Raw genomic sequence first — 57,671 nt, 5'->3', positions numbered from 1 at the left:
CCATACACGCATAACTTGTCTTTGGCGGAAAACCAAAATTGAAGTGAAAATCCACATCGCCTGGCACTTCTACGACACCACCTTCTATAACCAATACATCGTCTCTTGCATCAGCAACTTCTTTAGACACATCTCTTGGCCTTGCCACATCGCAGACGACAGCACCGGGTTTTAGGTATTCAGGCTTTATAATGGTATCTACAGCACTTGTGACTGTCACAACTATGTCTGCGGTCTTCAAAGCGTCTTTTACGTCAGATGTGACTCTTGCAGCCATGCCTGTCTTCTCCAATAGGTATTTGCTGAAGTCCTCTAATTTTTGCTTGTTTCTTGCCACCAATGTCATGTACTTGGCTTCTCTGGAAAGTATCTCAGCGCACACTTTCCCTATGGAACCTGTAGCGCCTATTACTACAACCTCTGAATCCCTTATATCCTTTCCCATAAGCTCAGCAGCTTTTTTTGTGCCTTCTATGGCAGTAGCGATTGTATAGCTGTTGCCTGTAGTTACAGCAATATTGAGATTTTTTGCCACTGTAATCCCTGCATCTCCAACTACAGACGTCAAAGCACCTAATCCTACGATTTCAGCTCCCAAATTTTCTGCTATCTTGCCAGCTTTAATAATTTTTTTCATGACGTAATCTTCCGGAAGGCTCATCATCTGATTAGAGATAAGCGGCACTGCTACAAAATAGCCTTTCGTTTCAGCATACTTGCTTTTTACACCTGTTATCTCCGATACTTTAAGAGGCGGCAGCATTTTTGTAAATCCCTCTACAACGCTGCGGGGCAATTTATTCATAATCTTAAACTTTCTGCTGACATCTTCGTATTCAATTGGATGTATGATAAAAGCGAACTTGTGCATGTTAAATCATCCTTTCAACAAAATATTTACTTTTCTATTGAGGCTTTTTCACCGTTTAGATATTCTACCCTCGGCTCAAAGCCAATCTTATCGAGAAGCATATTGTAATCATCCGGTTTCATCTCAGATGGACTTTTGCCTGATAGCGATACGAGCACAGCTTCCATTACATTGGTGCCAAACGACCTTCCATTTAGATTTGGTGTCGTTGTGATAAGAAGCTTGACACCTCTATCTTTAAGCATCTTTACATCATCTTTTGTGACAGTATTTGTCACGATAATTTTGTCTTTCAGATCGTCAGGCATGTACTTTTTGACAAACAAATAATCGCCTGCTATTATGTCAGCTTCTTTATAGAATTTTTCGTACTTTCTGCCGTCTATTGAAAGCTGCTTATCTCCTGTAGGGTACAACATTTCAAATGGCATCTTCACTATTATAGGGGCTATAATGGCTGCCAATCCGTAAAGAAGTTTAAGTGAATGAAGTGGTATCGGCACACCTAAGGCAAATATCATATCGCCAAGCGTCAAATCAGCCCCATACTCATGAAATGTCTGAGTCATGCCGAACCGATCCATCGCACTCACTATGAGAACTTTCTTGCCTTTTATGTCCACTATGTTGTTGTCATGTATGTATTTTATTACCCTTCTTTCAAGCGTATTCTTAAGGCCAGAACCATCTACGATTGGCGATATCTTAGCAGCATTTTTAAGTGGAACCGCATCTTTTATGACATACCTTCTCTCTCCGGCATACAGGTACAAGTCTATGCCGCCCATGCCAAATGCATCGACTTTCCCGTCAAGCTCTTTTATAAGCTCTATGGCTTTTTTCATATCGCCATCTGTGCCGATTCTTTCGATTATAAACTTTTCTCCTAATATCTCCGTCTCTACTCTGTTATTCCTTGTTGATGAGCCTATGCTTACGCTCACTACTCTTTTCACAAGATCATCTCCTTAAAGTATCCAAAATCTCAATTATGAGTTCAGGCTTTACAAAGACATCCTCTGTTATTGGAGAATGCCCTATGTTGACGCAAATCACTTCTTTGTCAAATATGGCTTCCATCAAATTTGTCCTTTTGTCAGAGCCAAGAAATATAATCGTGTCGTAAGACTGTACCTTTGCGATTATGTCCATAACCATATTAAAAAGCTCTGCACCCGTCATATTATCTGCAATGCCAAGGCGCTCTTTTTCAGACAAAAGCAAGATAAAATCAATGCCATAATCTTTCAATAATTTTTCAATTTCTTCTTTATTTTTAATTGGAAATCCTATTACCGCAATGTTTCCTCCTTTTCTCACCTCGCCTATGTTTTCCAACCTTGATATAAAGCTTCTATCGACTTTAAACTTTGACGCCGTCTCTTGCTGTGAAAAACCATTAACTCTCATTTCGATCATTTTGTCTATGATGTTGTGAAGCTTTTTGGTGTTTATTATCTTCTCGCCTATTTTTACAAAATCCATATTAACCATCCTTTATGTGCACAAATTGTGCTCATGCTATTTATAATTCTACTACTTCCTGGCATATATTTCAAGATGGTTTTAAGGCAAATGAAAAATTACTTCATTTGCCCCATATTTTTTCTATAGGCTTCATAAGCATCTCAATGAGCTTATTTGTGGCGGTAATTTTTACATCGAAAGCAACTAACAAATTAAGAGTATATCCTATTGCAACAAGTATAAAAAACACTACCACTTCTTTTGTCTTTTTCTTCTTTATAAGCCCAGGCACTTCCATAAATATTACTATCAAAAATATTAACGTTATTCCCAATGCGTTTAACATACATAACCCTCTTTTACCTTGGTTCAATTGGCTTTGAAGTAAGTCCAGACCTCTTTAGTGTGGCCTTCACGCTTACATTCACTTTTACGTTTGGATAAATCTCATCCCATCTGCCCTTCAATTTTTCCCACACTTTAGGATATTTTTCTTGAAGCTTCTGTCCGAACCCTACAGAGTCAACCTTGTACTTCTTCTGGACTGCATTTAAAGCGTCCAAGACTTCGCCTTTTACCTTCTCTTGCTGCAGATCTTCAAGGCCTTTTATCATCTTAAGGTCTGTAAGATTGTACCTTGAATTCTGTTCTATCATGTTTGAGTCAAAATTGATCTTTACATCAAATGAGACATCTTCGCCATTTACTTTTGGAGTGATAGAAGAATTAGCTTTTATTATAGTAAATGAAATGTGAGTCTTATCTCCCTTTGGTCCTTTATCAACAACAAGGGATGTATTTTTAATCAAGTTGTCCATCCACATTATACCTTTTGTCTCTTGTTCCGACAAAAGCCCTACCATCTTATCGTACTTAAATGCTGCAGCACCTACAAACCTGGCGTGCTGCGGCTCACCATCCTTCTTTACAATCTCTAATCTGCCTACTATAGGCTGTACCTTTTCTGTCTCTAAAGTCTCTACAAAGTGGTTTATATCGCATACATAGGCTGAAGATGTGTTTTTTTGGTTTTGAATCATGCCCAGAATTTCTCGATACGGGTACTTTTCGACATTCTTTGACAATTTCATAAGGTCATCGAGAGTTCCTCCGGATACCACCACCAGATAAGATGTCCTTCTAAACTCGGGATTCCTGGTGACAAAGTCCAGCATGCTGTAAATACCCGATCTTGCCAAGTTTTCACCTATAAATATTATTTCATTGTGCTGGAGAAAAAGCGTCCTTGAAAGTTCTGTATTGAAATTCGAAAATGCCTTTGCAAAATCGACACCTCTTGAGCTGTACACCTCATACGGCTTTCCTGCCGCAGCACCACCTCCACCGCCGCCAGAACTTGTAGCTAAATTTGCCGGCTTCAAAACTTGTACAGTGATATTGCACATCTTGTCTTTGTCTATGTCCATTCCTATGCCTTGCACAAATGCCAGCTCATTTATCTCCCTTTTGTCCCAGCAGCCTGTAAGAAGCAATGATAGTATGACAAACAAAATCAAAACTCTTTTCATAAACAATGCCTCCCCAGATGTTGAAAAATTCAACCTCTTGTGTAATTCTGTCTCTTTACATTTCTTCCCGCTACCTTATGTGGCCTGAATATCTTTGCCCACCATGGTATCCTTATAAACACGTCATTTAATTCTCTGGTGTTGGAAGGTGCAATTGGCGACAAATACGGAACTCCGAATGATTCCAACGATGCTAAATGCGCCAGTATCATCATAAGTGCCATTATTATGCCAAAAAATCCCAATGTACCTCCGACAATAAGCATAGCAAACCTTAAAAGCCTAAATGTTATGGCTATATTAAATGCAGGTATTGAAAATGAGGCTATTCCTGTCAATGCAACGACGATTACCGTCGCAGCCGATACAAGACCTGCCTGCACTGCCGCTTGACCAATGACCAAAGCGCCGACGATGCTTACAGCTTGGCCAACCTGCATTGGAAGCCTTATTCCTGCCTCTCTCAATATCTCAAAGAAGAATTCCATCAAAAATGCCTCCATTAGAGTCGTAAATGGCACTCCTTCTCTTTGGGCTGCGATAGATATAGCCAAAGGTGACGGTATCATTTCCTGATGATACGTTACAGCCGCCACGTAGATAGATGGCAATGTAAGCGACATAAGCATTGCCGCAAGCCTCAACACTCTAAAAAGAGTCGATATATAGTACCTTTCGTAATAGTCCTCTGCTGACTGGAAAAATTGGACGAAAATCGTCGGCACCACCAGCACCTCTGGAGAACCATCTGAAATGATAGCAACTCTCCCTTCTAAAAGCTCTGCAGCAATCTTGTCTGGCCGCTCTGAATGCTCAATCTGAGGAAATGGTGAAAACGGATTGTCCTCTATCATTTCTTCCAGATATCCGCTGTCAATGATTCCGTCCATGTCGATTTTGCTAAGCCTTTTTTTTACTTCCTCAACGACTTCATCTTTCGCCACATCTTTAATGTAAGCTATCGCCACATCTGTCTTGGTGTACTTGCCGATTTTTAAAGATTCTATGACAAAATTAGGGTTTTTTATTCTCCTTCTAAGCATAGAAGTATTAACCCTAAGTGTCTCCACAAAAGCCTCTTTTGGTCCTCTTACGACAGCTTCAGTGGTAGACTCAGCTACACTTCTCTGCTCCCAACCTCTCGTACTTATCACAATGGATTTGTCTACGCCATCAACAAAAACAGGCGTATCGCCGCTTAAAATGCTTTCCACCACATCACCAAATTTTTCTACTTCCTTTATGTCTGCCGTTGTTATGAAGTAATTTAAAAGGGACTCGTAGACGTTTTTTTTGCTTAAATAATTGTTGTCTAACTTTCTGCTTTCCAGTGTGATAGGCTCCATTATATTGTTGTTTATAAGCGCCTTATCTACAAGTCCATCCACACAAACCAAAAAGCCTTTTACCTTTTTTTCTCCTATCCTGAACTCTCTGAAAATCACATCACTACTTTTGTCCAATAGCGTCTTTAGCACATCTATATTTTTATCGATATCATCGTACAACCCCATTTCTTTATAATTTTCCACCAAATAAGTTCTGTCCATAAAAACCATCTCCAAATTTATTATTCCAAAAACACATGTAGAATATAATTGGCACATAAATCAAATAATATTTCATGTATAAACATTTTAAGGAGAAGAACATGTTCAGGAATATATTGAGTTATGAAGCAACAACAGAAAAAAAGATCTCGCCAAAGCAATTCATATACTTGATAGTATCAGTTGTACTGTCTACAGCAACGATATTTTTGCCATCTATTGTTGCATCAAAAGCTGAACAAGATTCTTGGATGTCTGTAATAATGGCGACAACATTCAGCATCCCTGTATTCTGCTTATATTACGGCATATCCACCATATTTAAAGACAAAACCCTATTTTCTTTTTTGGAAGATATTTTTGGAAAAATCATAGGCAAAATAATCGCTTCTCTTTACCTTTTATTTTTCATCCACTTAGCTGTAATAATGCTTAGAGAGCTTTTTGAAATCATGAGAGGTGCTTTTATGCCTAAAACACCACCGATAGTCTTTTCACTTGCATTGATGATTGTGGCATCATACGCTGTCACAAAAGGGTTTGTAGCAATTGCCAGAATGAATGAAGTGGTATTTCCTTTTGGGATGGGACTTTTAGGATTCGTCATTTTTTTCTCAATGCCTTATGTGAAACTTGAAAATTTTCTTCCCATCTTGGCAAACGGACTATTGCCACCCATGAAAGGAGCTTTGCCACTTATATCGTGGATGCTGGAAAGCGTAATAATATTAGCTATATTTCCACACATATCCGACAGCAAAAAAGTCTTAAAAAGCGGCGTAATATCTCTTTTATTTATCTCTTTTGCGCTTATGCTGGGTGTACTTGCAATAGGAATATTCGGTTCTAAAACCACTGCAGACTTTAAATTCACTGCACTGGAAATGACCCGCACCATAAGGCTTAGCAACTACTTCGCAAGGCTTGACTCTATAATAATGGCTATCTGGGTAGAAGGCATTTTCATGAAAATAACGGTTTTTACTTACATAATCGTGAAGGGATTTTCAGATGTGTTAAACTTCGAAGATTACAGATTTGCTGTGCTTCCAATTGCAGCCATAATGATCCCAATGTCCGTATTCGTATCGTCAAATGTAGATGAATTGTACAATTTTTTGAAAGACAAATTTTTCTACGAAACAGTCATTTTTGAAGTCATATTGCCTCTGTTTATATTTTTTGTTGCAAAAATAAGAAAGCTGGACAAAAAAACAAATGTCCAGCAAAAAAAGTAATCACAATTTTTCTATGTTCCGCTCGTATATTATCCTAAGCCCTTCCAAAGTCAACATGTCATTTACCGTATTTATAACCTTTGATTCCTGTGCAATCAGCTTTGCAAGACCACCTGTCGCTACCACATAGGCGTTTTCCGCAAATTCCTTTTTCATCTTAGCGACGATGTAATCCACCATGCCTGCATGGCCATAAATCAATCCTGCCTGCATGCTTTCAACGGTATTTTTGCATATGACCTTCTCAGGCTTTACAAGCTCTATCTTAGGAAGCTTTGCAGTCCTCTGAAAAAGAGCATCGGCCGATATGATAAGTCCTGGTGCTATAGCGCCGCCTAAATACTCACAGTTTTTAGAAACGGCGCAAAAAGTAGTGGCTGTGCCAAAATCTATTATTATGACAGGTCCCCCGTACAGTTCATAAGCTGCCACAGCATTTACGATTCTATCTGCACCTACTTCTTTTGGATTGTCGTATTTTATATTTATACCTGTCTTTATCCCTGGACCTACCACCAATGGATACACATTGAAGTATTTTATAGTCATGGCTTCCAGCGTGTGCATTATAGGAGGCACAACAGAAGATATTATGACAGCATTTATGTCGCTTAAATGCATATTTCTGTACTCAATAAGTTGTTTTATCAATATTCCATATTCATCAGACGTCTTCGACTTATCTGTTGAGATTCTGAATGAATACAAAAGCTTTTTCCCATCGTATACACCTAAGACGATGTTTGTGTTTCCAACATCAAAGACCAACAGCATTTAGATACATTCCTTTCATGCTATATTATAAAGCAGGCATATAGCCTGCTTTATTGCTTAATATATCTTTTTACAGATCTTACAATGATTGTTGTTAGAATAACTGCGATGACAACTTCAAATATTGTATTTTTAAGCACCACCATAAGTGCGACTTGCACTGTCAAATACTTCTTTAAAACAGCTAATCCCAGCACTCCAACTGTATTTGTAAGAGTTCCTGCAACCGCTGCAATACCGGAACTTTTCGTTAACTTATACGTGTAATACGTTACAATTCCGATAAGCAGCCTCGGCAGTATCGCCACAAGAGGGTCTGCAAAAAGCGGGGTATTCTGCCTTATAAAACTGGATACGCCGAAGATAAGCCCTATAAAAGTGCCTACATAAGGCCCTTCTAATATAGAACCTATTATAGTTGGTATGTGCATCGTTGTGGCATTGGCAATGCCTAATGGTATATAACCTAAAGGGGTTGTAGCCATTACGATAGATATGGCTGATAACATACCAGCAATTGTAATCTGCCTCACACTAAGCTTTGAAGCCATATTTACACCTCCAATCCAGTTCCATTTTGGATACCGGTCGAACTATTGCAATATTTTAATATGTCCAGCTCGTAAGATGCCGGCAAGATAATTCTACCAAAAAAGCGGATGTATATCAAGCATTGCATCATTTCACGTACAAAAGCACATCGCCTGTGTTTACAGAAGCGCCCTTTGAAACATTTATGGATATTACTGTACCGTCGTAGGGTGATGTGATTTCATTTTCCATCTTCATGGCTTCCAGTATTAAAAGCACATCGCCTTTTTTGACTGCCTGTCCTTGGCTTACTTTGACATCCAGTATAGTACCAGGCATTGGTGCATTGATTGGGAAACCGTCTTTGACTTCATTTTTGACTTCCACCGGTGTACTTTTTGCATTTACCTTTACCTCACTTTTAGAGGCAGTTTCTTCTTGCGATTTTTTCTCGCTTGCAATATCTTTTACTTCTTCCACTTCCACATCGTATTTTTTCCCATTGACAGTCACTATAAATTTTCTCATTTTCATCCTCCTAATCTATCTCATCTGACTGTAAAGGCCAGCTTTTCTCCATTCCGGCATATTTGAATCGGCTCTCTTTATTGATTTTATGCGAAAATTCTTTGCATACTGACCAAACGCCGCATAAATCGCAGCTTCAATGACAGCGACTATTTCTTCATTTATCTCTTCCATTCTTCCACTTCCTTTAAATGCGATTTTATACAGGAAAATTGCCATGCTTTTTGCTTGGCCTTGATTCCCTTTTGCTCATAAGCATATCAAACGCTGAGATGAGACGTGGTCTCGTCTCTTGTGGCAGAACTACATCATCTACATATCCTCTCGCTGCAGCCCTGTATGGATTTGCAAAATTCTCTCTGTACTCATTTATCTTCTCATTTCTTGCAGCGATTGGATCATCAGATGATTTTATCTCATTCTTAAAAACAATATTTGCCGCTCCATCAGGTCCCATGACCGCTATCTCGGCAGTAGGCCATGCCAAAACAAAGTCAGCCCCTAAGTCTTTGCTGCACATCGCAAGGTAAGCACCGCCATAAGCTTTCCGCACAATAAGAGTCACTTTTGGCACTGTAGCCTCAGAGTAAGCGTACAACATCTTAGCGCCATGGCGTATTATTCCACCGTACTCTTGATTCGTGCCAGGCAAAAATCCAGGGACATCCACTATATTGAGAAGTGGGATGTTAAAAGCATCGCAAAACCTTATAAACCTTGATGCCTTGTCAGATGCATTGATGTCAAGACATCCAGCCAAAACTTTAGGCTGATTTGCTATTATCCCTACTGTCCTTCCATTAAGCCTTGCAAATGCTGTTATTATGTTCTGCGCATACATTTCCTGTGATTCAAAATACACGCCTTCATCCACTATTTCCGAAATGAGTTCCTTCATATCATAAGGCTTATTTGGACTATCTGGTATTATCTCCACAAGCTTATGGGATAATCTGTTTATATCATCATCTGTCGCCAACTGTGGCGGATCTTCCAAATTGTTTGATGGAAGATAACTTAATAGCTTTCTCACCATCTCCAAACACTCTTCGTCGTTTTCAGCTCTAAAATGCGCCACACCGCTTTTTGTGCTGTGAGTAATCGATCCCCCAAGCTCCTCTGCAGAGACGTCTTCCCCTGTCACAGCTTTTATTACCTGCGGCCCAGTTATAAACATCTGGCTTGTCTTGTCTACCATGAATATAAAGTCAGTAAGAGCAGGCGAATAAACTGCACCTCCAGCGCTGGGCCCCATTATCACTGATATTTGCGGTATTACGCCTGATGCCAGCGTGTTTCTGAAAAATATGTTGCCATATCCCGATAAAGCATCGACGCCTTCCTGTATTCTGGCGCCTCCAGAATCATTTAACCCGATGAGTGGCGCACCCATCTTTAAAGCCATATCCATTATCTTTGTGATTTTCTTTGCATGATACTCGCCTAATGATCCTCCTAAAACCGTAAAATCCTGTGCATACACGTAGACAAGCCTTCCATCTATCGTCCCATACCCTGTCACTACGCCTTCGCCAGGTATCCTTTGCTTTTCCATGCCAAAGTCAATACACCTGTGCTCAACATAGGCATCTATTTCTACAAAGCTATCCTCATCTAAAAGCTTGTATATCCTCTCTCTTGCAGTAAGCTTCCCCTTTTGGTGTTGTTTCTCTACTTTATCTAAACCACCGCCTTCTAAAACCATCTCTCTTCTTCTAAGAAGGTCTTCAATCTTATCATCTATTGACATCAATTTACCTCCTTTGTATGTTACTAACTTCTAATATATCATATTATGACCTAATAATAAATATCCTTTTAAGCTTTTACTCTTAAAAATATTTAAAAGCGGATGAAAGAAGTTTTTCTCAAATCCGCTTTTTAGATAATTCTATTTCATTAAATCTTTAATACTTTTAGACACTTCTTTTACAACATCATCAAGTCCAAAATATCCTTTTTGCATTTTAAGCTTTGACAAAAGCCTTAAATACTGTTTTAGAGTCCCCATAATGACCACCTGAGAGCTTTCGATGCTCATGTTTACGCAGCCTCTCTCCACTGCCGCTTCTCCGCCTAAAGCTAACATCTCCTGTTTTATGATGTTGGCAGCCGCTGGATGGACGTCATAAAGCTTTACGACGCAAAACACGGCTTTTGGAGCCATCATGGATACAGAAATGTCTTCAATGTGAAGCTTTTTCAATTCGTCTTTAGCCTGACTTAAATTTTGTATACTAAGCATCTCACTTTTCATATCAAAATAGACCTTTAATGTTGCCCTCCTCATCTATATCCATCTTTTCTGCCGCAGGCGACTTAGGAAGCCCTGGCATCGTCATAATATCGCCCGTCATTGCAACTATAAATCCAGCTCCAGCAGATATGTTTAATCTTTTTACAGTAATGTTAAATCCCTTAGGTCTTCCTAAAAGCTTCGGGTCATCTGACAGTGAATACTGAGTCTTGGCAACACATACAGGAAGATGGCTAAGTCCCAATTTTTCTATGTTTTTAAGGTCTTTTACAGCTTCTTTAGTGAACTCCACGTCATCCGCGCCGTAAATCTCCCTTGCTATGGTTCTAATCTTATCTTCAATAGATGTGTCCAGTTCATATATTGGCTTAAAATCAGACTCTTTTTCACATGCATCAATCACTTTTTCTGCCAACTCAATGCCACCTTCGCTACCTTTTTCCCAAACTTCTGCCAAAGCCACCTCTACGCCTAAATTGCTGCAATACCTTTTTACAAACTGGATTTCCCTATCCGTATCGTGCGTAAACTTGTTGATAGCGACGACTACTGGTATTCCATACTTTTGCACATTTTCTATCTGCTTCCCAAGGTTCTCTATGCCTTTTTCAAGTGCATCAATGTTTTCTTTTGATAACTCTTCCTTTTTAAGTCCACCGTGCATCTTAAGAGCCCTTATGGTCGCCACAACTACAGCAGCGCTTGGCTTTAATCCTCCATACCGGCACTTTATATCAAAAAACTTTTCTGCCCCTAAGTCAGCACCAAAACCAGCCTCCGTCACAAGGTAATCTGCCAGCTTTAATCCATATCGCGTCGCTATTATGCTGTTACATCCATGGGCGATATTTGCAAAGGGGCCTCCATGTATGAATGCAGGAACATTTTCCAAAGTCTGCACCAGATTAGGCTTAATAGCATCTTTAAGCAAAAGTGCCATTGCACCATCGGCTTTTAAATCTTTGGCTGTGACAGGATTGTCGTCCTTGTCGTAGCCTATTATGATCTTGCCCAATCTTTCTTTCAAATCTTTAAAATCTGTTGCAAGGCACAAGATGGCCATTATCTCTGATGCCACAGTTATTATGAAGCCATCCTGCCTCGGATATCCATTTGCTTTCCCTCCAAGCCCTACGACGATTTCTCTTAAGGCCCTGTCATTCATATCAATTGCCCGCTTCCACGTAATGCGCCTTACGTCGATATTTAGTTCATTTCCTTGATGTATGTGGTTGTCAATCATGGCAGATAACAGATTGTGGGCAGAACCTATTGCATGCATATCACCTGTAAAATGCAAATTTATATCTTCCATAGGTACCACCTGCGAATAGCCTCCACCAGCAGCACCGCCTTTTATTCCCATACAAGGGCCTAATGACGGCTCTCTTAAGGCTATTGCAACCTTCTTTTTAAGCTTATTTAAGGCTTGTCCTAAGCCTACTGTTACAGTAGATTTTCCCTCACCTGCAGGTGTAGGGTTGATAGACGTAACCAAAATGAGCTTCCCATCTTTTCTGTCTTTTATCTTCTCCCAAAGCTTTTGTGAGATTTTTGCCTTGTAATTTCCGTAAAGTTCTAGATAATCTTCATCTATTCCTATCTTCTCACCTATATCAGCTATATGCATCATTTTGGCTTCTTGCGCGATTTCAATGTCTGTTTTCAAATTAATCCCCCCAGTCATTATTTTTTAAGCTCCAAGTATATATTCACAATCGTCCCAGTGCCTTTTTTGCTGAATATCTTTAAGTCACCACCGTACTTATTGAGAATGTTTTTGCTAATAGATAGTCCCAAACCTGTACCGTCTTTTTTTGTAGTAAACAAAGGCACCATCACTTTTTTAAGTGTTTCTCTGTCGATTCCACCGCCGTTATCTGCTATCTTTATTATAACCTTATTTGTGTAAGAATTAAATCTAGTCGTTATCCATATCTTCCCTCCAGAGCCGATAGCCTGAAAAGAATTCTGAAAAACATTTAATAGCACTTGCTTTAGTTGGTTGTTTTCTATCTTCACCATCGGAACTTCTCTCAATTTTTTTATTATTTCGATTTGCCTATGTTTTGCTTCTGCTTCAATTAAGATCATGTACTTTTCAATAAGCTCGTTTAAGTCAATGCCTTCATCGGGGCTATTTCTAACTACGCCTAAATAACTCATCACCAAATCTATTATTCTATCTGATTCGCTTATGATGGTGTCAAAAAAAGAAGCATTCGCTTTGTCTTTAAGCTGCATAAGCTGCAAAAATCCTTTTATAGATGTGATGGAATTTTTTATCTCGTGAATCAGCGACACAGCCAAGCTTCCCATCAAGTTGAATTTTTCACTTCTTTCGATGATCTCTCCGAATTTCAGCTTATCTGTAACGTCTTTCACGATGATGCATAAAAAGTTATCGTCGTAAGTGTCTGCTACCTCCATAGACAAAAAACGCCCACTGTCTTTTATATTGTAAACGACGATCTTATTGCTTACTATTTCGTCAAAGTTTATCTTTTCATCTAATGATTTCAGCACTTTTTCTGCGTCTTTGCGATAGGCCTTTTTATAGTCTAAACACATAAGCTGGCAAGCAGCCTTGTTTATATACTCTATGCGCCTTCTCTTATCCATAAGCAAAATACCCGTATCCACCATGTCTACAAGCTTAAACCTATTGTACAGAAGATCCAAATACGCGTTTACGTCTCGCATAGTATCTAACTCACTTTTTACAAAATTAAGGGTGGAAATGATGCAAAGCTTTCTCCCATCATCGGAATTCAAAAAATTATCCACCATCTTAAATCTCAATGTAAAACCATATCTGGAATTCAAAGTAATATCATATATGTTTTCATCCACTTTCTTAGCTTCATTAAGAAAGAAGTTTTTAAAAAAGAAATCGTAATTTCCCCCTATATCATCGTGATTAAATCCCAATAATCTTAAGAGAACTTTGTTTATATATATCACTTCACCGTCAAAATTTTTTAAAATAGTAAATCCTTTTAGTCCATCGACTAAGTCAAATATCCAATTGTAGTTAGGCTCCTTCGATGACCTTATCATTTTGTCCATGATAATTCCTCTTTTCTTTAGTATAAGTTTTATGGCGACACTTATATATTTTGACATAATTGTCAAAAATCCTTCTTATTTTGACAAACTTTTTCGATATTTTATAAAAATTTTTATATATAAAAAAATAAGCCTTATGCCTTTATCACAGGACATAAGACCTCACTCAATATTACCAAACCTTTATGTAATTATCACCTTTTTTCAAAAGCACAATTGGACCTATTGGACCATCTCCCCGCTTTTTCGCATCTAAATAGTCAGTATCCAAAACCAGCTCTTTGCCATCTGGAGTTTCATACTCCGCATCAACAATCCGCACTCTTTCCAATGTCTTTGTCGAATGGATATCGCCTACAATATTTTCGAATTCATCTGGCAATTGCAGCGAAAGGTAGACTTCATCTCCTTCATCAATTATGGCAAGTTTCGGGTCGAAGTCCTTTTTAACAAGATTGTCTTTTTCTTTCTCAAATGGCTCTGCACCATTGAAGTATGCATTTTTATTGATGTATACCGGTTGTTCCACTCGCTCAAATCTTTCTAAATCGCCAGGTAATTCATTTACCTTTTCAATGTATTCTTCTAAAGACGTTGTATAGTTGTTGTAATGAGAAGTTCCCACATTTTCTAATCCATCTTTTCCTATGAAGATATTGTTGTAGAATCGATCATCTCCCCCGTATACAAATGCAAATCCCGCAATTTCAGTGCTGTGTGGAAGATGGTATTGAGTCGAGCGATTTAGCACTTTTCTCTGATTCATCTTGCCTGCGATTAGATTGTTTATATACGCTCCACCTTGTGACATGTTGTCTATAGCATACTCAGAAGCTAATATATTGTGATCAACAACATACGGTCCATGGCTTACTTCAACAAACATATCTCTGTTATTATTGTAAAACAAGTTTTTGCTGACTCTTGTGCCTTGTGCTTCCCAATCCAGCCATAACCCTAATGAGCAATCGTGAATACGGTTATGGTGAATCTGCACATCTATGGCCGCGTGTAGCTTTATCCCTGCTATCTCATGGCCGTAGAATTCCCTTTTCAATGCGATATTGTAAATATGGTTATTGTAAATTTCACTAAAGACTCCTCCTAAGTGCCCAACAATGGCATTTTGTCCACAATCGTAGATCGTATTGTTTCTAATGATATGTGAACCTATCTTTTCTTTCGACCAACCATTTCTTTTTGCATTAAATACTGCTTCCAATTGATACTGGTATCCAGGCTTGTCTTTCCGTATAGAGCGATAATTGTTGCCTGTTGTAGCCTCTTTGCCGATGCTTATTGCGCTGCATTTAGCATCATGTATGATATTGTCCTCTATTATCCACCCTTTGCTCCAGTTAGGACCTATAAGCCCAGGCTGATCTGCTGTCGGAGGCGCCCACGGTGTTGCAGCATGTGCCATCTCGAAGCCTTTAACTGTAATATAATCTATGCCTGTTTCGACAGGATAAAAGCACGATCTTCTGACGTTTATCTCCACAAATTCTTCGTTGGGATCAGCACCTTGAAAATTAGCGTAAATCGTAGTCTTTTCCGAGTCTACTTCAGCATACCAAACGTACTTCGTTTGTTCTACATTGTGAACAGGTACAATCTTTTGGGTCCAGTGATCAAGGACTTCTGTCCTAACTTGTGGATTAAAAAGATCTTCATATCTCGTGACTTCATAAAACGACATGCCATTTAAGTATACATCCCCTAAGTGTTTTTTCTCATCAACCGTAAGCAGCCAATCTCCAAAAATTTCTTCTTTGTATGGATTGAATTCCCCAAAGAAAGAATTGGGCAACTGGCATTTCCACACGTTTCCATCTACATGCTGCCAACTTTGAATCCTCTCTGAACCTTTTATTATTACTCTTTCACCTTCTGCCGCCTTGTAGGTAATCCTTCTTTTGTCGCTTAACCCTTTATACTTTGGTTTAACCCATTCCCGGTATACTCCTTCATGGACTATAATTGTGTCGCCAGCCATTGCGACAGACGCAGCCTTATTTATAGTCAAAAACGGATCTTTAAGCGTTCCTTTCCCTTTATCTGAGCCACTTTTCGCCACATGGTATTCCATTTCTAAAACCCCTCCTCTTTAAATGATTAATTCTATTTTAAGCAAATGCCTATTGATATATCTATGCAAAAAGTAGTATACTTTAAGACAATATTAGTGTTTTTTTAGGAGGGACTTTTATGGTCTTTTTTCAAAAGCATGGTGTAAATGAAAAAGATCTCTTCCGCTTTTTTTCACTTAAGAATTATCAATTTCCATATCATTTTCATAGAGCGTACGAACTTATATACTTAAATGACGGCCAATTATCTATCTCTATAGACAAAAAAGAATACATACTGAAGAAAAATGATTTAGCCTTTGTGTTTTCAAACCAGATGCATGAATTTAAGACAATCGATCGCTCTGATATAACAATCATCCTGTTTTCCCCAGAACTTATCGGAGATTTTTACATGAATTATAAAGGCATGATCCCTGAAGATAACATACTGCACTTGGATAACATCATAGATTTCAATAAGCTTGGTTCCATCTACGGTAAAAAAAGTTTTTTATATTCACTGTGCGATAAGTTAGTAAACCATACCTCATTCATTCCTTCAAGACAATCGACTAAGACAAAAGTTCTATACAAGATGCTGCTTTTTATTGAGCAGAACTATTCAAATGACTGTACATTAAAAAAGGCTGCAAAATACCTAAATTACGATTATCCATATTTATCAAAACTATTTATCCAGCAAATGGGCATGACTTTTACAGAGTATCTAAACAACTACCGCATTTCACAATCATGCTACATGTTAAAAAACAGCAACCTTTCTGTAAGTGAAATTGCATTTAATTGTGGGTACAACAATTTGAGGACATTTCACAGAAACTTCAGAAAGATGACAAATATGTCTCCGAAAGAATACAGAGAATTAGATTAATCGCAAAAGCAATATTAACTGATGTCTTAAAAAGTTTGAAAGCAATTCATGAAACTAAAAAAGACATACAAAGTAAATTGTATGTCTTTTAAGTTATGCTTCTTCGCTCTGATTCGTCTCATCTACATTTTCGCCATTAAAATACTTTTCAAATTCCTCTGCGTTAAGTTTCTCTTTCGTCATCAAAGCCTGTGCAATTCTATGAAGCTTATCTATATTCTCTTTCAACAGTGTCTCAGCCTTGTTGTAGCATTCATCGATGATCCTCTTCATCTCTTTGTCGATGTCGTACTGAACTTCTTCACTGTAATTGCGGGTCCTGCCCAAATCTCTGCCAATAAATATTTCATCATTGTCTGTGCCAAAAGTCATAGGACCTAATTTCTCGCTCATGCCGTACTCTGTAACCATCTTTCTCGCTATGTTTGTGGCTCTTTCTATGTCATTTTGTGCACCTGTAGATATATCATTCAAAACAAGACTTTCAGCTACACGTCCTCCCAAAAGGTGGACAATCTCATCCATCATCTCAGACTTGGACATGTAGTACTTGTCTTCTTCAGGAAGCAGCATTGTGTAGCCGCCTGCTCTTCCTCTTGGAATGATCGTTACTTCGTGTACAGGAGGTGTATTAGGAAGGAGTTTTGCAACAACAGCATGACCTGCTTCATGATACGATACAAGCTTTTTGTCTCTTTCTGATATTACCCTGCTTCTCTTTTCTGGTCCTGCTATTACTCTCGTAATAGCTTCTTCCAGCTCCACCATAGTTATCTGCTTCATGCCTTTTCTGGCAGTCAAAAGCGCAGCTTCATTCATGAGATTTTCAATATCGGCTCCTGTAAAGCCCGGCGTCCTTCTTGCCAAAACTTTAAGCGACACATCAGGTGCGAGAGGCTTGTTTCTGGAATGTACTTTTAAGATCTCCTCTCTTCCTTTGATGTCTGGAACACCTACAGTAACATGCCTGTCAAATCTGCCAGGCCTTAAAAGAGCAGGGTCAAGGATGTCTGGTCTATTCGTAGCAGCTATGACTATGATGCCTTCATTTACACTAAAGCCATCCATCTCAACCAGCAACTGGTTTAATGTTTGCTCTCTTTCGTCATGTCCACCGCCTAATCCTGCGCCTCTATGGCGACCAACAGCGTCAATTTCGTCTATGAAAATTATACAAGGAGAATTTTTCTTGGCTTGTTCAAAAAGATCCCTAACTCTCGATGCACCGACACCTACAAACATCTCCACAAAGTCAGAACCACTTATACTGAAAAACGGAACACCAGCTTCACCTGCTACAGCCTTCGCAAGCAAAGTTTTACCAGTTCCAGGAGGTCCTACTAAGAGAACGCCTTTAGGTATACGAGCGCCTAAATCTAAGAATTTCTTCGGAAATTTCAAAAACTCTACTATTTCCTGCAGCTCTTCCTTTTCCTCATCGGCACCAGCCACGTCATTAAAAGTGACTCTCCTCTTATCATCTGTTATCATCTTGGCACGGCTTTTGCCGAAAGACATGACTCTATTGCCACCACCGCCTTGTGCTTGTTGCATAAACACATACCACAAAACTACAAGTACAGCCACCATAAATAGCGTTGGCAAAAGAGAATACCACCAAGGAGCACCTTGAGGCGGTTCGCTCTTGACAACAAGTTTATTGTCCTTAATATATGGTGTCAAGAAATTCATAAACGACGTCACATCAGGCACGTTGCTGCTAAACTGTGTGCCGTCTTTCAAAGTACCTGTAATGCTTGTGCCAGAAATAGTCATCTCTGAAACATTGTTTTTGATAATCTGGCTGTACAGTTCAGTAACGTCAATAGCCGCAGGTTGTTTAATATTATCAGTATACAATTGTACCATTGCATATAATGCGATAATTATAAGTATCCATATAACGATACCTCTGATCGTTTTATTCAAATATGGCCCTCCCTTCAAAGCCGTATCACTTAATTTATAATAACATATACCATATAAAAAAACAAATTTTAGCTGTACATTTCAGGTTTCAAAACGCCTATAAAAGGAAGGTTCCTGTACTTTTCATCAAAGTCCAATCCATAACCTACTACAAACTTATCAGGTATCTTAAACCCCACATAATCGACTTTTACAGATGCTTCTCTTCTCTCCGGTTTGTCTAATATTGTGCATATTTTCAAGCTTTTTGGCTTTCTTCCAAGCAGAGTTTCTCTCAAGTAAGACAGAGTTAAACCGCTGTCAATTATGTCCTCCACAATCAGGACATCTTTGCCTTCTATGCTTATATCAAGGTCTTTAATTATCTTTACTATTCCCGATGAATGTGTTGAGCTTCCATAGCTGGAAACAGCCATAAAATCAAGTGATAAAGGTAAGTCAATACACCTTGATAAATCAGCCATAAACATTATAGCACCTTTTAAGACTCCTACCAGCATCAAATTTTTCCCTTCGTAGTCCTTCGTAATCTGTCTCCCAAGCTCTTTTATCTTTTCTTTAAGCTCTTCTTCTGTGATCAAAATTTCATCGATGTCCTTTGATAAATTTTCCATCAAATTTCCTCCTTAATCTTGTTTAATATACTCTATAGACAATATTTTTTTTGTGCCATCGCGTACTTTGTACTTTTCAGACATTCTATGTCCCACAATCCACAAAATAGTGCTGCCAATAGCTAATAATGGTATCTTATCTCTCTCCTCTCTTGGGATTTTCTCATCGATAAAATACTCTTTAAGTGTCTTTGTCCCTCTCATGTTTAGAGGCGAGATGAAATCTCCAATTCTCCTATGCCTTACGACCACATCGCCATCGATCAAATCAGCATCGAAAAGCTTACGGTATCTACCTAAATTAAGGCTTTCTATTGATTCTCTATCTATTATCTCCGCCTTATATACACCTAAACATCCACCATCTGTTATGCCGGGAATATTAAGCTTAACTTCGCTAAAATCTCGCTTTTCATAAAATGTTCTTTTTCTGAATATAAGATTATTATAACTTTTTATAACTTCAATTTCAAAGGGTAAATCAATTTTTGACGATGTCTGCTTGTCCATGATATCTAACACATCTTCCACGTGTTTAAATGTAAGTTGATTAAGATCTCCATTTAATTTCTTATAAGCCAATCTAATGATTCTTCTTCTTATGGAACTGTGCAATTTTTTTATCCCATCAATGTCAAGTTTAACATTTCCATTATCAAAGTCAGCAATCTCATTAAATATTTTTTCAGATTCTTGGCTTAAATAATCTTCATCATCAAGCACGATCTGTGATGTTCTGTACAAATTTTCAACTATGTCTACATCAAAATTTTCTTCAATAAATGGTATCAATTTTAGCCTTATTCGGTTTCTTCTATACACATCTTCTTTATTTGTAGCATCTATCACATATCTAAGATCTTTTGATGTTAAGTAGTCAAGTATTTCATCTCTTGTGGTCCTTATAAGTGGTCTTATGATGCATCCATTAACAGGCTTTATGCCTACAAGTCCAGTTGTGCCAGCACCTCTTAAGATGTTTAAGAGAACCGTTTCGGCTACGTCATTTTTGTTGTGGGCAATGGCGATTTTGTTTCCACCAACTTCTTTAAACACTTTATTAAAAGCACTGTACCTTATTTCCCTTCCGGCAGCCTCCTCAGACAATCCCTTTTCTTCAGCGTATCTTCTCACGTCTTCCTTAAATAAAAAAAATGGGATATTTATTCCCTTGCAGAGCTTCTCAACGAACAACGCATCACTATCTGCATCGGCTCCCCTCAGCATATGATTCACATGAACCACAAAAAGCTTAAGCTTATACTTTTCTTTTATCTCTAAAAGCAAGTTAAGAAGGCAAATTGAATCAGGGCCTCCAGATACTCCTATTACGATTTTATCGCCTTTTTCTATCATTCTGTATTCTTTTATCGTCTTTTCAAAGCTATCTATCATATATATCCCCTACACCGCCAAAATCAAAAGTACAACGAATATCATACCCACTATAAAAAGCATGTAATTTAAATACATTGACGCCTTTTCACTAAAGCAGCCATTTTTAAAATTGACATACAGTTTATTTATATCGTACGTACCATTAAGCGCCTTCATTATGGCAATATGAAACTTCCCAAGCTTGCTCTTTGATTGCTTTAGGACTTCTCCTATCGTGTGGTAATCGTGTCTAAACGTCTTGCCCATTACAAGGCATACAAAAAGCATCCCTGCTTCAAACGACAGATACCCGGAATCCGCTTTTCTTAATCCCACTTTCCAACTGGCTCTGTCAAACTCAGGAGTAAATTCTTTTACAGTATCATCTTTAGCAGATGTCGAACCGTAGTCAATAAGCACTATGCGCTTTTTTATCTCATCCATCATAACATTGGATGGTTTTAAATCTGTGTAAAAAATGCCTAATCGCTTTAATCTAATCAAAGCATCTAAAATCACAGTAAGTATGTATGAAGCATTCTCCAAATCAATTCCTGATTTAATCAATCTATCAAGGCTATACCCGTCTATGTATTCCAAAACGATATAGTGATACATTTTATTATACAATATTGCGTCATCTAAATCAAATACACGTGGAGCAAAATCGCAATTTTTCAATGATGTCAACACTTTGTACTCTCTCGTAATGCTTATTAAGTCTTCACTTATCTTAAGCGCATATTTTAAATTTTCATCGTCGTGAACAAGGTATACATCGGCCACACCGCCATGCCCAATTTTTTTATCGACTACGTATTTCCGTCCATTATGTATGCCTTTCAAAACATTCATTAACTGATACCTCTTATAGATTCGACTTCTGTATCAAAAAGCGATGTAGCCAGCTTTATCGCATGGTAAGTAGGGGTATTTCCACCTGCTTTTAAGTTCTTAAGATGAACTTCTATATCATTTATCTTCGATGTAAATGGGCATATAATCTTCGCATAAGCATCATTTCCATCTGGAAATCCTATTAGACAAAATTGGCTTTTGCCCTTTCTCACTTTCATAGTGCTTAGAAGATCGATTATTCCATTCACCGCTTTTTTTAATTTTCTTGCCATACTTCCACTTAAGTCCAGCAAAATTGCGCATCTTATATCTGAAATATCCAGAAGTCTATCGATGTATTCTACGATTTGAGATCGCAATACAGGATGGAGTCCTTCTATATTTTTCCCTATGAGTCTCATCAATTCGCTATCTAACGTATCGTACAAAGTTTTTTCGGCTGATTTTTGCGTCACCACCGATAAAGACCGTATAAAATCATCTGAATAAATTATGTCATACACGCCGCCACCAGAACTTGCAATATCTTTTATCTCTTTTATAGACAGATTTCCGTCGTCCACGATGCCTATAGAGCTTACTCGAATTCCCTTCCTAAACGCTAAAAAAGCTGCATCTGCTGGATTCCCACCAACATTTGATTTGCCATCTGTAACGACGATTATCTGATTTATCAAAATCTCCAAAATCAAATCCCTCCATAAGATTTTTTATTATTTTTGCCATCTTATGGAAGGATTATTCAGCTTACAATCGCTTTTTCCAAACTTTCACCACAAGCACTGTCATGTCGTCTTTAGGCTTGTTTTCACAAAGCTCAAGGCATTTCTTCATTATAGCTTCAGCCATATCCTGAGGATCTTTCATATCAAGGTTTCTTAAAAATCTTGCCATGCTTTCTTCTTTGTTACCATCAAAGCAATCTAATACTCCGTCCGTCGTCAAAATCACAAAATCGCCGTCTTTTAACTTCCTATCGTGGATGTCTGCATCGACGTCTTCCAAAATACCAATAGGCAGTGAACTGGATTCAATCACATCCACATCTTTTCCGCTTTTTATAAATGTGGCTGAGGCACCTATCTTTATAAACTCCGCATCTCCCGTAAACAAATCTATAAATGAAATATCGACCGTTGAGAACATCTCCTCTGCTGACCTTAATGCCAGAATAGAATTTATAGTTTGTACAACCAAGCCTTTGTCAAATCCCGCTTCAATGAATCTTTCCAGCAAAGATATTGTCGTGCTGCTTTCAGAAGCTGCTCTGTATCCAAAGCCCATGCCATCGCTTAATGCCGCCATGTACTTTCCGCCTTCCAGTTCCATGAAAGAATACGTATCACCAGATATTTTGTTGGCACTTTTACTGATTTTGCTAATGCCTGTGGATACTTGATAGCTTTCAGCTCTTGTAAGAGTCAAACTGCACCGCCCTTTATTATTTATAGAACACAAAGTATTTTTCCGCTCGTATTTCTCCCCCATAATCTCTGATACAGCCGGAATAATTTTTTTCTCGCATTCTTTAGCTGCATAACAGGCTTTCTTGTATATCTTTATCACCACATTTCCATCTCCCGCATCGTAAACTATGGCGTCGTCTACAGGTATGCCTCTTTTATCTAACTCTACAAGCAAATACTGTTCAAGATCGTCCTTGAAAGTGATGTCCATGCTTATATCGTCAGCCATGTTTGATATAACAGACGAAATGCCTTTTAACTGGTTTGAGACAATATTCTTGGCATCTTTAAGCCTTTCCCTCCACTGCATGTTTATCTTATATAGCATTAAGTTGTGCTTTGTACAATTAAGTAGCTCTGGGAATCTTATGCACTTTTTGTAAAGCTTATTGTTTTCTACATTACCTGTACTCTCAAGACTTTCTACCAAATCAAACATGCTTTTATACGTAAAATAAAAATCTTTATCCCAGCATATTTTGTACATAGCACAATCAGTGCAGGTCTTATTAGCTATTTCTTCGAAAAGATATGATATATCCTTGTGATCTAAGATCTTCTCATTGGCCTTTTTAAAGCTTTTCCCTAACTCATCAAAAACCTCAGCATATTCTTTTAATTTATCAGTCACAACTTCTTTAAGCTTTACGCTGTAGCTTCGCTGCAATGAACCTTTATCGCCTTTTACAATTGAAACAAGATGATCCAATCTTTTTTTAGGAACAGATAAAAATACTAAAGAAGCTAAAGCAAAATCGTAAGGACTGATGATCATATTTGCAAATGCATTGACATAAAATGTCATAATGGCAGCAGCTGCGAAAAACCCCAAGGCGATTCCCAACCTGCCAAGTTTTTTCATGCTTCCAGACAAAAGACCTGTAAATCCGTATAAGCCTACAGATGTAGGAGTATTTGTAAGAGCAAGGCTTCCAATAAGACCAATGGTAGTTCCTACGCTGGCACCCGTTCCAACACCACCTATGTACGAGCTCATCAGTATGGTAAGTATGCCAAATGAGCTATTTAAGTTAAATCTCCACACCTTTATATTATTAAGCCCCAATATAAAAATGCTTAGCAATATGCACAATGATATGATTTCTTCGTTTGATATAACTTTCCTGTTTGAATTATTTAAAAGCAAAATTGCCTGATTAAATATGAATACCATCAACATGGCTATAACAGATTCGTAAATAGACGTCATCACGTCAAACAACAGAAATCCATACGCTTTGCTGTAGATGAGGTCTACTAAAAGCAGCGAGAAAAATGTTATCAACGCCACTTTAAAGATGTTTTTGCTTTTAGCTTTTAATAAATACTCAAAAGCCAATATCAAAGCCAAAATGATTAGATACTTGATGCTATTGACACCAGGTAAAGACAATACTCCAAGGTAGACGCCAATTCCCGACAAAAAATACTTTCTCTTTTGCATTATAAGCGATGCAAAATACGCCACACCGAACGGGATAAGGTTGTCCATTATTTGTGCGCGGCCAATGACAAAACCTATTAATGCAAAAACTAATGCATTGAATATAAATTTTACATTGTCTTTTTGCAATTTTTCATTGCTTTCTTTCCTTCCTATCCTTGAGTAAGGAAGAATATCAGCACTCTGCATATTTACCACCACCATTTTTTTGATATGATTATAGCATCCAATATAAGGTAAAATTTGTAAATATATGGTGGTAGCCTAAATTTTTTTAACGACATTTTATATAAATAAAATAAAAAAAGCTACAATTTTGTAGCTTCTCTCATAATATTCAAATTTGGTGACCCCGACGGGATTCGAACCCATGTTACCGCCGTGAAAGGGCGATGTCTTAACCACTTGACCACGGGGCCTAAGACATATCATATTTTATCATATTTTGTAGTTTTGTCAACAATCAAATTTATCCTTATCTATCTTACTCCGTAAAATATGTCAATAAATTCTCCTTTAGAAATCTCGCCTACAATATTATGCTTATCTTTAAGGTAATTTACTACATCGTAAATGTCTATCTTTGCTTCATGATGGCTTCCTCTTTGCCTGTGAGATTCGGCGACTCTCTCCTTGCCTATATCATTAAGCTCTGTTATCAATATCTTGCCGCCTTTTTTCAATACTCTCACCATCTCATCAATGGCAACATTATAGTCGCTCATGTGGTGCATTGCATTGTAAGATGCGACAACCTCAAAAGATTCATCAATAAACGGCATCCTATGCGCATCACCATGTACAAACAAGATTTTGCCTTCCACATCTTCATTGCTTATGATTTCTTTAGCTTTTTTTAGCGTGTCAATATTGTACTCTAACGACACCACATCATAGCCGTACCTGGCCAATGCGTAAGCCATACGGGCTCTACCAGTACCCACGTCCAGCGCAAACACATGTCCTTCACCCAATAGATCTAAAGCCCGTTTCAAATCTGATTCAATATCAATTGCCAATTGTATCACCTCTAATGTTATTCTACAGCACATCTATGGCTTTTTTCAACTTATCAGCAACTTCTTCTGCAATTTTAGACAATTTTTCATCATTAGAAGGCAATGCCTTTAAAGGATCAATTGACGATACAACTACACTGCCATCGCTTTTTTCGTACACAATCACATTGCAAGGCAGCAAAAGCCCTACTTCAGGGTCAATGTTTAATACTTCGTAAGCATAAGTGGGATTGCATGCGCCAAGTATGACGTAGTTCATCATATCCTTGCCTATTTTCTTTTTTATCGTATCTTTCATGTCAATCTCTACTAATATTCCAAATCCTACGCCTTTTAAAGCTTCTTTAACCTTTTCCACAGCTTCAGCAAATGAATATGCCACTTCTTTAGTGATGTCAAGATCCATATTTCACACTCCTTTCTGACTTTTCCACGTCTCTGTACTTGCACATATAATAGCATTCCCTGTTTCTCTTTGAGTAATTACAATCATCTGTCCTTTCAAAAGTTGTAGGAAATTTGACATTCAATTCTTTTTCAAAAAATTCTACTGCTTCTTCTATTGATATCCTTGTGCATTTCTTGCAACATCTGGCACCACCAGCTTCTCCGATGCTTTTAAGGGCACTTGCAACAGCTAAATGTGCCTTAGTCCTTTTAAGAGGTGTAAGAGGCGTCGCTTTGTAAATGACTGAGATGGCAACACCGATTCCCACCCCTGCACCACAGGCACCGTAATAGCCACACGCTCCTCCAGGAATCTCTTTCCCACGGTTTATTGCCTCTAAGATATCCTCGTCAGAAGCTTTTTCTGTCAAATTTTTGTAAGCCGTGACTATTGCTGCAGGAACCAATGCATGATGTTCTGGTCCATGCATTGGTATCCTGCTGTCTGACATGATATTTTCCACGATTTCCATAGGATCTTTAGAATCCGTAGACAGACAGTAATCCTTTATGACCTCAATGCCGTCCTTTGCGTGACATTTGTCGCAAACGTAGTGCCCATCCGTACAATGGGCAAGAGTTAATTCTTCTGTACCACAGTATTCGCATCTTTTCAATACTGGCTTTTCTAAATACATGAGCGGCTTCCCGCATATCATGCAATTTTCCATGTACTTTGTTTCGCAGCACTCCATCATTATCTCCTTTCATACTTTTTAAAAGTATGCAAAATCACAGCTCCTGTATATACCTTTCTGCGCTTACAGCAGCAGTAGCACCATCACCAGCCGCGGTGACCACTTGTCTTATCTTTTTATCTCTTATATCACCAGCGACAAATACCCCTTTTACATTTGTCATTAGATCTTCATTTGCTTTGATATAGCCGTATTGATTTAAGTCAAGCATTCCTTTGAATAGATCTGTCTTAGGTGTAAGGCCAATGTAGACAAATACACCATCAACTTCTATATCTTTAAGCTCACCTGTCTTTAGATTTTTATACGTCAGCGACTTAAGCATTCCATTCCCATTTGCCTTTACAACGTGAGACTCCCAAATAAAGTTTATCTTAGGATTTGTAAAGGCTTTTTCTTGCAGCACGTTTGAAGCCTGCAAATTATCAAATTCGTGTATAACCGTAACCTTGTCAGCGATGTTTGCAAGGTACAATGCTTCCTGAATGGCAGAATTGCCTCCACCTATTACAGCCACGTGTTTTCCTTCATACATTGCACCATCGCATATTGCACAATAGTGAATGCCTTTTCCTCTGAATTCAGCTTCGCCTTCTGCAGGAAGTTTTCTTGGCTGTGCTCCCATAGCTATTATAACTGCTTTAGGATAGTATATCTTGTCTTCTGTCCTTACAAATTTCTCATCGTCAGTAAGCTTAATCTCAAATACTTCTTTTAAATCATCAATGATTGCGCCAAAGCTTTCTGCCTGTTTTCTCATGTTTTCCGTCAATTTCTTTCCTTCGATCTGCCCTTCTGTTCCAGGGTAATTTTCTATATAATACGTGTTTGCTGCTTGACCACCTGTAGTTGCTTCATCTATTACGACTGTCTTTAAGTTTGCTCTTGCTGAGTACAAAGCAGCCGTAAGGCCTGCAGGGCCTCCACCCATTATGAGTACATCGTACTCAACCTTCTCTGGCTCTTTGTCTAAAAGTGAAAAACCTATCACCTTTTCTACTGCCTTGCGAAGATCTGGCTTTGAAATATATCCATTTAATCTCTCACCAGTTTCTTTGCCGTCTTTAAAGAACAAAAGTGTAGGGCTTCCTTTTACGCCAAGGCTTAATGCAAAGTCCTTGTTGCCTTGTCTATAAATCTCAACAAATTCCATGTGATCTTTGTATACATCGGCTAATCTATGAAATATCGGTTTTAGTTGAGCACATGGTGGACAATCAGTAGAATAAAAGTCTACAACAACTGGCTTCTTAGAATTCAAAACAACTTCTTCAAATTCATTAGCATTGATTTCTCTTACCATAAATACATCCTCCTTAAAATTTTTAATCTTGAATTAAGACTTCATCTTTATAATACTCGACACCTAATTGGTACAGCTTTTTTATATCTCTACAATCAGGAGATAGTACACTGCCATTTCTTTCATTTGCAACAACTCCACAGCCTCCGCCGCAAACTAAACTTACAGGGCATTCTTTGCACTGCGGTATGCTCAAGACATTTCTCTCTTTCCACGGCAATACTTTATCACCAAAAATTCTTCTCTCAGGATAAAAAGTACCTAAGCGATAATCTTTCCTGCCGCAGCTTGCAGTGCAACCGTATATATCGCCATATAAATCGTAAAGCCATTCTTTTTTGCCAGCAGGACAAGTATCAAAAGTAGGAGAATACATAGTCCCTGAAACAAGGATATTTCTCATGCCTTTAAAATCTGGCTTGTGAAACTTCCTTAGTATAGGATACTTCTTAGACAGCTCTACAAATGTAGCCCATTGTTCTACTTGTGACATAAGGCTTTGATGGTTTAAAGAACATTCAAAAAGCTCATAATTTCTGCCTATCTGCGTCTTAAATTTAGTACCATCCAGATCGAGATACCCTTTTTTATCAAGAATTTCAGCTAATTCCGGCAGATGAGAATAATTGTCTTTATCCACCACAACCCTTAAGTTAACAGGCATGTCATTCTCGATTAGGCTGTCAATTCCCAATAGAATCTTTTCAAAACTGTCTCCACCGCCTAATAACCTTCTTCGCCTGTTGTGAATTTCCTTAGGTCCATCAAGAGTTACCTGTATTTCTTTCACATTTCCCTTTTTAAGAATGTCTATATACTCTAATACATTGTAACCATTAGTAACTGCAGCTATCTCATAGCCGTACAGCTTGCTTTTTTCTACGATGTAATTAATAATGTCTTTTTGAACGTCTGTATCTATAAAAGGCTCTCCGCCAAAGAGCGTAATGTACGGTTTTACCTTCTCCAACTTAAATCTATCGTTTATATCATCAAAAAAGGCATCTACAGCCTCTTTCGTTATTAAATCTTTCTTTGTCGGTATTCCTCTTTCATAACAATAGATGCAAGAAAAGTTGCATCCGTATGTTGGTACAAGCAATATTTGTGTTGGTGATTCATCCATTATTTCCTTAAATTCTTCGTACGCTTCTTTTGTCCTTATATCCTCATGCTCTTTTTCCTCATATACATAACCTCTATCAATGACATAATCCAGAAAATCGATGTCGTAAACATCCTTACCTGATTTTATGTCATAAAGCTTATCTACCTCATCTTTTGAAGCAATATCTGAACTACCTGATAGCAAATTTAAAATAATAAAGTCATTTTTCTCTTCACTAAAAGGTAGAATCATGTTATACTTACTAAAGTACAATAAAATCACTCCTTAATTTATGCGGTAGAAATTCTACCGCATTTTTTTAGTCATGGCAGCCTACAACAAGCTTCGATGACTTTGAGCAGCATTGTGCAACACTGCTGTTTTGCGTTGTGCAGCAATTTGAGTTCTTATTTGTTACAGCTTTCACCTAAATCACCTCCTTTTAATACAAGATACCTACCTTTTAATGCCTTTGATTGTTATACTTGCAACAGGATAACCATTTTTCATGTACTCACGCTTTTTAAGATATTCTATTTCTTTAAAACCTGCATTGTTTATGGCTTTTATATATTCTTCTTCCGGAATAGCTCCGCCGAAGCAATCAGCCCAAGCTTCAGGGTCATTTACAATCTCATCCGGAAGTCTGTCCTTTGATACAACGTCTGAAACGATAAATCTCCCACCAGTCTTAAGAACCCTGTAAATCTCTTTATAGACTTTTTCTTTGTCTTTTGCATGATTTATCACGCAATCGCTTATTACAACGTCAAATTTTTCACCTTGAAGTGGTATGTTTTCTACATCCCCTACGACAAATTCAGCATTTCTTATGTTAAGCTTCTTTCTGTTTTTTTCCGCTTCTTCGATCATTTTCTCAGTAAGATCGAGACCTACTGCAATTCCTCTTTCACCTATGATCTTCGCGGCATTTAAAACGTCATTCCCTCTGCCGCATCCTAAATCAAGGACATTTTCCCCTTCTTTTAAATCTGCCAAAACGATATTTTTGCCACCACAGCTTAAATTGTCATCTTCTTCGGCTAATTTTTCATATCTATTTATTATGTTTTCTTTTGCTTCCATCTCGTCACCACCTTTTACCAAAGACATATCCCCTATATAGGGGGTGGTACTAAATGATAGTATACCACAATAATTTAACAAAGTAAATACAAAACAAAAGAAAGAAAACGCATTTTATAATTAAATCATCTATTGTGTGGAATATTAGAATGTGGAGGTGTTTTTATGAAAATAACTGCTGTTTTGCCTACTCAAGATATGGCAAGCGCATTAGTTGACAGTTTGAAAAAGATGGGTTTCGATCGAAAAGATATGATCATAACAGACATGAAAAAATCTGTGCAGGATATGGACTTTATGGTTGACAATGCTATAGATATAAAGTCTGAAAGAGAAGGCTTAGGTGAAAAAAGACCTTATACGGACTTCTATACTGATGACGCCGAATCCGGAATACTCATTACAGTGGAAGCACCTAAGAAAGAACTGTCTAAAATAAGAGAGACAATGGAACAATGCGGTGCCACAAACATAATTCAAAAATGATATAAGGCGGGGATATGCTTCATTCCCCGTCCTATTTCTTTGAGATTTTATTATCATATATGTATTGCGCGAAAATTCATCATATAGTATACTATGTACAAATATGGAGGGAGTGTTTATCATGAGCGAACAAAAAGCCATTATATCCGTAATCGGTGTCGACAGAGTAGGAATAATTTACAATGTATCAAAATTATTAGCCGAAAACAACATAAATATCTTAGACATCAGCCAGACGATATTAAAAGACATATTTACGATGATCATGATAGTTGATATAAAAAATTCTTCAAATGACTTTAACATATTAAAAGAAGAACTTAAAAATTTAGGCGAAAATCTTGGAGTCAAAATCGACATTCAGAAAGAAGACATATTTAGAGCAATGCACAGATTGTAGACAGATGCTTTATTGAAAGGAATGATTAAAATGGGCTTTGCTTTTGAAGAAATAGAAGAAACTATAAGGATGGTTCAATCGGAAAAGCTTGATATAAGGACAATAACTATGGGCATAAGTTTAAGAGATTGCTCAGGAAACAATGCAGACACAATCGCTAAAAAGATCTACGATAAAATCACAAGAAAAGCCGAAAATCTCGTAAAGGTAGCCGAAGAATTAGAATCTGAATTCGGCATCCCTATTGTCAACAAGCGCATATCTGTGACGCCTATCGCTATCGTTGCAGACAATATTGAAAAAGATGAGTTTATTAAAATAGCTTCGTCACTTGATAAAGCTGCAAAAAATGTAGGCGTAAACTTTATAGGCGGATATTCTGCTTTAGTACATAAAGGATTTACAGATGGCGACCTAAACCTTATAAATTCAATCCCACAGGTTCTTAGTGAAACAGAAAGAGTTTGTTCATCTGTAAATGTAGCAACGACTAAAGCAGGCATAAACATGGACGCGGTAGCATTGATGGGAAAAATCATAAAAGATACGGCATATCGGACAAAAGAAAACGACGGCATAGGTGCTGCAAAGCTTGTAGTATTTTGCAACGCGCCAGAAGACAACCCATTCATGGCAGGCGCTTTTCACGGCGTCGGTGAAGGTGAATGCGTCATAAACGTAGGTGTAAGCGGACCAGGTGTTGTATTAGCAGCTCTTTCAAAACTTCCAAAAACCGCCGATTTCGGTCAAATATCTGAGACAATAAAAAAGACGTCATTTAAGATTACCCGTGCCGGTGAACTCATAGGACGTCTTGCAGCGCAAAGGTTAAATACATCATTTGGAATTCTCGATCTATCTTTGGCTCCAACGCCAGAAATAGGCGATAGTATAGCAAACATACTTGAGTCAATGGGACTTTCAAAATGCGGTTCACATGGTACCACAGCGGCACTGGCACTTTTAAATGACGCTGTAAAAAAAGGCGGCGTCATGGCATCATCGTACGTCGGTGGTCTAAGTGGTGCATTCATACCTGTAAGCGAAGATGCCGGAATGATAGAAGCTGTTGAGGCAGGTGCTTTATCAATAGAAAAACTTGAAGCCATGACGTGCGTATGCTCAGTTGGGCTTGACATGATCGCGATTCCAGGTGACACACCTTACGAGACCATATCAGCCATAATAGCCGACGAAATGGCAATAGGCATGATAAACAAGAAGACGACTGCTGTAAGAATCATTCCAGCTCCCGGCAAAAAAGAAGGCGACTACGTAGAATTTGGCGGTCTTTTAGGCCATGCACCTGTTATGAAAGTAAACAGCTTCTCGCCAAAAGATTTCATAGAAAGAGGCGGAAGAATCCCTGCACCGCTTCACAGCTTAAACAATTAATGATATAATATAGGCAAATTTAAAAAGAACATATTACAAATAGAAGTACAATACATTATATGTTTGGGTAGGGGATAGTGTTTGTAGTGATAAAAAAAGCCCAACGGCATCCGTCAGGCTTTTCCTACAAAGTATATGTTAAGCATATCTCAAAACTCCGTCATCTGAAAATACAAATTTCTGTCCATTAACATAAAATGGTCTTGAAGTATCTATCCCCATTTTATCCAAACCTGTTTTGATTTTTTCATACACGTCATGACTTAACGAAGCCATTGGCATTTGGCCATTCGCTACACGTATTAAGCAGTCTACTGCACCGCCTATTTTGGTTAAATAATCATATTCTTCTGGTCCCCCTAATTTATATATAACATTTTGTTGATTCTTTTCAACTTTCCAAAGTTGAGCGACTTGTTCTTTCGTTAATTTTGACATGTCAGGGAATCCGTATTTATCAACAGCATAATTTATCATCTGATTTATATAATCCGTGATTCTTTTGCTATAATCACTGCCTATCGGATTTGAACCCCAAAACATGCTAATAGAACTATCACCAACATGCAATACAACATCCTGCCCAGAATATTCACCAAGGCTTACTGTGGTTCCGGGTGTTAAGTTAATAGAATTTTCTTGAACTTGTGCTGATTCAATAGCTTTTGAATTTGTGTATGTTGTACCTAAAAAATTCAAAGGGTTAAATTCACTCACGTCATAATATACATTTTTAAGCTGTTTAGATTCGTCGTTTAGACTCTCTGCATATAAACTGTCTTGTGGCGCAAAGTTAGGCATTCTTTTGTTAACTTTATTGCCTTGGTAAATTATTGATGCATACGTATTATAAGCTTCTACTCTCAAAACGCTCACCTCCATATTTTTTAAAGGAATATACCATAGTTATTTAAACAACATATCCTCATCTTACACAAATATATTTTTCTTTCATTTGATCAACCGCTAATAGTTTTATAAAAAAGTGCTTCATAAAAAAACCTCCTAAATTTTTATTGACATCCAAAATTTTATGGTACACGCATTTAGACTATAAAGCTCTATACTTATCGTGCAAAAACACATTTTGAAAATCAAATTGCAAGTATTATAATCATTGTATTTTGAAGGTTTTCTTAAATCTTTAATGCATTGTTTGACTTTACTTTTGATGCCCGATAGCTTACCGGTAATTCTCTTAATAACTATAATAGACTATTACATAAATTTGTCAACTGTCCAAAAGTACTAATTTTTTGTGTCACAAAATTCCTCTCTGGTGTGTTTATATAGTGTAAGTTTCATGTGGGAGGTGTTCAAAATACTTGATTCATTCAAAGATATCTTTGAAAAATACTACTTTAAGATCTATCGACAAATAGCTCTTATCATAAATGATGATGACAATGCACAAGACATTGCACAGGAAGTTTTTATCAAGTTAATTAAAAACCCTCCCCACAGCGATGAAAATATAGGAGGCTGGTTGTCGAAAGTGGCTATTAATCAAGCACTAAACTTCATCCGCTCAGAAAAGAACCTTAAGTCAAGGGAAATAAAAGTATCTCAGTTTAATGACGATTTGATATCACCTGAGGACATAGCAATTGAAAAAATAGAGATAGACAAAGTTAGAAAAGTTTTGTCTAAAATGGATAAGCGAGATATGCTTTGTCTCGTGCTGAAACACTCAGGTTACAGTTATGAAGAAATTTCCATATCACTTGGAATAAAAAAATCGTCTGTTGGAGCAACTGTAGCAAGAGCCCATAAGAAATTTAAAGAGCTTTATGAAAAGGAGGTGTAGCACATGTGCTTCGATGAAGGAATATTGCAATCATACTTAGACGGTGAAATAGATGAATCACTAAAAGAACAGCTAAAAAAACATCTTGATACATGCGAAAAGTGTTCAGCCAAGCTTAATGAGCTTAAAAATTTAAATAGCTTTTTAGATAACGCCTTAAAGACGAGTTCCATCGATCTCAATGAAGCGTGGGAAAATCTAAATAAAAAGATCAATAAAAAAGAAAGAGGTGTATTTAATATGTTTAGAAAATACAAAAAATATATAGCAGTATCCGCTGCGGCAGCAGTAATTGCAGCATCAATAGCATTGCCACCTGTTCAAAAAGCAGAAGCCGAGATTTTAAGCTTGTTTAGACTTAATAATTTTAAAGCTGTAGCAATAACACCTGATGATTTACAAGATATAAAAAATAAATTCTATCAAGCAGGAAATAAAGAAATCGACCTAAAGCAGTACGGCGATATTAAAGTAATTGGTGACTATGGTTCATCCAAAGAAATTAGTAAAAACAACTTGGATAAAATAAAATCATATGTTGGCTACAATTTTAAAATCCCTCAAGATGTGGACAACTTCAAATTAAGAGACAGCATTTATGTAGAGAAAGGCCAAACTGTTGAATTTAAATTAAATGTAGATAAGATAAATAATCTAATAAAGACATTCGGAGGAAATAAGCTGCTGCCAGAGAACTTAAATGAAAAGACATTTAAAATAATTTTAGGCAATAGTGTGCATATATCTTCTATAGATAAAAATGAATCAGATTCTCCAAAAAATATAAGCTACGGACTTGATATAATGAAAACCCCTGAAATAATCGTACCAGATGGTGTCGATATTGAAAAAGTAAGAGATGCTGTCATAAATATGCCATTCATTCCAGACGACATTAGAAATCAAATAGCCAGCATAAAAGACTGGAAAACCACAATACCATTTCCTGTGTCAGATACAGATGATATAAAAGATGTTACTATAAACGGCAGCAAAGGAATTGTAATATCAAAAAAATTCCAAGGTTCCGATATTTTAGAGGTATATTCAAATCTTGCATTAAATGATAATGGTGTAATATATTTGTTCAGCGGAAACAATATTTCACCAGATGAGCTTATAAAAATAGCAGAATCAATGAGGTGATGAAATGATACTAGAGACTCAAAACCTTACAAAACAGTTTGATGGCAAAGGCGGATTTAAAGATGTAAACATCTCTATCGATAGTGGCATGGTTTTTGGATTTCTCGGTCCGAACGGTGCTGGAAAAAGCACATTTGTAAAAACTATGGTAGGGCTTTTATACCCCACCTCTGGTTTTGCTTGGATCAATGGCTTTACCATCGGCACTATAGAATCAAAAAGGCAAATCGGATTTCTTCCTGAAAACTTTAAATATCATGATTGGATGACAGGAAAAGAATTGATGAAATTTCATGCAGAATTATGCAAAATGAAAAACCCATATAAAAAAATTGAAGAACTTTTTGAACTGGTCAAGCTTAAAGGACATGAAAATAAAAAAGTAAAAAATTACAGCAAAGGAATGCAGCAAAGGATAGGACTTGCAATAGCACTTTTAAATGATCCAAAAGTAATCTTTTTAGATGAACCCACATCAGCCCTTGATCCTGTTGGTAGAATAGATGTTAGAGAGATAATAAAAAGACTAAAAGACGACGGCAAGACGGTATTTTTAAACAGTCACTTATTAAGTGAAGTGGAAATGGTATGCGATGAAGTCGCAATTATAAATCACGGGCATGTAATAGCAGAGGGAAAGCTTGAAAACTTATTAAGTAAAAATACCTATGTAGAGATGGTTATATCAGATTATGACAGCCAATTAATCGAAAAGATATCTAATCTAGCCTATGACATTGTATTAAAAGGTGACAAACTTACATTTAAAGTAAAAGATAAAGACAGTATTCCTGAGATTGCAAAAATTGTGGTAGATTCCGGTGCAAAACTGTATCAATTGGATTCAAAAACAAGTTCATTGGAAGATCTGTTTATAAATATAGTTGGAAAGGATGAGGATGTATGCTGACAATAACGAAATACACCATCAAAGAGATGATTAAAAAGCGTGCATTCCTCCTAATTGCAATACTTACAGTAGGATATCTTTTTATTTATGGCTATGGATTAAGTTTAGCTTTTCATAACAACAATCAAGTTATAAACAATACGCCAAACATAGCTAAGATATTACTTGAATCACAGCTTCTCTCAGCAGGGCTTTACTTTTCAAATTTTATAATCGCATTTTTGATAGTACTTACATCTGTAGGTGCTGTGTCAGGCGATGTTGAAAGTGGTGCTATATATGCCTTACTGTATAAACCTCTAAAGAGGCATGAATACGTGCTTGGCAAATTTATAGGGCTTAGCATAATTATCACTGTATATAGCACATTGTTGTTTCTTTCAGTAATAGGACTTAATATCGCTTTTGGCACGAAAGTATACTTAGGATTAGGAAACGTCTTCCGTGCATTATTCTTTTTTGACCTTGGTCCAGTAGTCCTTTTATCATTAGTAGTCGCCTCAAGTTCAATAATGTCAACTGTAAATACAGGTGTTTTAGCTGTCATGACATACGGCATCGCAATGATAGGTGGCATTCTCGAACAAATGGGATCATTTTTCACAGATGCGACAAGTCAAGGTCTTTCAAATGTTGGTATTATCACAAGCTTAATTTTACCTACAGATGTGATATTTAGAAAGATGAATGCAGAGCTTCTCACTCAAAATACAGGCTTAAGCTTTCTTGCCCAAGGGCCTTTTGGCGGTACTTCACAGCCAAGTCCTGCCATGTTTGTGTATATCGCCTTCTATATCTGTTTTTTGCTGTATTACGGAACAAGGAAATTTGAAAAAAGAGATTTGTAATAATCATCTGATTACATCATTTATAAAGTTCTTTAACAATACTAGCAGATAAGAAATAACGGATATTTCTTATCTGCCTTATTTTAATACCATAAATACATAGAAAGGAAATTAATTTATGATTAAAAAACATAGAACTGCATTAATAGGAATAGGATTTGCTGTTGTTATAGCATTGTTGTCCATATTCCCAAATACTAGGAATTTTTTAAACAATTTAAGAACATATGATTACCAGACTGATTACATATCACCTGACTATTTTAATAAAATAATGTTACAATTATCTGAAGATGGAAATAAATATATTGATCTCAAACACTTAGGGTATCTAAAGGTAAATAAAGATGATAAAGAAAAAAAATATGAATATGAACTAAACGATTTATACAAGCTCAAATCTGACGTAAATTATAATTTCAAACTGCCACAGGAAAATAACATTCTGAGCAATCTTAATAAGATAGAAAGTAGCATTTATGGAAATCAAATAATCGAATTTAAGTTAAATATAGATGCTATTAATAAACTTATAAAATCATATAAAAACAATAATGTATTCCCAGAAAACTTAAAAGGTAAAAACTTCAGAATAGATTTTTATAAAATAGTATATATTCACATGGATAATAGTAATGAATATAATTTTCCGGGTTCAATAAATTTTAGCTTTGAAATTAGAAAAATTCCAAAAATAGACGTTCCAGCTGGAGTTGATAAAAACAAAGTTAAATACGCTGTATCAAGTTTGCCTTTTTTACCGTATTATTTAAAAAGCCAAATCGCGGGTACAATAGATCTAAAAAATTTATTAGACATACCAGAATCAGCAAAAAGAGAAAAACTGGATTACACCACAATTAATAAAAATAAAGGTATTATAGTGTCGTACTATTTAAAAGATGCAAATACTTTAAATAAAGACAAAGAAAAAAGCGTGAAATATCTCCAAATAGTCTGGATAGAAGATGATATTATATACCAAATGGAAGCAGCAGGCATTTCAGAAGAGCAATTATTAAAAATAGCAGAATCAATGAAGTAATCCCAGCCCTATAGCGATTATCTCTACAACATTAATAATCAAAAAATTTTTGACAGACAGTGGAAATGTATCTTTCTTTGTCTGGGCTTTGTAAAATTTTCTTATATTTTTATTTACAGGCGCAAATGTCAACAATACAATAAGCCCCAATAAAGGCAGCACCTTTAAAATCACAAGAGCCACTATGTCGATGTATGAAATATAGTATAAAGCCTTAAATAATTTTAGGGCTTTTTCTTTTCCTATGTATATAGGCAGTGTATAGCGCCTGTTTTCTAAATCGTCCTCAATATCGCATATGTTGTTTGCCAACATGATATTGGCAATCCCCATCACCGCCGGTAACGACATGAAGAAAATTTTTAGTACAACAAGCACATTAAACCATACATTCAAAATGCCATCGCTATATGTAACATAAGCTATATTTTTGTCGTACACATGGATAAAAACAGATAAAAATACAATCACAAATCCCATAAAAAAGCCTGAAAAAATCTCCCCTAATGGCATCCTGGATATAGGTATAGGTCCAAATGAATACAAAATACCAACTGCAAATGACATCATGCCGATTAGAAGCACTACTAAGTTTGTACGCAAATACAGTGCAAATCCTGACACAGATGCTATAAGAAGAAGTACAACTATAGTTATTACAACAGTTGTCTCGGATAGATTGTCCCTTACAATTGCATTGTGCTTCTCATAATTATACCCGTAAGTTTTATTTGCCTTTTTATAATCCATATAATTATTAATTGCGGTAGTAACCATATCAAACGATATTAGGGAAATAAACATAATTAAAAAATTAACAACTTTGAATTCATGAAAAGCATACAGTGCATATACAGTTCCCAACATAAACGGTGTCACGCTGGCAGCCTTCGTCTGTATCTCAACTAATTTTAAAAAACTCCTTACTGTCATATTATTTCCACTTCCTCCTTTTTTCCTTTTGATTTTATTTTAACATCAAATCACAATTAAAAAAATACCAACATTTCTAATCATCTCAAATTTTTCAATCCATCCACACAATATCCATATCCTTTCCAAGTACAATTACGGCATATATCATTCATAATATCTTCAGTCATAAATAACTTTATATTGGTCGCAATCTCGCTATATTTCATTGATTCTCCGGGTCTTATTTGAATGCTTTCGAGCACAGCATCATCCATCTCTTTAATGCTGTCTTTATGATGTTCATTTTTGCACACGCCAGAGAAATTATTGGGGCATTTCTCGCAAATGTTATCCACACTATCCACAAGCTTTATCAACACATCATCGTCATTTTTAAGCTTTTCAACGACTTTATCCATGTTTTTGATAAATTCCTCATCATATCCCAAGCCTTTAAAGCCTAACATACACAAAAGATGATGACCTCTTATAATCATGTAAAAACCCCCTAAAATTTGCATAATAAAATAATACACAATGATTATACTACATTTTAAGGAGTTGATATTATGATAAGAAAAAGCAAAAAATATTATAAAGAACCTATTGAAAAGCATGAAACAGCCTCATGGGCGAATATTAAAGAAAATGCCAGCAAGGCAAAAGTACCTATCCCAAATGAAATAGAAGTCATAAACGCAAAAGAATGGGTAGATGAAAACGAAAAGTAAAAGTATGGCCTCAGCAACCGAGGCCATACTTTTTAAAGTTGTGAAAGAGACTTGTAGATTTCAAATCTTTCTTTTGCGTCTTTTGAAGACTCATCATACAGCTTTTTCGCCAAATCTGGGAAAAGTGTTTCTAATGATGAATACCTTATTTCGCCTTTTAAGAAGTCTATGTAAGACGCTGTCGGTTCTTTCGAATCCAATATAAATGGATTTTTCCCTTCGGCTTTAAGCTCTGGGTTGTACCTATAAAGATGCCAATACCCCGCATCGACAGCTTTTTTCTCTTCTCTAATGCTTGTACCCATTCCTGATTTTATCCCATGATTTATACATGGAGAGTAGGCGATTATAAGTGAAGGGCCTTTATATTTCTCCGCTTCAGCAATTGCCCTCACCGTATGATTCATATTTGCCCCTAAGGCAATCTGAGCCACATAGACGTATCCATAGCTCATAGCCATCAAACCTAAATCCTTCTTCTTTATTTTTTTGCCGGATGCTGCGAATTTTGCAATAGCCGCTGTAGGTGTAGATTTTGACGACTGACCTCCTGTATTTGAGTAAACTTCAGTATCCAGCACAAGCACATTTACATCTTCTCCAGATGCCAACACATGATCCAGCCCTCCAAAACCTATATCATACGCCCACCCATCACCACCTATTATCCAATGGGACTTCTTGACAAGGTAATCTTTCAGTCTGTATATCTCCTGTACTATTTTATTAGATTTTAAATTTTCACGGCTAATTATATTTATGATTTTACTTGATGCAAGTTGAGATGCTTCACCATCATCCTTATTGTTTAGCCATTCTACAAAAGCATTTTTCAATTCATCAGGTATCTGAGTTTTAAGCGCTTCAGAGATTAATTCCCCAAGCCTTTGCCTTATCTTCTTGTTTGCCAGGTATATGCCATATCCGTACTCTGCATTGTCCTCAAAAAGAGAATTTGCCCACGCAGGTCCTTTGCCTAAATCATTAGTTGTATATGGTATTGATGGTGCGCTTCCGCCGTATATTGAAGAACACCCTGTAGCATTTGCTATTATCATCCTATCGCCAAACAACTGCGTCAATAGCTTTATATAAGGAGTCTCTCCACAGCCAGGGCACGCTCCATTAAATTCAAAGAGAGGCTTACAAAACTGGCTGCCTTTCAATGTAGTCTTTTCCATCACATTATCTTTTGGCTTAATCTTTACAGCAAACTCCCAATTGTCAACCTGATTTTCTATTTCTCCCTCTGCTGGCATCATCACAAGTGCCTTTCCAGGTGCTGGGCACACATCCGCACAGTTGCCACATCCTGTACAGTCTAAGGGACTTACCTGAATGCGATACTGAAACGCTTCAAGCCCTCTACCTACCGCTTTTTTGGTCTCAAAAGTAGGCGGTGCATTTCTCACTTCTTCATCGTTTAACAAAAACGGTCTTATAACAGCGTGAGGACATACCAATGAACATTGGTTGCACTGTATGCATTTTTCTATCTGCCACTGCGGAATCATTACGGCTATGCCACGCTTCTCGTATGCTGTTGTTCCCAATGGAAATGTACCATCTTCCATGCCTGAAAAAGCACTTACAGGCAAATCATCGCCTTCATTTTTGGCCATAGGTTTTTGTATTTTGGTCAAAAATTCCGGTTCATCCTTGACAAAATCTTCATTTTCGACGGCATTTTCCCATGAAGCGGGAACATTAACTTTTCGCAAAGACTCCAATGTCCTGTCAACAGCTTTAATATTCATGTCGACTATGTTTTGCCCTTTGCTGCCGTAAGTCTTTTGTATAGATTCTTTTAAGTACCTAATGGCATCTTCAAATGGTATTATATTGATAAGCCTAAAAAACACCGTCTGCATTATCATGTTTATCCTACCGCCTAAGCCTACTTCTCTTGCAATAGATATGGCGTCAATTGTATAAAAATTTATCTTGTTTTTGGCAATGTATCTTTTCATAGATGCTGGAAGTTTTTCGTCAAGTTCTGATTCACTCCAAGGGCAGTTTAAGACAAAGGTTCCACCGTTTTTTAGTCCTTTTAAAATGTCGTAGTTGTAAATAAAAGACTTGTTATGGCATGCTATATAATCGGCATGATACACAAGATAACTGGATTTTATAGGCTTCTGGCCAAATCTCAAATGAGATATGGTAGTTCCTCCTGATTTTTTGCTATCATACTGAAAATAACCTTGCACATAAAGATTTGTATTGTCACCGATTATCTTTATGGCAGATTTATTTGCACCAACCGTCCCATCTGAGCCCAAGCCATAAAATTTGCAGCTTACAGTTCCTTGCGGCACAGTTTCTATTAATCTGCCTGCATCTAAAGACGTCATCGTCACATCATCTTTTATTCCTATCGTAAATCTATCTATCGGATTGTACTTTTTAAGGTTTTCATACACTGCTATGATTTGCGAAGGAGTCGTATCTTTTGAACCTAAACCGTATCTGCCTCCTACGATTATAGGCTTATCTTGTTTGCCAAAAAATGCTTTCACCACATCAAGGTATAGAGGCTCGCCGATAGACCCAGGCTCTTTTGTCCTGTCTAATACAGCTATCCTCTTGACTGTGCTTGGGACAGCATTTAAAAAGTGTTTTTCTGAAAACGGCCTGTAAAGCCTAACTTTTACAAGTCCAACTTTCTCGCCTAACCCCAAAAGATAATCAATCGTTTCCTCAATTGTCTCACATACAGAGCCCATCGCTACTATTACGTATTCAGCATCTTTTGCCCCGTAGTAGTCAAACAAATGATACTCCCTACCTGTCAATTCTTTTATTTTCTCCATATAGAATGCAACTACATCTGGTACCTTTTCATAAAATTTATTTGCTGCTTCTCTTCCTTGAAAGTATATGTCAGGGTTCTGGGCAGTTCCTCTTACCACCGGGTGTTCAGAATTTAGCGCTCTATTCCTGAATTCATTTATTGCATCATAATCTACAAGCTTTTTTAAATCCTCGTAATCAATAACTTCAATCTTTTTTATCTCGTGGGATGTCCTAAAACCGTCAAAGAAGTGCAAAAATGGGACTCTTGACTTGATAGCACTAAGATGTGCAATACATCCTAAGTCCATCACTTCTTGAACGCTATTCGACGCAAGAAGTGCAAATCCTGTTTGCCTGCATGCCATCACATCCTGATGATCCCCAAAAATTGATAAGGCATGTGCAGCGATTGCACGGGCACTTACGTGAAAAACACCAGGCAAAAGCTCACCTGCAATTTTGTACATGTTTGGTATCATAAGGAGAAGACCCTGTGATGCTGTGTATGTAGTAGTCAGTGCACCTCCTTGCAATGATCCATGCACTGCTCCTGCAGCACCTGCTTCTGATTGCATCTCTACCACTTTGACAGTATCCCCAAAGATATTTTTTTTGCCATGTGCAGACCATTCATCTACACTCTCTGCCATTGGCGATGACGGAGTAATAGGATATATGGCCGCAACCTCTGTAAATGCGTATGATGCATACGCTGCAGCAGTATTTCCATCCATCGACTTAATTTCTACAGACATAAATATTTAGCCCTCCTTTTTTAAACAAAACATTTTTGCTAAAATTAGTATTTCATAAAAAATGATTATCATACACATATCTGCCAATTTACCTTTATCTTAATGCACTTTGATGGCACAATCTAAATTTTTATCATATTGACAATTTTTTCATCGTAGAATATAATAGATAAAAATGAGTGAGCACTCACTTGGAGGTGTATAAATGAAAAAAGATGACATTTCAACAGAAGAAAAGATCATAAACGCGTCAATTGAACTTTTTAGCGAAAAAGGCTTCGACAGCACAAAGACAAGCGAAATCGCCAAAAATGCAGGCATCGCAGAAGGAACTATATTTAGGTACTTTAAGACAAAAAAAGATATACTTATGTCCATCGTCACAAAAGCGATCCAATTTTTTTCTGAAAAGTTTATCGTATTGCCTCTAAATAAAGTCCTTCACTCTGAAAAGCCAGAAGAAGAAATTCTCGCAGATCTATTGAAAGATAGGTATGAAATGATCACAAAAAATTTTTCAATAATCAAAGTGATAGGCACAGAAGCATTGACAAAAGAAAAAATACGCGAAAAACTGGTGGAACACGTCGCAATAAAGACATTGGAAATAGGAGAAGAATTTTATCAGAGTGGTATTGAAAAAGGCATATTTAGAGATTTGCCTCCACGCACTGTTGTACGCTCGCTGTTTGGCTCCGTAATGATGCTTATAGCAGAACAACAATTTTTCCCTGATGACAAAAAGTCAAAAGACGTTGAAAAAGAAATCAGCACAATCGTAGAGATCTTTATGAATGGCATAAAATCGAGAAAGGAGCAGTAGTCTATGAAGCGTTTAATGGCGATTATAGTATTATTAGCCATATCAGTATTCATCGTCTCAGGATGTTCAAATACAAGTTCAAATGAAAACAAATACTCTGGAACAATTGAAGCAACAACAGTAGACGTTCAATCAGAAATTTCTGGGCGCATATTAGATTTATACGTTAGCACCGGTGAACAAGTTAAAAAGGGAGACAAGATAGCTTTGCTTGATGTCAGCCAATATGAAGAACAAGCTAAAGAAGCAAAAGCAGCTCTTGATATGGCAAAATTAAATTATGAACAAATCAAAAATGGACCCAAAGAACAGGCAGATATTGCAAATCTCAAGGTAGAGCAAGCTCAAGCAGCCTATGATCTATCTAATCTAATGGTTAAAAAAGGCGTGATAACATCTCCTATTAGCGGTACTATTACAGACACATATTTTAATGCAGGTGAAATCATAACTCCAGGCGGTAATATAGCTGAAATATCTGATCTAAGCAATCTTTGGATTAAAATATACGTCCCAGAAAAATACTTGTACAAAGTATCCCTTAATAAAGATGTTGCCATAAGCGTAAACTCCATTAATAAGAAAATAAGCGGTAAAGTCGTGTACATCTCTCCAAATGGTGAATTTACACCCAAAAATGCTACTACAGAGTCTTCAAAAGAGGACATCGTATATGAGGTAAAAATACAAATAAAAGACAATGTTAAAGAATTAAAGCCTGGAATGCTGGCAGATGTGACTATATGATGAAGGTGATAAAATGGACTACGTCATAGAATTAAAAGATTTGACAAAGCGCTTTGGCAACATCACTGCCGTAGATAAACTTTCAATTAAAGTTCCGTCAGGCAAAATCTTCGGCCTATTAGGCCCAAATGGATCTGGAAAGTCAACAACGATACGGATGATATGCGGAATAATAAAACCCACATCTGGTCATGGCACAGTCATGGGCTTTGACATTGTAAAAGAAAGTGAAAAGATAAAAAAGTCCATCGGATACATGTCACAGAAATTTAGCCTTTATGAGGATTTAACTGTTAAGGAAAATATGGACTTTTACTCCAGCATATATGGGCTTGACAAAAAAGAAAGAACCGAAAGAGAAAGAATCATAATCGACATGATGGAATTACATGACCGTGAAAACCAAATAGTCGGCACACTATCGGGAGGGTGGAAGCAAAGATTGTCTCTTGGATGTGCCCTTTTGCACAATCCTAAATTCATCATACTTGATGAACCAACATCAGGTGTAGACCCTGTCTCAAGGAGACTTTTCTGGAACACAATAAAAAAACTTACATCAGAAGGACTATCTGTATTAGTCACGACACATTACATGGAAGAAGCTCAAGAAAGCGATTTTGTCGCATTCATGTTTAACGGCCATCTTTTGACTTTTGGCACACCTTCAGAAATCATCAAAGAAAACAATTCAAACAACCTCGAAGATGTCTTTATAAAATACGTCAATGAGCATGGCGGTATGGACAAATTGTAATGAAAGGATAGTAGATATGAGTATTTCAAGGCTCTTTGCCATAATAAAAAAGGAATTTATACAGATAAAGAGAGATAAACCAAGTCTAGTCATATCAATAGTGATGCCTCTTGCTATGCTTTTTCTCTTTGGATACGCCGTATCTACAGAAGTAGATCATATACCAATGGCAGTATTTGATCAAAGCAAGACGCAGGAAAGTCGAGATTTCATAAATGCATATAGAAATTCACTGTACTTCAATCCTGAATATTATGTGGATAATATTGATGAACTCAACAATCTCATTGATACAGGAAAAGTAAAGGCGGGACTTATCATTCCGCCAGATTTCTCACAATATAAAAACAAGATGACAAACGTACTACTTAAAATTGACGGTTCCGATCCCACAACAGCACGGACTGCACTATCAAGCGGTATAATGGTGGCCCAGTACTTCTCAAACAAAAATACAGAGGAAGAATTGTCTAAGAAAGGTATGCACATACCTAATATAGGCATAGACTTAAGTACAAAAGTCGAATACAACCCTGATTTAAACACATTGACATTTACCATACCTGGACTTTTAGGATTAGTAATGCAGAACATAACGATAATATTGACGGCTTTTGCCTTAGTAAGGGAAAAAGAAAAAGGCACAATGGAACAACTTATTGTGACGCCTATAAAGTCAGTAGAGCTTATGATAGGAAAATTGACACCATATATTCTAATCGGATATACAGATTTTCTAATGGTTCTTGCCTTAAGCATTTATTGGTTCCGCGTTCCTGTAAATGGCAGCATATTTTTACTGCTTCTTTTAGGCTTTGACTTTATAATATGCGCTCTCGCTATAGGTATGCTTATATCAACAGCAGCAAAGACTCAAACGCAGGCAATGCAAGGCGCTTTCATGGTGCTTTTGCCCACAATAATTTTATCAGGGTTCATATTTCCAAGAGAACAAATGCCTTCTGTCATAAGAGCAATAAGTGATGTCATTCCACTCACATATTTTCTCGACATATTGAGGGGAATAATAATAAAAGGAATAAGCGCAAACATATTATTAAACCAAATCATAATTATGACATCTATGGGATTTGCGTTGCTCTTAATCGCCGTATTAAGATTCAGAAAGAGGCTTGACTAAGCCTCTTTCTGCAATTATTTGGCATTAATAAACTTAGACGAAATATTATTCATAACTTCGTATATTCTTGATGTACTTTCAAGTCTTGGATATTTCAAATTTACAAAGTTTGATTCCTTAATAAATTTAAGATACTCATTAAATAAAATATCATATTTATTCGACATATCTTGTATATAATTTTCATCTTGTATATTAACTTTATTATTATGTATATCACTAATAACTTTATCTGTTGCTTCTTTTATGTTATGAAGGAAACCATATTCAAAATATCCAACATTTTTACTATTTAATTTACCTTTTAAAATATATAAATTATTATATTGAACAAAATGTTCTAAATTTTTATAACTATCTTCTATCAATTGTTCATCATGAAAATCCTTAAATTTCACACTTTCTAAAATTGCTCTATTTTCATCCATTAGATTTGCATAATAGTAAAGATAAACCAATTCATGTTTATAGATGAAATATTTAGAAATTATTATTGATGATAAAATTATTATCAATATATTCATCAATATAAATAAATATAGTAACTTTTTATTTTTTAATTTAATTATCATAAATCCACATCCAATCAAAAATCTTTACATTTTTATTTTAAAACATTTTTCAAATCATTCCAATAAAAAATTCTTGTAATCCTTAGACGTTTAATACACTTTTGTTTTAACAGCATAATTGCAACTTTAAAATATCATATAGACAATCTTATTTTTGTATGTTATAATTTTTGTAGTTTAATAAGACCCTTTAAAATTAGTCCAGTGAGGCTAAAAAGGAGGAACGATATTGCTGCATATCTATATGTTTGTCCTCCTTGAGAGGGTTTTTTTATGCCAAAAATTAAAGGAGGAATCGTCATGAAAAACAAATTTTACGGTATACAAGATGTACCGCCTATCAATGAAGCTGTTCCGCTGTCCTTTCAACATGTCTTTGCAATGTTTGGCGCAACAATACTGGTACCTCTTTTGACAGGATTAGACCCTGCCGTAACGTTGTTTACATCAGGTCTTGGTACATTAATATTTCACTTAATGACAAAAGGAAAAGTTCCTGCATATTTAGGTTCATCATTCGCATTTATCGCTCCTATAATAGCAGCGACAAAAGCTTACGGCGTAAGAGGCGCTTTCACCGGCATGATAGCCGCGGGGCTTGTGTACGTGGCAGTTTTCATAATAATAAGCTTAACCGGCATCGATTGGATTGAAAGGATTCTTCCCTCTGTAGTAGTAGGTCCTGTTGTAATGATCATTGGCTTAAGCTTGGCACCTACAGCGATACAAGAAGCACAAAAGGACTTGCCTACGGCTTTAGTTACAGCCGCACTTGTAATAATATTCAGCATGTTTGGAAAAGGATTCATGAAAGTTATACCAATTTTACTAGGAACCATCGGCGGATACATCTTCGCCATATTCAGAGGTCTTGTAGATTTCTCTCCTGTCTTAAAAGCTTCGTGGATTGCTGTACCGAAATTTTCATTTCTTATCGGTCATTCACCAGTGCTTGCATGGGGTGCTGTGACACTTATTGCACCTTTAGCATTAGTTGCAATAATCGAAGATCTAGGTCATGTCCTTGTAATAGGAAATATAGTTGATAAGGATTTGATAAAAGATCCAGGTTTTCATAGAGTCATGCTGGGAAATGGCTTAGCAACGTCAATAGCTGCACTGTTTGGCGGTCCACCAAGCACGACGTATGGAGAAAATATCGGTGTTTTAGCCATGACAAAAGTATACAGCTCAAGAGTCATAGAAGGTGCCGCTGTCATAGCGATACTTCTAAGCTTTATCCAGAAGATAGGAGCACTTATACAAGTCATACCGCAAGCTGTAATGGGCGGTGTCACCATAATCCTATTTGGAATGATTGCAGCCGCAGGTATAAGAACATTAGTAGAAAATAAGGTTGACTTTTCTGACAGCAGAAATTTGATAATAGCATCAGTAATCTTAACTCTCGGTGTCGGCGGCATCAAAATAGGATCAGGAAATTTCGTGTTTGAAGGCGTCGGTCCTGCAACACTAGCAGGTATAATCTTAAATTTAGTTCTTCCTAAAATCAAACTTACAAAACCAGAAGGCGAAAAATCGAAAGTAAAAAACGACAGCGTCATTACACAAGCGTAAAAAAAAGACTGCTGCAAGACTACGCTAATATAGCTTGCAGCAGTCATTTTTTTAAACTTTTTTGCTTGTGGTGCTAAGCCCCTTTAGATTTAATACGTAGTTCATCTCAAACACAGCAGCTTCAATTAATTTGTCTATTTCTTCATCCGTCAGCTTGTTTCCCACTATCTTCTTTATAAGGTTTACCGCTTCTGCTTTTTTATCAGCACCATTTCCCGCACCAAATTCCTGCTCTACTCCTCTTACAATCATTTTCGCTATCTCGAAATACCTTTTTGTCTTTTCAGTGCCTATCTTTGAATACAAATAATTTATGACATAGCCTAATGTAGCAAGTATCACCAATTGCAGCCCTGCTGTCAATATAGTCATGATTAGGTCTTTCATTTTCTTTAACCCCCTATAATTTTTAATAATGCACCTGCAATATCTTTCCACTTTACATAACTTTCTGGATCGTAGTAATCAGAGATTATGCCCATTTGATGAAGTTTTTCTATATCATTGGAACCATTCGTCTGCTTTAAACCTACAGTATTTAATATTCCATTTGAAATAGATGCAGCATACAGATTTTGTTTATTCAAAAGAAGATCTAAATCATCCTTATTTGTTATAAACCCTAATTCAACTAATATTGATGGCATATTTGTATGATGTAATACATAGAAGTTAGCTGTTTTTACACCTCTATCTGCTGTTTTTAAATTTGTCACAATAGCTTGCTGCACGCTTTTTGCCAATTTTGCTCCGGAAGTGCTTCCAGGATATGAATAAGTTTCTGTCCCCTTCGCAGAAGAATCTTTAAAGCTGTTACAGTGAATTGAAACAAAGTAATCTGCATTGTTTTTATTGGCAATATCGCACCTTTCGCTAAGCCCCAACGTTATATCTTTATCCCTTGTCAAAATTACATCTACATTGTTTGCTTCTAAAACGTCCCTCAATTTAAGAGATACGCTTAAGTTTATATCTTTTTCAAAATAGCCATATCCTATAGCACCACTGTCAGAACCGCCATGGCCAGGATCTACAACTATTAACAATTATTCATCACCTCCTATTGTATTTGCCTCTCCTTATAATATGTTTTTCTCAAAAAAAATTTATATAGAAAACATAAAAAAAAACGGATGTATATTTTGTGTATACACCCGATAATAACTATTTTTTAAGCTACGATTATGAGTTTTTGGTAATTTTGAATTATGTTATATATTCTTTCTTCCTCTTTAATAATCCTATTGCTATCATAGTCATAGGCATAGCACGCACCATTTACGACCTTTGTAGTCAGCATGCCACTTGCGCTTTTATTTCCTTTAAGATGCGGTGCGTCTAAAATTCCCAATTTTATCGCCAATGATAGTGTATGTGGATCTGACAGCGGATCACTGCATAGTGTATTAAGATCCTTTATGGCATTGATTATTACCATCGCATCATTTATTAGTTCCTCTTTCCTCTTTAAAACATCTAAATCTTGAGTAAAATCAAACATGCCAGATAAGGTATTTTTTATTACAGCTTTTACAATCTTCACACTTTCTATTATATCATCTGGCGTAGCAGCATGATGTGCTTCACAAAAACCTACAACATGATATATGTGAGGCTTTATCGCCATGGAAAGATATGCGCTGGAAGCAAGCTGCCCTTTCGCCTCAAAAAGATCCTGCGGCATGCTTGCAAGCCCTGCCCTCGCCTGTCTAAATACCCTAAAGTTATCATCCTGAAGGCTTTCAACAAGTTCTATGGATGCCAGCATTTTAGCAAGATCCATTTTAGGAGATGTAGCCGGCGGAACGTTAAACATAAACTGTGCTATATATGTCTTTACACCCATTCTCTTAGCATTGTACGCTGCAAGATAACTTGCCGCCACATAAATGGCATCATGTGCATCTCTAAGCCCCCAGTGATGTGCTTCATTTACCTCAACAGGTATGTTTCTGTCGCCGTGCCACTTCATCAACATCTGGTTCTCTCTAATGGATTCTTCTATTTCTCTTGGCCCCCTGCCATCTAGTACATTGTACCAGCAAAGGGGTATAGCTGCCCAGGCATTGTTTATCGTGTCTTTTAACACTTTTGCCATTTTAAAGACATCATTCGTTCCACTGTAACATCTAAGCAGCGGATAATTTCCACGCCTTGACTCATCGTAAAGTCTTTTAAATTCTTCTTCAGTCCTTATAGGCACACCACCTGCTCCATCAAGCGATGCTTTATACTTTTTATCAAAAAAGTGCTCTTGCGTATTTTGGTCAGGGGCTATAGATATCACATCGAGAATTTTTTCTTCCGCAATCCTCCTTACACCTTCAAGTGTATCTGTATACGAAGGCAACCCAAAGTGATGCCTTATTATAGGATATGGATAGCTTTTCTCAATCCTTTCAACCACATCTTTACCATATTCTATTTCGCTATGTGAAGCTTTCTCTCCTCTTAGGTATGAAATTGTGTACTCATCACCAAAAGTTCCATCAAAAATTTCCTCAAATATTCCTGACTCTTTTGCAACTAAGCAATTGGGCTCTGTGCCTCCAAATATCCATCTAATATTGCTTAAACCATATTTTCGTATTTTATCTTTAAGCTCATTCAATATGATTTTCAGCGTTTCTGGAGTCAGTCTATAACTTACACCTACTATATCAGGTTTCTTTAAACGCACTGTATCTACCAACTTATCAATAGATGTAGCAGGACCTAAAAAATCCACTTTATACCCTTCCTGCTCTGCCATATTTAAAAATCTATATACTCCCGCAACATGGACGTCATTTTCTATAGAAGCTGCAATAATATATTTTTTCATGCGACAGTGATCTCCTCCTTTAACCCCTCTATCATTTCCTTTATTTCTTCTACGCTTTTTCCTTCCAATCCTAGTTTTCCTACTGTGCGCCCGATTTTCCAGTAGTTCACCTCATGCATACACGATGCTAAATGAATTATGGAATCTATAGTATGAGTAGGAATGCCTAATTGTTTGCCAATCGATGAAATAGGCACCAAACTCATTGGCACATCTTCAAAAATGTACCTACAATTAAGATTTTTTGGCGCAAGCAAGCCTCTATAAGCATCTGTCTTTTGAATCGCATCATACAGATTGTCTGCAATAACGCCGTATGCATCTTTAAGCCAATCAAGCGCTGTAACAGCATTGACACCTAAAGCGTGGGCAACTGCTATTCTCTCCCTGTCCATTCTCTCCAATATTTTAGCCACCGACGGCGATATACCTTCAAGATAATATTGAAAATCACCTTCTGTAGTCTCTATTCTTGCAGAGTTCAAAAGTGTAGGCGCTGGATGAAAGATAGAACCTATATTATTTAAACTAGTCTCTAAAACATTTTCAGCAGGTACTATCTGCGAATAAGCCAATCTCAATAAATCAACAACATAATCAGCCTTCCAAGCCGGTATAGATGCCAGTGAAACCACATCTTTTATCCTGAAAATTTTTGAAATGCCATTATTCGATCTGCAAGCATATATAAACGTATCAGTCTCTGCTACTACCACATTTATATCGTCTCTAATTTTAACAATGTTATAAAACTCTATAGCGCCAAAAGTTCTTCCCGGATTCAAAACTATTATCTGATCATTTCTCAAGTGTGGTAACATTTCATAAGCTATGTCACTGTGGCCAGACGCAGGAACTGTCACCATGATTATGTCTGCATCTTTTATAGCGTCTTCCATATCGTCAGTGACCATATTAAGCTTTGCAAATCCATCTACAACTCCTTCAAGATGAATGCCACCATTATTTAAGATAGAAGCTAATTTTTCACGAGATCTGTTGTACAAATTGACTGTAAAACCCATCAGCGAAAGATGTGCCGCCATCGCCTGCCCACCATTGCCGGCACCAATGACAGAAAAAATAGGTAATCTCATTTAAAAACCTCCTTCTATTTTAGGGTATTAAAAAAGCCATAGAGAAAATCTATAGCTGAAACCCGGTAACTAATAGAAGGTAGTTGTACCGAATATATTCATGCTACTTCCTCCTCTTTCAACGCTTACGAGGTTAGCTGACGGGTTAGGGTCGAAAGATAACCCCTCCATACAAATGGATTCACCCCAAAATTGGTTTCCCCGTTTCATACGAATTCAGCGTTATAGCATATTATTAAATTAATTAAATTATACCATAGCAAAATTCCATTTGCAAATATATTAAAAAAATGTAAATTTTGTAACAAAACTGTGTCTAAATTTATAAACACTCTGGTTGCAGTGGGCGGTTATTTTTCTGGTGAACCTACTCCATCCTATAGAGGGTGGAGCTTCCTACTTCATAGACCGTTGCCTACTGCTATTCACAGTAGGTCTTACACAATCTCCATAGGCGTAACTTCGGGAGGAACCTTCCCTACAAAATTATTACTCTTATACTGCTATGACTAATTGTTTTAATCCTTCATACAGCACATTTATCGCTGCATTTACATCTCTGTCTATCTCTAATCCGCACTCGCATTTGTGTATTCTTACTGATAAGTCTTTTTCTACTATTTTCCCGCATCTTGAACATCTTTGTGATGTATATGCTGGATCTACTTTTACGAAGATTTTTCCCTCTTTTTCTGCTTTATACTGGAGATATTTGTCTAACATTCCCCATCCTGCATTTGCTATCGATTTTGCAAGTTTATGATTTTTCATCATATTTTTTACTTGCAAATCTTCAACGCATATGATGTCATTATGTTTTACTATGTTATAGCTTATCTTATGTAGATAGTCCCTTCTTTGATTCGCTATTTTTTCATGAAGTTTCGCTAATCTTTTCTTTTGCTTTTCTCTGTTTTTGCTTCCTTTCTTTTTTCTTGATAATTGTCTTTGCAGTCTTTTTAGTTTCTTCTCTGATTTTTGTAGCCATTTAGGATTTGAGTATAACTCTCCATCTGATGTTGCAGCTATTGAGTTTATTCCTTTGTCTACTCCTATTGCTTTTTCTCTTATGACTGTTTTTTCTTTTTCTTCTTCTACTTCAACTGACAGATTTATATACCACTTTCCTGCATGGTATTTTATGTTTATTGTTTTGACTTTTGTTGGATCAAAGTTTCTATGTGCTTTGATTTTTATATGCCCTATATTTTTTATGTATACATATCCTTCTTTCCCAAAGTTTCTTTTTGTTTCGCATTGTGGAAGTGTTATTGATGTGTAGTGATATTTATCTTTGAATTTAGGATATTTGGCTCTTTTGTCAAAGAAGTTTTTATATGCTCTATCTAATCTTCTCAACACATCCTGTAATATTTGCGACTGTACTAATTTGTATTCTGGATGTTCTTTTTTATATTTTGGAAGCATGTTCTGCTGTTCTTTATATGTAAGTCCTTTGCCATATTGTTTGTAATGTTTTATTCTTTGATCCAGTGAATAGTTGTATAATTTGCGACATAAATACAATGTATAAAAAAGCTTTTCTTCTTGTTCTTTTGTGGGTTCTATGAAAAAATGCTGACATGTCATCATCTTTTCTCACCTTGGCTTTCTATATACTGTTTTATAACTTCTATAGGTGCACTACCAGTTGTAAGAAGACAGTAACTTCTTGACCAAAAATATTCTTTCCAAAGTTTTTGTTTTATCTGCGGATATTCTTTTTTTATGAGTCTAGATGATGCACTTTTATAAGCATTTATGAATTTTGATATTTCAGAATTAGGTTCTGCTTTGAAAAGTATGTGTACATGGTCTTTATCGTGATTCCATTCTTGCAGTGATATATTATAATTGGATGATATATTCTCAAATATCTCCTTTAATCTATTTGATATGTTATCGTCTATTACTTTTCTTCTGTATTTTACAACCATTATAAGATGATAATACAATAAGAATACTGAATGATTATTATTATCTAATATCAGCATTATATCACCACTTCACTCTTTTACTCCTGATAATATTATAACATATAATTCCATGGTAGACAATAGAAATTCATCTCCCACCTAAAGAGAATGGGAGACTTCTTTCAAGCTTTATTAAAATAATCGAATCATTATGTTTACCAGAAGATCTATCAGAAGAAATTTTGAAGTAGAATGAAATACATCTTTCATGCTTTTAGAGTTCAGTCTAAGAGTATGCTTAAAAAATATTTTTTATCTTCTCTGATATTTGTTTGATAACAGCAATTGATAGAAGCAAATTATTGCCTCTATAAAATAAAAGCACTCCTGCAAAATAAGCAGAGGTGCGCTATAAATTCAGATTTTTTTCTTGAGCAAATCGAAAATAAAAAATCCACACTGCTTTTATAATCCTATAAATTCCTTGCCAATTCTTCTAAAAGTTGAGAAGTAGCGCTTAATTCTTCTATGGATGAACTAATTTCTTCAAAAGCAGTAGCTTGTGTCTCAAAAAATGAACTTGATGCATTTATTTTGTCAGAAATACTTTTAATAGATTCCTGTATTTTTACCAATATTGAGTCTATTCTACTTATTGATTCACTGCTGCTATTAGATAGCTTTCGTATCTCTTCAGCAACTACAGTAAAACCCTTACCTTTTTCACCAGCTCTTGCGGCCTCAATGGCTGCGTTCAATCCCAATAAATTAGTTTGTTTAGAAATATTCTGAACAAATTTTAAAATATCATCAGTGCCCTTTGTATTTTCAATAGCTTTATTTACTTCTTCCAATATCTTAGTATTAGAATTAACCACAATTTCGACTCCAGAGGAAACCTCTTGAATGGCCGAAGATATTTGCTCAAGCGATGATGCAAGATTTTCGGATAGTGATAATACTTTGTGTCTTTTTTCTAAACTTTTCCCCATAAGTAAAACCCCAATTACAGTATCATCGTAGTCTTTTATAGGGATAGCATATGACTTAAACGGCACTCCATACACTTCTTTCGGTACATCTTTTATAATGTAGTTTCCAGTTCTAATGGCTTCAAAAGCTGCACCACCTTCTGGAATTGCATCACCTACTTTTGCATTAATAGGAAGCTCATCACAATTTTTTATCTCCAAATATTTTTCTCTATCTACAATGGCAAAAGATACACTGTCCTCAAAAAGTAATGGTAAAAAAGTTGTTAACTTATTAAAAAACTCAAGCATTTCATCTTTAGATACAGTTATCAATTTTAGTCCTCCTTAATTCGTTAATTTTTTAACTTCTCATAAAGCGCTATAATAAATTATATAGAATTAACGACTTTTGTCAAATTTAGCTAATATTTTTCGATCCCTCATAGGTAAGCTAAAAACATTTATTCACATCTTTTGTAAAATTGTAAAATTACTTTCTTTTTATGTAAATTAGGCCAATATCAATCAATCATTCTTGATAATTTTAAACATCCCACCTTCCTATAAACCTTAAAAGTAATTCCTAAAATATCTCGATATCCTGTGCTTTTTGCCTTATCCAATGTAGACGACAAATTTAACTTTATATAAATATATTCTGCATAATTCCTCTAATTCCTTCTTTGTAAATTAAATAAAAAAACAATTGATTACTATTGGTCACTTTCATCATCAAATATGTCAAAATTTTATTGTAATCTACACCGAATAATATGGCATAAAGGTATTGACTAATAGTCTTTTATGTAATATAATTAATGATGTCGCTGGTTGATGTGATTGCCGGAGTGGCGGAACTGGCAGACGCACAGGACTTAAAATCCTGCGGGCCTTTAAAGCCCGTACCGGTTCGATTCCGGTCTCCGGCACCAATTGAATAGTACATCGCGGGGTGGAGCAGTTGGCAGCTCGTCGGGCTCATAACCCGGAGGTCGCAGGTTCAAGTCCTGCCCCCGCAACCAAACATGGCGGCGTAGCTCAGTTGGCTAGAGCATGCGGTTCATACCCGCAGTGTCGGTGGTTCGACTCCACTCGCCGCTACTTCCAAAGAACGGAAATCATCACCTATCCCGAAATAGAATTCACATTTTATTTCAGTTGGATAAACGATGATTTTTTTTATATATTTTTTCAGCACCTCCTTTATTTTTTGTGGATCGTTTAAAGAATTAATTACCTCTCTATCTGCATTGAATATTTTCATGATTATTTCAGGAGTAATAAAACTTGTTTCTTTTTTCCTTTCTATTTTTTTACAGATACCATGAATCTTCGAAAACCAATTTATCCTAATTATTCGATTTTTTTATCTCCTTTTTGGTAACTCTGTAATTTCTGCTATTCTATCTATGTCCATACCTTCTTTTAATAACTTTTTTGCTATTTTTATGTTTTTTCTTTTTCGCCTTTTTTAATTCCTTTTTCTGTGCCTTTTTCTATTATCATTTTGTACATTTCAGATTATTCAATCCTAAACATCCTTATCATCTCCAGAAAAACTTTCTCAATAACTTCTCTTTTATAAATTATGCCCGATAATATTTCTGCCTTAAACGCTATGTCTTTCTTTTTGTTTATGTCTAATGGAATATCTTTTATAGCCTCACACATCTTTCCAGATATTTTTCTCCTTCTTCTTTCCTTTTATTTTGATCCATCATTGGAAGAAGCGAATACAAGTCATAATAGTCTGTTTCTACAACATCAGTATATTTTATGTCGCCGACATTTATTATTCTGTATTTATAGTCTAATGTGTTTTGTTCTTCAAAGTCGTAGTTTAAGCTATTTTCCATGTTTGCATTATCTTTGCCTATATAA

Annotated in this window: 55 protein-coding genes, 4 tRNA genes, 2 pseudogenes and 1 riboswitch (2 of these 62 cut by a window edge); of the genes and pseudogenes, 19 read left to right on the top strand and 42 right to left on the bottom strand. The window is 36.5% G+C overall.

All coding sequences use genetic code 11. The features are described 5' to 3' along the window. From JJQ93_RS11810 to JJQ93_RS11785, 6 genes are all read right to left on the bottom strand, one after another. Positions 1-871, bottom strand: the 5' portion of a protein-coding gene (locus JJQ93_RS11810; RefSeq protein WP_085112749.1) for an NAD(P)H-binding protein. The gene continues 224 nt to the left of window position 1, outside the view; the window shows 871 of its 1,095 coding nt (coding positions 1-871); the start codon lies at positions 869-871; the stop codon falls past the left edge of the window. Positions 872-897: 26 nt separating this feature from the next. Continuing rightward, complete coding sequence (locus JJQ93_RS11805; RefSeq protein ID WP_085112750.1) at positions 898-1,827, bottom strand: DUF8754 domain-containing protein; 930 nt, start codon at positions 1,825-1,827, stop codon at positions 898-900. Between the two features lie 4 nt (positions 1,828-1,831). Continuing rightward, positions 1,832-2,356, bottom strand: coding sequence for a hypothetical protein (locus tag JJQ93_RS11800; RefSeq protein ID WP_013787090.1), 525 nt, complete (start codon positions 2,354-2,356; stop codon positions 1,832-1,834). A gap of 103 nt (positions 2,357-2,459) precedes the next feature. Beyond that, positions 2,460-2,684: a hypothetical protein gene (locus JJQ93_RS11795; RefSeq protein ID WP_085112751.1), complete on the bottom strand. Its 225-nt coding sequence runs from the start codon at positions 2,682-2,684 to the stop codon at positions 2,460-2,462. Positions 2,685-2,697: 13 nt separating this feature from the next. After that, positions 2,698-3,867: a Ger(x)C family spore germination protein gene (locus JJQ93_RS11790; protein WP_274893908.1), complete on the bottom strand. Its 1,170-nt coding sequence runs from the start codon at positions 3,865-3,867 to the stop codon at positions 2,698-2,700. A gap of 29 nt (positions 3,868-3,896) precedes the next feature. Then, entirely contained in the window at positions 3,897-5,417 is a 1,521-nt protein-coding gene (locus JJQ93_RS11785) for a spore germination protein (RefSeq protein WP_274893907.1), read from the bottom strand. 101 nt (positions 5,418-5,518) lie between these two features. Here JJQ93_RS11785 and JJQ93_RS11780 point away from each other — a divergent pair, with 101 nt between their 5' ends. Continuing rightward, complete coding sequence (locus tag JJQ93_RS11780) at positions 5,519-6,655, top strand: GerAB/ArcD/ProY family transporter (RefSeq protein WP_274893906.1); 1,137 nt, start codon at positions 5,519-5,521, stop codon at positions 6,653-6,655. Here JJQ93_RS11780 and JJQ93_RS11775 read toward each other — a convergent pair whose 3' ends face one another. From JJQ93_RS11775 to JJQ93_RS11735, 9 genes are all read right to left on the bottom strand, one after another. Continuing rightward, positions 6,656-7,429 (bottom strand): type III pantothenate kinase, encoded by a 774-nt coding sequence (locus JJQ93_RS11775; protein ID WP_085112755.1) that lies wholly within the window; start codon positions 7,427-7,429, stop codon positions 6,656-6,658. A 50-nt stretch (positions 7,430-7,479) separates the two neighbouring features. Further along, complete coding sequence (locus tag JJQ93_RS11770; protein ID WP_274893905.1) at positions 7,480-7,980, bottom strand: ECF transporter S component; 501 nt, start codon at positions 7,978-7,980, stop codon at positions 7,480-7,482. Between the two features lie 127 nt (positions 7,981-8,107). Then, the gene (locus JJQ93_RS11765; RefSeq protein WP_274893904.1) at positions 8,108-8,488 is read right to left on the bottom strand and encodes a biotin/lipoyl-containing protein; all 381 of its coding nucleotides are present in this window, start codon (positions 8,486-8,488) and stop codon (positions 8,108-8,110) included. 15 nt (positions 8,489-8,503) lie between these two features. Continuing rightward, on the bottom strand, positions 8,504-8,662 hold the full coding sequence (locus tag JJQ93_RS11760) for a hypothetical protein (protein WP_168170193.1): 159 nt from the start codon (positions 8,660-8,662) through the stop codon (positions 8,504-8,506). Between the two features lie 25 nt (positions 8,663-8,687). After that, on the bottom strand, positions 8,688-10,238 hold the full coding sequence (locus JJQ93_RS11755; RefSeq protein ID WP_274893903.1) for an acyl-CoA carboxylase subunit beta: 1,551 nt from the start codon (positions 10,236-10,238) through the stop codon (positions 8,688-8,690). A gap of 141 nt (positions 10,239-10,379) precedes the next feature. Beyond that, positions 10,380-10,745 carry a hypothetical protein gene (locus JJQ93_RS11750; protein WP_350494262.1) on the bottom strand — a complete coding sequence of 122 codons (366 nt, stop codon included), beginning with the start codon at positions 10,743-10,745 and terminating at the stop codon, positions 10,380-10,382. A gap of 1 nt (position 10,746) precedes the next feature. Further along, entirely contained in the window at positions 10,747-12,414 is a 1,668-nt protein-coding gene (locus tag JJQ93_RS11745; RefSeq protein ID WP_274893901.1) for a formate--tetrahydrofolate ligase, read from the bottom strand. Positions 12,415-12,431: 17 nt separating this feature from the next. Then, on the bottom strand, positions 12,432-13,814 hold the full coding sequence (locus tag JJQ93_RS11740) for an ATP-binding protein (protein WP_274893900.1): 1,383 nt from the start codon (positions 13,812-13,814) through the stop codon (positions 12,432-12,434). A gap of 172 nt (positions 13,815-13,986) precedes the next feature. Then, a complete protein-coding gene (locus JJQ93_RS11735) occupies positions 13,987-15,903 on the bottom strand; it encodes a right-handed parallel beta-helix repeat-containing protein (RefSeq protein WP_274893899.1) in 1,917 nt (638 codons plus the stop codon). Between the two features lie 119 nt (positions 15,904-16,022). Here JJQ93_RS11735 and JJQ93_RS11730 point away from each other — a divergent pair, with 119 nt between their 5' ends. Continuing rightward, complete coding sequence (locus tag JJQ93_RS11730) at positions 16,023-16,778, top strand: AraC family transcriptional regulator (RefSeq protein WP_274893898.1); 756 nt, start codon at positions 16,023-16,025, stop codon at positions 16,776-16,778. Between the two features lie 93 nt (positions 16,779-16,871). Here the strand turns inward: JJQ93_RS11730 and ftsH are convergent, their stop codons facing one another. The 13 genes from ftsH to JJQ93_RS11665 all read right to left on the bottom strand — a co-directional run bounded on the left by ftsH (position 16,872) and on the right by JJQ93_RS11665 (position 30,148). Further along, positions 16,872-18,707, bottom strand: a complete 1,836-nt coding sequence (ftsH, locus tag JJQ93_RS11725) for an ATP-dependent zinc metalloprotease FtsH (RefSeq protein WP_045408786.1) — start codon at positions 18,705-18,707, stop codon at positions 16,872-16,874. 68 nt (positions 18,708-18,775) lie between these two features. Further along, a complete protein-coding gene (hpt, locus tag JJQ93_RS11720) occupies positions 18,776-19,321 on the bottom strand; it encodes a hypoxanthine phosphoribosyltransferase (protein ID WP_274893897.1) in 546 nt (181 codons plus the stop codon). A 12-nt stretch (positions 19,322-19,333) separates the two neighbouring features. Then, positions 19,334-20,716: a tRNA lysidine(34) synthetase TilS gene (tilS, locus tag JJQ93_RS11715; protein ID WP_274893896.1), complete on the bottom strand. Its 1,383-nt coding sequence runs from the start codon at positions 20,714-20,716 to the stop codon at positions 19,334-19,336. Positions 20,717-20,725: 9 nt separating this feature from the next. Next, positions 20,726-21,553, bottom strand: a complete 828-nt coding sequence (locus JJQ93_RS11710; RefSeq protein ID WP_274893895.1) for a protein kinase domain-containing protein — start codon at positions 21,551-21,553, stop codon at positions 20,726-20,728. Beyond that, complete coding sequence (locus JJQ93_RS11705) at positions 21,553-22,242, bottom strand: vWA domain-containing protein (protein WP_274893894.1); 690 nt, start codon at positions 22,240-22,242, stop codon at positions 21,553-21,555. Before JJQ93_RS11705 ends, JJQ93_RS11710 begins: the two co-directional genes overlap by 1 nt. Before the next feature lie 61 nt (positions 22,243-22,303). After that, positions 22,304-24,655 (bottom strand): stage II sporulation protein E, encoded by a 2,352-nt coding sequence (spoIIE, locus tag JJQ93_RS11700; protein WP_274893893.1) that lies wholly within the window; start codon positions 24,653-24,655, stop codon positions 22,304-22,306. A 155-nt stretch (positions 24,656-24,810) separates the two neighbouring features. Next, positions 24,811-24,885, bottom strand: a tRNA-Glu gene (locus JJQ93_RS11695). 60 nt (positions 24,886-24,945) lie between these two features. After that, positions 24,946-25,494, bottom strand: coding sequence for a class I SAM-dependent methyltransferase (locus tag JJQ93_RS11690; RefSeq protein ID WP_274894101.1), 549 nt, complete (start codon positions 25,492-25,494; stop codon positions 24,946-24,948). Positions 25,495-25,507: 13 nt separating this feature from the next. After that, a complete protein-coding gene (locus JJQ93_RS11685; RefSeq protein WP_274893892.1) occupies positions 25,508-25,891 on the bottom strand; it encodes a DUF302 domain-containing protein in 384 nt (127 codons plus the stop codon). Next, positions 25,881-26,627, bottom strand: coding sequence for a DUF5714 domain-containing protein (locus tag JJQ93_RS11680; protein ID WP_274893891.1), 747 nt, complete (start codon positions 26,625-26,627; stop codon positions 25,881-25,883). The genes JJQ93_RS11685 and JJQ93_RS11680 overlap by 11 nt, the downstream gene beginning before the upstream one ends. A 37-nt stretch (positions 26,628-26,664) precedes the next feature. Then, positions 26,665-27,933, bottom strand: a complete 1,269-nt coding sequence (gene trxB, locus JJQ93_RS11675) for a thioredoxin-disulfide reductase (RefSeq protein ID WP_274893890.1) — start codon at positions 27,931-27,933, stop codon at positions 26,665-26,667. 22 nt (positions 27,934-27,955) lie between these two features. Further along, on the bottom strand, positions 27,956-29,293 hold the full coding sequence (locus tag JJQ93_RS11670) for a radical SAM/SPASM domain-containing protein (RefSeq protein WP_274893888.1): 1,338 nt from the start codon (positions 29,291-29,293) through the stop codon (positions 27,956-27,958). A 204-nt stretch (positions 29,294-29,497) separates the two neighbouring features. Next, complete coding sequence (locus JJQ93_RS11665; protein WP_240495839.1) at positions 29,498-30,148, bottom strand: methyltransferase domain-containing protein; 651 nt, start codon at positions 30,146-30,148, stop codon at positions 29,498-29,500. Between the two features lie 144 nt (positions 30,149-30,292). On the opposite strand from JJQ93_RS11665, the gene JJQ93_RS11660 reads away from it, so the two are divergent. The 3 genes from JJQ93_RS11660 to JJQ93_RS11650 all read left to right on the top strand — a co-directional run bounded on the left by JJQ93_RS11660 (position 30,293) and on the right by JJQ93_RS11650 (position 32,408). Next, positions 30,293-30,613 (top strand): hypothetical protein, encoded by a 321-nt coding sequence (locus JJQ93_RS11660; protein ID WP_045408803.1) that lies wholly within the window; start codon positions 30,293-30,295, stop codon positions 30,611-30,613. A 121-nt stretch (positions 30,614-30,734) separates the two neighbouring features. Further along, a complete protein-coding gene (locus JJQ93_RS11655; RefSeq protein WP_085112773.1) occupies positions 30,735-31,013 on the top strand; it encodes an ACT domain-containing protein in 279 nt (92 codons plus the stop codon). Positions 31,014-31,043: 30 nt separating this feature from the next. After that, a complete protein-coding gene (locus JJQ93_RS11650) occupies positions 31,044-32,408 on the top strand; it encodes a PFL family protein (RefSeq protein ID WP_085112774.1) in 1,365 nt (454 codons plus the stop codon). Between the two features lie 138 nt (positions 32,409-32,546). Here JJQ93_RS11650 and JJQ93_RS11645 read toward each other — a convergent pair whose 3' ends face one another. Beyond that, positions 32,547-33,275, bottom strand: a complete 729-nt coding sequence (locus JJQ93_RS11645; protein WP_096231635.1) for a hypothetical protein — start codon at positions 33,273-33,275, stop codon at positions 32,547-32,549. Positions 33,276-33,720: 445 nt separating this feature from the next. Here JJQ93_RS11645 and JJQ93_RS11640 point away from each other — a divergent pair, with 445 nt between their 5' ends. The 5 genes from JJQ93_RS11640 (at position 33,721) to JJQ93_RS11620 (ending at position 38,164) form a co-directional block, all read left to right on the top strand. Next, on the top strand, positions 33,721-34,215 hold the full coding sequence (locus tag JJQ93_RS11640) for an RNA polymerase sigma factor SigX (RefSeq protein ID WP_150200842.1): 495 nt from the start codon (positions 33,721-33,723) through the stop codon (positions 34,213-34,215). 3 nt (positions 34,216-34,218) lie between these two features. Next, on the top strand, positions 34,219-35,361 hold the full coding sequence (locus JJQ93_RS11635) for a DUF2275 domain-containing protein (RefSeq protein ID WP_085112775.1): 1,143 nt from the start codon (positions 34,219-34,221) through the stop codon (positions 35,359-35,361). Positions 35,362-35,365: 4 nt separating this feature from the next. Next, on the top strand, positions 35,366-36,271 hold the full coding sequence (locus JJQ93_RS11630; protein WP_274893886.1) for an ABC transporter ATP-binding protein: 906 nt from the start codon (positions 35,366-35,368) through the stop codon (positions 36,269-36,271). Beyond that, positions 36,265-37,119 (top strand): ABC transporter permease subunit, encoded by an 855-nt coding sequence (locus JJQ93_RS11625; protein WP_209453849.1) that lies wholly within the window; start codon positions 36,265-36,267, stop codon positions 37,117-37,119. The genes JJQ93_RS11630 and JJQ93_RS11625 overlap by 7 nt, the downstream gene beginning before the upstream one ends. Positions 37,120-37,237: 118 nt before the next feature. Then, positions 37,238-38,164: a hypothetical protein gene (locus JJQ93_RS11620; RefSeq protein WP_150200800.1), complete on the top strand. Its 927-nt coding sequence runs from the start codon at positions 37,238-37,240 to the stop codon at positions 38,162-38,164. On the opposite strand, the gene menA is transcribed toward JJQ93_RS11620, so the two are convergent. Together menA and JJQ93_RS11610 are read right to left on the bottom strand one after the other, a co-directional pair. Further along, complete coding sequence (menA, locus tag JJQ93_RS11615) at positions 38,153-39,097, bottom strand: 1,4-dihydroxy-2-naphthoate polyprenyltransferase (RefSeq protein ID WP_274893885.1); 945 nt, start codon at positions 39,095-39,097, stop codon at positions 38,153-38,155. The genes JJQ93_RS11620 and menA overlap by 12 nt on opposite strands. 80 nt (positions 39,098-39,177) lie before the next feature. After that, complete coding sequence (locus tag JJQ93_RS11610) at positions 39,178-39,576, bottom strand: DUF1284 domain-containing protein (RefSeq protein WP_085112779.1); 399 nt, start codon at positions 39,574-39,576, stop codon at positions 39,178-39,180. A 72-nt stretch (positions 39,577-39,648) separates the two neighbouring features. Between JJQ93_RS11610 and JJQ93_RS11605 the strand changes: the two genes are divergently transcribed. Continuing rightward, positions 39,649-39,810, top strand: a complete 162-nt coding sequence (locus tag JJQ93_RS11605) for a CDIF630_02480 family spore surface protein (protein WP_013787058.1) — start codon at positions 39,649-39,651, stop codon at positions 39,808-39,810. A gap of 32 nt (positions 39,811-39,842) precedes the next feature. Here the strand turns inward: JJQ93_RS11605 and nifJ are convergent, their stop codons facing one another. After that, entirely contained in the window at positions 39,843-43,361 is a 3,519-nt protein-coding gene (nifJ, locus tag JJQ93_RS11600; protein WP_274893883.1) for a pyruvate:ferredoxin (flavodoxin) oxidoreductase, read from the bottom strand. A gap of 205 nt (positions 43,362-43,566) precedes the next feature. Here nifJ and JJQ93_RS11595 point away from each other — a divergent pair, with 205 nt between their 5' ends. Genes JJQ93_RS11595 through JJQ93_RS11580 form a run of 4 tightly spaced genes read left to right on the top strand, consistent with a single transcriptional unit; the run spans position 43,567 to position 46,829 of the window. After that, complete coding sequence (locus JJQ93_RS11595; protein ID WP_274893882.1) at positions 43,567-44,184, top strand: TetR/AcrR family transcriptional regulator; 618 nt, start codon at positions 43,567-43,569, stop codon at positions 44,182-44,184. 3 nt (positions 44,185-44,187) lie between these two features. After that, on the top strand, positions 44,188-44,931 hold the full coding sequence (locus JJQ93_RS11590; RefSeq protein WP_274893881.1) for an HlyD family secretion protein: 744 nt from the start codon (positions 44,188-44,190) through the stop codon (positions 44,929-44,931). A 13-nt stretch (positions 44,932-44,944) separates the two neighbouring features. Next, positions 44,945-45,688 (top strand): ABC transporter ATP-binding protein, encoded by a 744-nt coding sequence (locus tag JJQ93_RS11585; protein WP_274893879.1) that lies wholly within the window; start codon positions 44,945-44,947, stop codon positions 45,686-45,688. After that, complete coding sequence (locus JJQ93_RS11580) at positions 45,666-46,829, top strand: ABC transporter permease (RefSeq protein WP_503010255.1); 1,164 nt, start codon at positions 45,666-45,668, stop codon at positions 46,827-46,829. Before JJQ93_RS11585 ends, JJQ93_RS11580 begins: the two co-directional genes overlap by 23 nt. 14 nt (positions 46,830-46,843) lie before the next feature. Here JJQ93_RS11580 and JJQ93_RS11575 read toward each other — a convergent pair whose 3' ends face one another. Further along, entirely contained in the window at positions 46,844-47,401 is a 558-nt protein-coding gene (locus JJQ93_RS11575; RefSeq protein WP_274893878.1) for a hypothetical protein, read from the bottom strand. Between the two features lie 300 nt (positions 47,402-47,701). Between JJQ93_RS11575 and JJQ93_RS11570 the strand changes: the two genes are divergently transcribed. Then, positions 47,702-48,979 carry a solute carrier family 23 protein gene (locus tag JJQ93_RS11570; protein ID WP_045408838.1) on the top strand — a complete coding sequence of 426 codons (1,278 nt, stop codon included), beginning with the start codon at positions 47,702-47,704 and terminating at the stop codon, positions 48,977-48,979. Between the two features lie 51 nt (positions 48,980-49,030). Here JJQ93_RS11570 and JJQ93_RS11565 read toward each other — a convergent pair whose 3' ends face one another. The 7 genes from JJQ93_RS11565 to JJQ93_RS13105 all read right to left on the bottom strand — a co-directional run bounded on the left by JJQ93_RS11565 (position 49,031) and on the right by JJQ93_RS13105 (position 55,808). After that, the gene (locus JJQ93_RS11565; protein WP_045408839.1) at positions 49,031-49,366 is read right to left on the bottom strand and encodes a phage holin; all 336 of its coding nucleotides are present in this window, start codon (positions 49,364-49,366) and stop codon (positions 49,031-49,033) included. Between the two features lie 5 nt (positions 49,367-49,371). After that, entirely contained in the window at positions 49,372-50,025 is a 654-nt protein-coding gene (locus JJQ93_RS11560; protein ID WP_274893877.1) for an N-acetylmuramoyl-L-alanine amidase family protein, read from the bottom strand. A 125-nt stretch (positions 50,026-50,150) separates the two neighbouring features. Beyond that, positions 50,151-51,803, bottom strand: coding sequence for a cobalamin B12-binding domain-containing protein (locus tag JJQ93_RS11555; RefSeq protein WP_274893876.1), 1,653 nt, complete (start codon positions 51,801-51,803; stop codon positions 50,151-50,153). Next, positions 51,800-52,900, bottom strand: coding sequence for an NAD/NADP-dependent octopine/nopaline dehydrogenase family protein (locus JJQ93_RS11550; RefSeq protein ID WP_274893875.1), 1,101 nt, complete (start codon positions 52,898-52,900; stop codon positions 51,800-51,802). Before JJQ93_RS11550 ends, JJQ93_RS11555 begins: the two co-directional genes overlap by 4 nt. A 108-nt stretch (positions 52,901-53,008) precedes the next feature. Then, a riboswitch (cyclic di-AMP (ydaO/yuaA leader) is annotated at positions 53,009-53,132 on the bottom strand. 263 nt (positions 53,133-53,395) lie between these two features. Next, the gene (locus JJQ93_RS11545) at positions 53,396-54,493 is read right to left on the bottom strand and encodes an RNA-guided endonuclease InsQ/TnpB family protein (RefSeq protein ID WP_274893874.1); all 1,098 of its coding nucleotides are present in this window, start codon (positions 54,491-54,493) and stop codon (positions 53,396-53,398) included. Then, positions 54,490-54,891: an IS200/IS605 family transposase gene (gene tnpA, locus JJQ93_RS11540; protein ID WP_274894098.1), complete on the bottom strand. Its 402-nt coding sequence runs from the start codon at positions 54,889-54,891 to the stop codon at positions 54,490-54,492. Before tnpA ends, JJQ93_RS11545 begins: the two co-directional genes overlap by 4 nt. Before the next feature lie 398 nt (positions 54,892-55,289). Beyond that, positions 55,290-55,808, bottom strand: a complete 519-nt coding sequence (locus JJQ93_RS13105) for a methyl-accepting chemotaxis protein (RefSeq protein WP_503010262.1) — start codon at positions 55,806-55,808, stop codon at positions 55,290-55,292. An 824-nt stretch (positions 55,809-56,632) separates the two neighbouring features. Between JJQ93_RS13105 and JJQ93_RS11530 the strand changes: the two genes are divergently transcribed. From JJQ93_RS11530 to JJQ93_RS11520, 3 genes are all read left to right on the top strand, one after another. After that, positions 56,633-56,722, top strand: a tRNA-Leu gene (locus JJQ93_RS11530). Positions 56,723-56,736: 14 nt separating this feature from the next. After that, positions 56,737-56,812, top strand: a tRNA-Met gene (locus JJQ93_RS11525). 5 nt (positions 56,813-56,817) lie between these two features. Continuing rightward, positions 56,818-56,891, top strand: a tRNA-Met gene (locus tag JJQ93_RS11520). Here the strand turns inward: JJQ93_RS11520 and JJQ93_RS13100 are convergent. Further along, positions 56,851-57,105 (bottom strand): annotated as a pseudogene (locus JJQ93_RS13100) (recombinase family protein); the annotation flags it as partial. The gene JJQ93_RS11520 and the pseudogene JJQ93_RS13100 sit on opposite strands and share 41 nt — an antisense overlap. A 34-nt stretch (positions 57,106-57,139) precedes the next feature. Next, positions 57,140-57,671, bottom strand: a pseudogene (locus tag JJQ93_RS11515) (Rpn family recombination-promoting nuclease/putative transposase); it runs 292 nt beyond the window's last position.

Origin of the sequence: Thermoanaerobacterium sp. R66, assembly GCF_028895185.1 — a bacterium.
In the GTDB taxonomy this organism is placed as follows: Bacteria; Bacillota; Thermoanaerobacteria; order Thermoanaerobacterales; family Thermoanaerobacteraceae; genus Thermoanaerobacterium.
Note: the sequence above shows the minus strand (reverse complement) of the source record. Positions and strands in the feature narration are given on the sequence as shown.

Bases quoted from the DNA above. Each gene is read 5' to 3' on its own strand.
- JJQ93_RS11800 (WP_013787090.1), bottom strand. From the start codon at position 2,356: ATGGATTTTGTAAAAATAGGCGAGAAGATAATAAACACCAAAAAGCTT.
- JJQ93_RS11795 (WP_085112751.1), bottom strand. From the start codon at position 2,684: ATGTTAAACGCATTGGGAATAACGTTAATATTTTTGATAGTAATATTT.
- JJQ93_RS11790 (WP_274893908.1), bottom strand. From the start codon at position 3,867: ATGAAAAGAGTTTTGATTTTGTTTGTCATACTATCATTGCTTCTTACA.
- JJQ93_RS11785 (WP_274893907.1), bottom strand. From the start codon at position 5,417: ATGGACAGAACTTATTTGGTGGAAAATTATAAAGAAATGGGGTTGTAC.
- JJQ93_RS11780 (WP_274893906.1), top strand. From the start codon at position 5,519: ATGTTCAGGAATATATTGAGTTATGAAGCAACAACAGAAAAAAAGATC.
- JJQ93_RS11775 (WP_085112755.1), bottom strand. From the start codon at position 7,429: ATGCTGTTGGTCTTTGATGTTGGAAACACAAACATCGTCTTAGGTGTA.
- JJQ93_RS11770 (WP_274893905.1), bottom strand. From the start codon at position 7,980: ATGGCTTCAAAGCTTAGTGTGAGGCAGATTACAATTGCTGGTATGTTA.
- JJQ93_RS11765 (WP_274893904.1), bottom strand. From the start codon at position 8,488: ATGAGAAAATTTATAGTGACTGTCAATGGGAAAAAATACGATGTGGAA.
- JJQ93_RS11760 (WP_168170193.1), bottom strand. From the start codon at position 8,662: ATGGAAGAGATAAATGAAGAAATAGTCGCTGTCATTGAAGCTGCGATT.
- JJQ93_RS11755 (WP_274893903.1), bottom strand. From the start codon at position 10,238: ATGTCAATAGATGATAAGATTGAAGACCTTCTTAGAAGAAGAGAGATG.
- JJQ93_RS11750 (WP_350494262.1), bottom strand. From the start codon at position 10,745: ATGAAAAGTGAGATGCTTAGTATACAAAATTTAAGTCAGGCTAAAGAC.
- JJQ93_RS11740 (WP_274893900.1), bottom strand. From the start codon at position 13,814: ATGGACAAAATGATAAGGTCATCGAAGGAGCCTAACTACAATTGGATA.
- JJQ93_RS11735 (WP_274893899.1), bottom strand. From the start codon at position 15,903: ATGGAATACCATGTGGCGAAAAGTGGCTCAGATAAAGGGAAAGGAACG.
- JJQ93_RS11730 (WP_274893898.1), top strand. From the start codon at position 16,023: ATGGTCTTTTTTCAAAAGCATGGTGTAAATGAAAAAGATCTCTTCCGC.
- hpt (WP_274893897.1), bottom strand. From the start codon at position 19,321: ATGGAAAATTTATCAAAGGACATCGATGAAATTTTGATCACAGAAGAA.
- tilS (WP_274893896.1), bottom strand. From the start codon at position 20,716: ATGATAGATAGCTTTGAAAAGACGATAAAAGAATACAGAATGATAGAA.
- JJQ93_RS11710 (WP_274893895.1), bottom strand. From the start codon at position 21,553: ATGAATGTTTTGAAAGGCATACATAATGGACGGAAATACGTAGTCGAT.
- spoIIE (WP_274893893.1), bottom strand. From the start codon at position 24,655: ATGCAGAGTGCTGATATTCTTCCTTACTCAAGGATAGGAAGGAAAGAA.
- JJQ93_RS11685 (WP_274893892.1), bottom strand. From the start codon at position 25,891: ATGGATCTTGACATCACTAAAGAAGTGGCATATTCATTTGCTGAAGCT.
- JJQ93_RS11680 (WP_274893891.1), bottom strand. From the start codon at position 26,627: ATGGAGTGCTGCGAAACAAAGTACATGGAAAATTGCATGATATGCGGG.
- trxB (WP_274893890.1), bottom strand. From the start codon at position 27,933: ATGGTAAGAGAAATCAATGCTAATGAATTTGAAGAAGTTGTTTTGAAT.
- JJQ93_RS11670 (WP_274893888.1), bottom strand. From the start codon at position 29,293: ATGATTCTACCTTTTAGTGAAGAGAAAAATGACTTTATTATTTTAAAT.
- JJQ93_RS11660 (WP_045408803.1), top strand. From the start codon at position 30,293: ATGAAAATAACTGCTGTTTTGCCTACTCAAGATATGGCAAGCGCATTA.
- JJQ93_RS11655 (WP_085112773.1), top strand. From the start codon at position 30,735: ATGAGCGAACAAAAAGCCATTATATCCGTAATCGGTGTCGACAGAGTA.
- JJQ93_RS11650 (WP_085112774.1), top strand. From the start codon at position 31,044: ATGGGCTTTGCTTTTGAAGAAATAGAAGAAACTATAAGGATGGTTCAA.
- JJQ93_RS11635 (WP_085112775.1), top strand. From the start codon at position 34,219: ATGTGCTTCGATGAAGGAATATTGCAATCATACTTAGACGGTGAAATA.
- JJQ93_RS11630 (WP_274893886.1), top strand. From the start codon at position 35,366: ATGATACTAGAGACTCAAAACCTTACAAAACAGTTTGATGGCAAAGGC.
- JJQ93_RS11625 (WP_209453849.1), top strand. From the start codon at position 36,265: ATGCTGACAATAACGAAATACACCATCAAAGAGATGATTAAAAAGCGT.
- JJQ93_RS11620 (WP_150200800.1), top strand. From the start codon at position 37,238: ATGATTAAAAAACATAGAACTGCATTAATAGGAATAGGATTTGCTGTT.
- menA (WP_274893885.1), bottom strand. From the start codon at position 39,097: ATGACAGTAAGGAGTTTTTTAAAATTAGTTGAGATACAGACGAAGGCT.
- JJQ93_RS11610 (WP_085112779.1), bottom strand. From the start codon at position 39,576: ATGATTATAAGAGGTCATCATCTTTTGTGTATGTTAGGCTTTAAAGGC.
- JJQ93_RS11605 (WP_013787058.1), top strand. From the start codon at position 39,649: ATGATAAGAAAAAGCAAAAAATATTATAAAGAACCTATTGAAAAGCAT.
- nifJ (WP_274893883.1), bottom strand. From the start codon at position 43,361: ATGTCTGTAGAAATTAAGTCGATGGATGGAAATACTGCTGCAGCGTAT.
- JJQ93_RS11595 (WP_274893882.1), top strand. From the start codon at position 43,567: ATGAAAAAAGATGACATTTCAACAGAAGAAAAGATCATAAACGCGTCA.
- JJQ93_RS11590 (WP_274893881.1), top strand. From the start codon at position 44,188: ATGAAGCGTTTAATGGCGATTATAGTATTATTAGCCATATCAGTATTC.
- JJQ93_RS11585 (WP_274893879.1), top strand. From the start codon at position 44,945: ATGGACTACGTCATAGAATTAAAAGATTTGACAAAGCGCTTTGGCAAC.
- JJQ93_RS11580 (WP_503010255.1), top strand. From the start codon at position 45,666: ATGGCGGTATGGACAAATTGTAATGAAAGGATAGTAGATATGAGTATT.
- JJQ93_RS11575 (WP_274893878.1), bottom strand. From the start codon at position 47,401: ATGATAATTAAATTAAAAAATAAAAAGTTACTATATTTATTTATATTG.
- JJQ93_RS11570 (WP_045408838.1), top strand. From the start codon at position 47,702: ATGAAAAACAAATTTTACGGTATACAAGATGTACCGCCTATCAATGAA.
- JJQ93_RS11565 (WP_045408839.1), bottom strand. From the start codon at position 49,366: ATGAAAGACCTAATCATGACTATATTGACAGCAGGGCTGCAATTGGTG.
- JJQ93_RS11555 (WP_274893876.1), bottom strand. From the start codon at position 51,803: ATGAAAAAATATATTATTGCAGCTTCTATAGAAAATGACGTCCATGTT.
- JJQ93_RS11550 (WP_274893875.1), bottom strand. From the start codon at position 52,900: ATGAGATTACCTATTTTTTCTGTCATTGGTGCCGGCAATGGTGGGCAG.
- JJQ93_RS11545 (WP_274893874.1), bottom strand. From the start codon at position 54,493: ATGATGACATGTCAGCATTTTTTCATAGAACCCACAAAAGAACAAGAA.
- JJQ93_RS13105 (WP_503010262.1), bottom strand. From the start codon at position 55,808: ATGGGGAAAAGTTTAGAAAAAAGACACAAAGTATTATCACTATCCGAA.